Raw genomic sequence first — 55,063 nt, forward strand, 5'->3', positions numbered from 1 at the left:
GCCGGGTTTACCCTGCAAACGGCCCTCGCGGGTTCACGGGCGCGGCCGGGCCTCCTCGCCTCAGCGTTACGGGCCAGCTTTATGCTGACTCTCGTGGCCGGGCTGATACTGCTGCTGGCCGGCCCCCTGCTTCTGGGCTTCCTCGGACCGGATTATGCGTCCGCGTGGGTCCTCATTCCTGTACTCGTCCCGGCACTCCTCCTGAGTTGCGTGACCCAGGTCTACTACGGGCTGTGCCGGGCCCAAGGGCGGCTTTTCGAATCCACGATAGTCGCCACTCTGGCCGCCATCCTGGTCGTGGCACCCGCCGCGGCAGTGGCGCAGCAATATGGCCTCACCGGGGTCTCAGTCCTATGGGCCGTTGCCCAAGCGGCTGCTTGCCTGATGGCCACCTGGCGCCTGATCACCCTGACCCGGATGAAGCCCGCCTCCACCGCAGGCGAGATTCCTTCAGCGGCGCGCCACCAGCCGACCTGAATCGAGAAATGATGACACACGAAACGGCAACAAGCCTCCCTGTGGGCACCGCCCACCGGCATGAGGCGCATGCGCACGTCGGCGGTGCTAAGCCGCCCACCCACCGCAACCTCGGACTCACCCCGTCGTGGCACATCGGTGCCCTGGCCGCGGCAGCCGCGGCCGCGCTCGCCCTCGGCGTGTGGAGCATGAACCAGGTCAATCCCTTTCAGATCGGCGGGGCCGGGCTGATTGATGCCCTCCCGCCGGCCTATTTCGTTGCGCTCGCGCTCAGCCTCGCCGGATTTGTTGCGTCGCTGAGCCTCCGCCGTCTGGTTCCGGCGCTTCTGACCTGGCAGCTCCTGGTCACAGTGGTTCTCCTCGACGGTGCTGACCCCATCATTCATGGCCTGCCCCGGCTCGAGGCCAGCTTCCGGCATCTGGGCATTGCGGACACCATTAGCCAAACGGGCCAGCTGGATCCGACCCTGGACGCCTACTTCAACTGGCCAGGATTCTTCAACGTGCTGGGAATGCTCTCCGGGGCGACGGGCGCCAAGGATCTTTTCGGGATCGCAACGTGGGCGCCGGTGGGCATCAACATCCTCCTGCTCGCACCACTGCTGGCCCTGGCCCGGCGGTTGACGGCAAATCCGCGCCAGGCCTGGGCGGCTGTCTGGATCTTTTACGTGGCCAGCTGGATTGGACAGGACTACCTGTCACCACAGGCCTATTCGTTCCTCCTCCTGCTCACACTGATTGCCTGCCTGCTCAGCGTCTTCGGCGGTTGGGCCTGGCCCACGGAGCGCACCCGCTTCTCCCGGTGGCTTGCCCGCAGTGTCAGCAAACTGGACAGCTCGGTCCCGCGGTATGGCGCCGCGGAACCGCACCGGGCGGACACGGCGATTCTCGTGGTGGTCTGCGCGCTGATCCTGCTTGCCATGACGGCTTCACACCAGCTCAGCCCCTTCGCCGCGATCCCCATCCTGGCCGCGCTCCTGCTGACCGGACGTCTCCGGCTGCGCTTCTTGCCGGTCCTGGCCGTGGTCCTGCCCGTCGGCTGGCTGCTCTTTGCGGCTTCCACATTCGTGGAGGGGCATTTCGGCCAGCTGCTCGGCTCGCTCGGTGACATCGGTGCGAACAGCCTCGGCGCGCTGAGCAGCAGGGTCTCAGGCAGCGACGCCCACATGTTCGTGGTGTACACGCGCATGGCCGAGGTTGCGCTGGTCTGGGTGCTCGCCGTTGCCGGCGCCATAGTGGGCTACCGGCGGAAGGCACCGTGGCTGGCGGCCGCGGCCGCGGCGCTGGCGCCGCTGGTCCTGATTCCCCTCCAGCCCTATGGCGGTGAACTGCTTCTGCGCCTGTATCTCTTCAGCCTTCCGTTCGCCGTCTGCCTGGCGGTGCTGCCACTGATGTCAGACAGTGCCGCGGGGCTGAGCCTGCGCCGGGCCCTCGCGCTGCTGCTGATGGGCGCGGTGCTCGCTACAGCCACTGTCGTCTCCCGTTACGGAAATGACGGCATGGAAAGCTTCAACGACGACGAAATCGCCTTAGTGAACCACCTCTATGCGACAGCGCCCACCGGTTCCGTCCTCATTGAGGCAGTTCGCAACACCCCGTGGAGATACCAGCACTACGCGGACTACGACTACCGGGCGCTCGTTGCTGCCGAGCCCATTCCCAACGCCGCGCCGCTCAGCTGTGACGCGGCCAACCAGATCGCCCACAAAGCGGGCGCGTACCTCATCGTTACCGAAAGCCAGCAGGAGGCAGCCGAACTTCGCGGTTCGACTCCCACCGGCGACCTTCAACGTTTTACCGCCACATGCGCCACGAGTCCGGGCTGGACAAAGGTTTTTGAAAACGCAGGCGGCGTGATTTTTCACATCGAAGGAGTTAGCAATGGCAACTGAACGCAGCTACGTGAGCTATGCGACGGCAGCCGTCGCCGTAGCAGCCATACCGCTCTCGTTTGTCGGCCCCGAGGGCCTGCGCCTGGCGGTGATAGGCCTGCTGATGCTGGCCGGGCCTGGAACGGCGCTGGTGCTGCTCCTCCGCTTCGACCCCCCGCGCTCAGCCCAGGCAACTGGTGCGCTTCCCCTCAGCATCGCCATCGCAATCGCCTTCAGCCTCGCGATGTCCACCCTCGTGGCGACGGCGATGATCTACGCACGTCTCTGGTCACCGCCGGCGGCCGTATGCCTCCTGTCGGCCCTGACCCTCGTATTCCTGGGCATTGAGTTCAAGCGGCCAAAGCGTGCCCTGGTGCGTGCGAAATGATCATCTTCCTGACGGGGCTGGCCACCATGACGGCCCTCGTGAGCTGCGATGTGCTTCGCGTGTTGCAGCCGGACAAGGCACTCCCGCGCGCCGTGGTGATCACCACGGCAGCCCTGCTGGCCATAGTCGGCGTCGCGGTGGTCATGCAATTGGTGCATCTGGCGCAGCTGGCATGACAGAAACCGTCCGCCCGGTGCCGCGGCACCGGGCGGACACCAACAAGTCGAACCAATCACGGAAAGTATTTCAATGAGAAAACTTAGAACACTCAGCATGGTTGGGACGCTCGGAATGCTCGTAGCCGGTTCCCTTGTCTTCGGTTCCGCCCAGGCTGCCACCGCCGCAACCTGCAGCCCGGCACCGACAAACTCCTATCCGGGCACCGTCGTGCTCGCCACCAGCTTTGAAGCGGGCGGCTTTTGCGGCCTCGTCCCCAAAGTGTCCGGCACAGGCACCGCAACTATGTCCACTTCGCGGCCCCACACCGGGACGCATGCGGCCAAGCTGCACGTGACCACCGATTCGGGCTCGCTCGCAAACCTCTCATCCCCTTCGTTTTCCTCGGGGACCAAGACCTCGTACGCGGACGGCTGGTTCAATATCACTGTTGCCGGCGTTTCCGGCAATGACGTCCCGTACTTCCGTTTCTTCTCCGGTTCCACCCGTGTCGCGGACATCTACCGCTACAACAGCAACGGGCAGTTGTGGCTCAGGGTCACGTCACCGAGTGGCACCTTTGTCTACACGAAGCTGATCTCCAGCAGCATCTCTCTGAGCGCCTGGCACCATGTGTCCATGCGGGTGACCGCCAACGGCAATTCGTCAACAATCCAGGTATGGTTCGACGGCGTGCAGCGCTACAGCAGCTCGAGCGTCCAAATGCTCGGGAGCAGCCTGAGCAAAGTTCAGCTCGGGGCCGAGCACAACCGGCAAAAGGGCGACGAATACATCGATGACGTCGTCATCAAACGCTCCTAGCCCCTCAGATGGTCCGCGGGCGGCCCAGCCTCATTCAGGCGCCTTGGCCGCCCGCACGAAATCCCCGATCTTGGCCAAGTCCTTGATGCCGCGCGCCGACTCGACGCCGGAGGACACATCGACACCCCACGCCCCGGCCTCCGCCGCTGCCCGGGCGACGTTGACGGGATCGAGACCGCCGGCGAGCAGCCACTTGCGTCCGGTCAGGGCCTTGGCCCGGACCGAGCCGTAGTCCCAGGCCTCGCCTGAGCCTGGCACGGCGGCATCGATCAGGAGCAAATCCTCGTCCCAGTCGCTGAAGGCCTCCGGCGCGGCGGCCATGGTGACGGCCCTGATGAGTTTCATCCCGGCGTCGTGCACTGTCCGGACGTCGGCGGGTGAGCGGTCCCCGTGGAGCTGGACCCAGACCAGGCCCGCCTCACGTGCCACGGCGACGGCGTCGGCGGCCGGTTCGTGCCGGAACACCCCCACCGCGGGCACCCCGTCCGGGACATGGGCGAGGAGGTTCCTGACCTGTTCCGGCGTGACCTCCCGGGGGCTGCGGGTCAGGACGAAGCCGACGGCGTCCGCGCCGGAGCCTGCCGCGACGCGGACCGCATCCGGGGTGCTCAGGCCGCACACTTTGACAAACATTCGGGCTCCTTCTGGGCGCTTCCTGCCTCCGACGTTAGCAAGGCCGGGCCCCGGCCGCCGACTTTGCGTCGGCACGGGCGTGCGCAGCCCCGCCGGCGTCCCGGCGCGTCGGCGCGAGCGCCGTCCCCGGAAACGGGCCGATAGGCTGAGGCCATGGAGATCATCCGCTATGCCGAGCTCAAAGCCCACCCCTGGCGCAACGGCGGCGGGGTGACGCGTGAAGTGGCGCGCCATCCAAGGACCCCGTCCCTGCGGACCGCCCCGCAAGATACAGGGCAGGACAACGCTTGGGACTGGCGCGTCAGCATTGCCGAAGTCTCCAAGGCGGGCCCCTTCTCCGCGTACGCCGGGATGGACCGTGTACTGACAGTGATTGACGGCGACTTGCTGCTGCTGAGCGTGGACGGGGCCGAACATCCGCTGGAGAAGTACCGGCCGTTCCGGTTCTCCGGCGACGCGGACTCGGCGGGGGCACTGCCCACCGGCGACATCCGGGATCTGAACGTCATCACCCGCAACGGCGCCTTCAAGGGCTACACCTCGATCGTCGAGCTGTCCAAGAAGCGTGCCCATCCGGTGTTCGCAGGCCAACTCGGCATCCTCCTGCAGGGGCAGGGGACCGTCAGCCCCGGGACTGCCGGCAGCCTTTCCGTCGGGCCGGCCGCCGTCGCCGCCCCGGAGCCGGAGCGACTTGAGCTGAACCGTTACGACGCCGTCGTCGGCGCCGATACCGCGACACCGGAAATCGTGGGCCGCGGATTCCTGGCTGTCATCTCGATCGACCCTGCGGAACCCGGCACCGTATAGCGCTGTCCGCCTACACCCGGGCGCCGCCGACACGCACCGAGTCCCCGGACAGCCGCTGCGCGAGCCAGATCGGGACGATCGAGACCACGATCAGCACGACCGCCACGACATTGACCACGGGAGCCTGGTTCGGACGGAAGAGGTTCTGCAGGATCCAGATCGGCAGCGTGGTCTCGCCGGCCCCGATCGTGAACGTGGTAACGATGATCTCGTCGAAGCTCAGCGCGAAGGCCAGCAGGCCGCCGGCCAGCAGGGCGGAGCGGAGCTGCGGGAAGGTCACCAAGCCAAATGTGGTGAAAACACCGGCGCCGAGGTCGGCGGAGGCTTCCTCGAGGCCGGCGCTGGTGCGGCGGAGCCGAGCAATGGCGTTATTGAACACCGTCACCATGCAGAACGTGGCGTGGGCGATCACCACCGTCCACAGGCTCAGCGGGACGCCCAGGATCGTGGTGAACATGTTGTTCAGCGCGATGCCCGTGACAACCCCGGGCAACGCGATGGGCAGGATGACCAAGAGGTTGATGACGTCACGGCCGAAGAACTCATAGCGCTGCAATGAGATCGCCAGCAGCGTCCCCAGCACCAGCGAAATGATGGTCGATACGACTGCCACCCACAGGGAGGACACGACGGCCTCCCTGACGCCGGGCGAGTCAAAGGCCTTGCCCCACCATTCCAGCGTGAAGCCCTTGGGCGGCCAGCCGAAAGTCCGGTCTGCGTTGAACGAGTTCACCACCACCAGCAGCAGCGGTGTGTAGATGAACAAAAACACCAGCGCCGTGACAATGCCCAGGACCACCTTGGCGCTACGGGAAAGTCTCATGATGCTCCTCGCACTACAGGCTGTTCAGGGCGCCGGTGCGGCGGACGACGAAAAGGTAGAACATGATGATGGCGATCGGCACCAGCGATACCGCGGCGGCGAACGGCAGATTGTTGGCCGCTCCGACGTTGGCGTAAATCACGGTGCCCAGCATCTGGGTGGTCCCGCCGACGATCTGCGCAGTGATGTAGTCGCCCAGCGACAGGGAGAACGTGAAGATCGTGCCCGCGATGATGGAGGGGACCAGCAGCGGAAGCATGACCAGGCGCATGGTGGTGAGCGGCTTCGCGCCCAGGTCCCCGGAGGCCTCCAGCAGGGAGTCGGGCACCCGGTCAAAGCCCGCGTAGATCGGCAGGATCATGTACGGCAGCCAGATGTAGGACAGGGTCAGGATGACGGCGGTTTCGCCGTAGCCCGGCGAGGACAGGCCGATCGGGGTCCCCAGCCACTCCAGCAGCCCACCCTCGGACAGGACATTCCGCCAGGCGTAGGCCTTGACCAGGTAGCTTGCCCACAGCGGCATCAGCACGGCCACAACGAGCAGTTTCTCCCAGCGGGCGGGAGCGACCTTGGCGATGAAGAACGCGATGGGCAGTGCCAGGATCATGTCAATCACGGTGACCGCCACGGCGATCCACAATGTCCGCAGGGTGATCCGCTGATACACCGGATCGGTCAGGACCGTGACGATGTTTTCCGTGGTCCAGACCGTGGACACCTCCCCGGTGAAGGTATCCACGGTCCAGAACGCGGTGATGAGCAGTGCCGCCAAAGCGGCGATGTACACGAGCACCAGCCAGCCCGCCGGGGCGGTGAGCAGGGCCGCCAGCCTCAGCCGGGGCGAGCGGTGCAGCAACGCCGAAAAGGCGTTGGTTTTCGCCCGTGGCACGGCCCCGGCATCACCGGGCGCCCCGGGCGGCAGCTGTTGCGTATGAAGTGCCATCTCGCCTTAATCTCTGCCGGCCCCCGGGGCCGGCTCGTTCGTAAGGGTTTGGTGCGGCAGAGCCGGAATCAACCCTTGATTTCCGTCCAGGCCTTGGTCCATTCCGAATAGTCGGTGCACTTGACGTCCTTGCGGCCATCGAGGCACTCGGCCACCGGTGTGGTCCAGAACCAGATCCTGTCGGCGTAGGCCTCATCACCTGAATGGTACGTCTGGCAGTGGTTGGGATCCTTGGTCAGCTCGCAGGCTTTCGCGTTGGCCGGCGATTCGCCAAAGTACTCCGCCACCTGGGCGTTCGGCTTGGGGCTGGCGATGTAGTCGAGCCACTTGTAGGCGCAGTTCGGGTTCTTGGTCTTGGAGCCGATCATCCAGGTGTCCGACCAGCCGGTGGCGCCCTCGTCCGGGACCAGGGTTGCGACCTTGGCGCCGTCTGCCGTCGCGATGTTGGCCCCCACCTGCCAGGTGGTGCCAACCACGGTGCTCCCGGACGTAAACGCCTGGACCTCCTTGACGACGTCGCTCCAGTACTCGCCGATGTGCGTGCGCTGCTGCTTGAGCAGGTCGACGGCCGCGGCCAGCTGGTCCTTGTCGAGGGCATAGGGGTTCTTGATGCCGAGGTCCGGCTTATGGGCCATGAGGTACATGGCGGCATCGGCGATGTAGATGGGCGAGTCGTAGGCCGTGACCTTGCCTGTGTTCTTGGCGGCGTCGTCAAACACAGCGCTCCAGGAGGCGGGGGCCGGGGCGACCTTGTCCGTGGAGTACATCAGCAGGTTGGCGCCCCAGCCGTGGGGCATTCCGTAGTTGACGCCGTTGACGGTGTTCCAGGCTTTGTCCTTCAGGAACGGGTAGATGTCCGGGTAGTTCTTCAGCAGGCTCATGTTGACCGGTTGCACGTCCTGGCCGGCGATCAGGCGCAGCGACGCATCCCCGGAGGCCGAGATAACGTCGTACTGTCCCGTGCGCATGAGCGTCACGGCCTCGTCCGAGGTGCCGAACGGCTTGAAGCTGACCTTGCACTGGGTTTCCTGTTCGAACGGATGCACCCAGTCGACGGCCGGGTCGTTGCTGCCATCCTCGACGTAGCCGGGCCATCCGAGGATGGACACCTGGCCTTCACCGGTGCCGATCTCGGTTTTGACCGGCTGCGCCGACTGTGCAGAACCCGATCCGCCGCTGGTTCCGCAGGCCGACAGCGCGAGGGCTGCGGCCGCGACCACCCCGACTACGAGGGAGGCCTTAGTTCTTGGTGCCATGATCCGTACCTTTCGCTGTGGAGAAAACTCTGGACTGGAACGCTGCGCCGCGGCACGGACGGCAACCCCGCCCGGCATGGCCCGGCGTCAGGTAGTGCCGGGGACCGGAAGCCAAACGACGGCGTCGTCGTCCCAGCTGACCGTGACGGGCCCGTTCACCAGATCGGTGTCGCTGCCGGGCAGCTTTTCCGGAACGAGCGCGACGACGGCGGGTCCGCCGTCGAGCTGCACCCGCACCTGGGTGGCGTGCCCGACGTAAACGAACGACGTCACTGTCCCGGGCCGGGAGGTGGTGCCGGAACGGCGCTCCGGTTCGCCGGCCCAGGCGACGCGCAGCCGCTCGGGACGGATGCACAGCGGCTCCGGCCGGCCATAGATCGTCTGGGCCTGGCCGGCGTCGAATATGTTGGAGGTGCCGACGAAGTTGGCCACGAAGATGCCGCCCGGGCGCTCGTAGATTTCGTGCGCGGTGCCGATCTGTTCGATGCCGCCGTTGTTGAACACGCCGATCCTGTCGCTCATGGTCAGGGCCTCCTCCTGGTCGTGGGTGACGAAGATGAAGGTGATACCCAGCGAGCGCTGCAGTTCCTTGAGTTCGACCTGCATCTGCTGCCGGAGCTTGAGGTCCAGGGCACCGAGCGGCTCGTCCAGGAGGAGGACCTTGGGCTCGACCACCAGTGCCCGGGCCAGGGCAACGCGCTGCCGCTGGCCGCCGGAGAGCTGGGCGGGTTTGCGGCCGAGGAACTTCCCGAGCTGGACGCGGTCCAAGGCTTCCCTGGCCCGCTCCCGCCGCTGTTTCCCGGGCATGCCGCGCACCCGCAGCCCATAGGCGACGTTGTCCACGAGGGACATGTGCGGGAACAGCGCGTAGTCCTGAAATACGGTGTTGACGTCCCGCTGGAAGGGCGCCATGGCCGTGACGTCCTTGCCCTCGAGTTCGATACTCCCGGACGTCGGCAGCTCGAAGCCGGCGATCAGGCGCAGGACCGTCGTCTTGCCGGAGCCGGACGGGCCAAGCATGGAGAAGAATTCCCCGTGGCGGATGTCCAGGTCCACGCCATTTACCGCGACGGTGTCCCCGAAGACCTTGGTGAGCTTACGCAGACGGATCGCCGGAACCTCTTCCTTTCCGGTCGAGGTGCCGGCGGCCAGTGTTTCGGTCATGGGGTGCGCCTTACTCCGTTGCCGGATCGTCCACAGGAACCACGCAACCGAATGTGATCCAGTCCACACTGGGCTGCTGGGCCAAATGCTATTACTCCATAGGTTTTGTGTATAGACCCTCCGGCAAAGCCCGGATTAGGATGTCATCAGCCCGGGCGACGCGCGGCGGCACCGCGGAAGCCGCAGGGATGCACGGCCGGTGCGGGGCGGATACCGCCGGAGGGAAGGGAGGCCCGAATGGTGTTGTCGCCCACGGGCGCCTCCCGGAGCCTGGCGGCGGTGTTCACGCCGATCAAATCACGCGGGCTTGTGGATGAAGTGTGCGGCCGGATCGAACAGGCCGTGGAGACCGGGCTGCTCACCAGCGGCCAGCGGCTGCCGAACGAAACCGAGCTGGCCGCGGCCCTCGGAGTGTCCGCGGTAACGGCACGGGAGGCCCTCTCCCAGCTGCGTGCCTCGGGAATCATCCGGACCGCGCGCGGCCGCAGCGGCGGAAGCTTCATCGCCGACGACGTGCTGCCCTCCCGGGAACGGGCCCTGGCGCAACTGCATGAGCTGAGCCGGCTGCAGATCAGGGACCTCGCGCTGCATTACCAGGCGATCGCCGCGGCCTGCGCGGGCGTGGCGGCCCGCCGCTCCGACGCCGCCGACATCGCCACGCTGCGCTCATTCATCCCCGCAGCCGACGATGACTCCCTGAGCTGGCGTCTGGCCCTCTCGGAGTTCCTGCTGGAAGTCGCGGCCATTGCCCGCTCGGCCCGGCTTGCCCGGGAGCTCATCCGGCTGCAGGCAGATCTCGGCACCCTCACGCTGCTGCCCTGCGCCGACACCGGCTACCGCGGACGCACCGCCGTGATCCTCGGGGACGTGGCGGCCGCCATCGAGACCCACGACCCCGGGGCCGCCGAAACGGGGGTCAAGGCCCTCATCTCCGCCACCACCGACTGGCTGCTGACCGAGCAGGCCAAGAGCTATTGACCGCACCCGCATCCCGGAGCCACGATCGTGGCCATCTTTGACCGCAAATGTCCGGCACCTTCGAGCTAAGGCAGCACCGATGTCCGAAACCACCTCCACCGCAGGCCCCACCGCAGCGTCCATGGCAGCGCCGGCCGAACCCGGCGCTGTTGAGAAGGCGGCCCAGCTGGCCGCAGCCGAACTCGACGCCACCATCGCCGGCATCGAGCACTGCCTGACGGAGTGGGCCGCTGACACCGGGGCCGCCCTGGCCGCCATGTCCGGCAAAGTCACCGGCACGGCCGTGGACAAGCTCATCCGTCCGGTGGTCGAGGAACTGGTGCAGCTGCCCGGCGGCTACGCGGCCGGAGCGGGGTTCATCGCCAACGCCGGGTTGCTCGGGCCCGGGCGCAGCTACATCGCCTGGTGGCAGGGCCCGGATCTGGAGCACGTCGACGCGCTGGCCAACTTCAGTCCCAACTCCATCAGCCGCTACGTCAAGGCCGAGTGGTTCCGGATCCCCGTGGAAACAGGACGGGCCCACGTCACCGGGCCCTACGTGGATTTCCTCTGCACCGACGAGTACGTCCTGACCTTCACGCACCCGGTGTTTACCCGCCCGGACGGCCCGGTCGCGGGAATCGTGGGCATCGACGTGACAGTTCAGCGCCTGGAACGCGGAGCCATGGCGGCGCTGCGGCGGCTCGGCGGCCGGGCCACCCTGGCCAATGCCGACGGCCGGGCCATCGTGTCGGCGGCATACGATATCGACGCCGGCGACCTTACCGCGCCGAACGAGCCGTGCGCGCAGTACCCCGTGGGGCGCACGTTCACTCTTTGCAGCGACGCCGTCGGGCTCTGATGCCGATTTGCTAGACTTGGAGGCCAGGGCCCCTCTTCCGGGCCTCCGGACGACGGTTCAGTACCCGGCACGCGACAAGACTGGCCACAGGAGCTGTCATGTCGTGGCTAATACTCATTCTTTCCGGGGCGCTGGAGGCCGTTTGGGCCGCCGCCCTGCACCGGACCGCCCAGGCCAGGGGCCGCCGCCGGCTGGTCCCGGCCCTCGTCTTCCTCGTTTCCGTCCTCGCCAGCACCGGCGGGCTCGCCGTCGCCATGCAGTCCATCCCTACCGGAACGGCCTACGCCGTGTGGGTGGGGGTCGGCGTCGTCCTGACGTCCGGCTACGCGATAGCCGCCAAAGTTGAGCGCCCGACGGCGGCACGGATCCTGCTTCTTGGCGGGATTGCCGCGAGCGTCGCCGGCCTGAAGCTGGTGGCGTGACCATGATGAAACCAGCTGCAATGTCATGGATGATTCTGCTCGCTTCCGCTGTGCTGGAGGCGGTCTGGGCTACGGCACTGGGCCTGTCCGACGGGTTCTCCCGCCCGTTGCCGACCCTCGTGTTCGCCGTGACGGCCAGCCTCAGCATGGTGGGGCTCGGCTTGGCCGTGAAGCGCATTCCGCTCGGCACCGCCTACGCCATCTGGGTGGGGATCGGCGCTGCACTGACGGTCGGCTGGGCGATGGCCACCGGCGTCGAACCGGCCAGTCCGCTCAAGCTGCTGTTCATCGCCGGAATCGTCGGCTGCGCGGCGGGCCTGAAGCTCCTGCCGCCAACGGCGGACTCAGAGGAACCTGCACAAGGCGCTGTCCGGCCGGCCTCCCCTGCGGAAATTCCCCACGTTTAGGGCAGTACGACGGCGTGTCCCCTGCAGCGCGCCGTCGTGCCGTCCGCGCAACGGTCAAAGGTGGGGAGAATCGTCTGCCCGGCCGATAGCAGGGCCGGAATAGCCGCGCGCATCCTGGGGTTCTTGGCAGGGACGGAAGTCCTACGGAACTATTCAGTGCCCGAATGGAGACCAAGATGACGGCAGCAACAGTCCGGCTCGGCGACGGCCTGATGGTCAGCCCCCTGGGGTTCGGCGGTATGGCCCTGACCCCTGTCTACGGCGAGGTGGACCCGGCCGAGGCCCTGCGGACCCTGCATCACGCGGTGGACGCCGGCGTCAGCTTCATCGACACGGCGGACATTTACGGCGGCGGCAGCAACGAGGAGCTGATCGCGCGTCTGCTCAAGGAACGCCGCGGCGAAGTCCAGCTGGCCACCAAGTTCGGCCTCGTGGGCACACCGTCGGCCGGCTACACGGACATCCGCGGCGACGCCGCCTACGTGCGGCAGGCCGTGGACCGCAGCCTGCAACGGCTGGGCACCGACACCATTGACCTGTACTACCTGCACCGCCGTGACCTCCGCGTTCCGATAGTGGAAACCGTGGAGGCCATGGCGGGGCTGGTACAGGCCGGCAAGGTGCGGCATCTGGGCCTGTCAGAGGTGACGGCCGAGGAGCTGCGCGAGGCCAGCCGCGTCCACCCGATCGCCGCGGTCCAGAGCGAATGGTCCATCTGGAGCCGCGACGTGGAACGCAACGTAGTGCCCGCCGCCGCCGAACTCGGGGTGGGCTTTGTGCCGTATTCGCCGCTGGGCCGGGGATTCCTCACCGGCACCGTGGACGCCTCGACGCTGGGCAGCAACGACTTCCGCCGCAACATCCCGCGTTTCGCCGCGGACGCTGCCAGCGCCAACAAGGGCGTGGTGGCGGCCGTGCAGGCGGTCGCTGCGGAACTGAGCGTTGCCGGGCAGGCTGCAACTCCTGCCCAGGTGGCGCTGGCCTGGCTGCTTGCGCGGGGCCGCCAGCTGGGACTGCCCGTGGTCCCCATTCCCGGCACCCGCAAGGCGGACCGGATCGACGAAAACCTTGGCGCCCTGGCCCTCGACTTCACCGCAGCGCAACTGAGGACGCTCGAGTCCGCCGCGGACGCCGTCGTCGGTTCCCGCGCCGCGGACCCCAACTGGGTGTCCCAGGGCCGTGAATAGCGGCTCCGTAGACTGATGCCCATGGACTCGCTCATTCACTCTTTACGTGACATCACCATCCGCCGGATTTCGGTCGGCGAGATGGACAACAATGTTTACCTGCTCACGGCCAAGGCCTCCGGCGCGCAGCTCCTGATCGATGCGGCCGATGATCTGGCCGCCATCCAGGGGCTGCTCGCGGACGCCGCCGCGGATACTTCCGCGACGCCGAAGCTGGCGCTGGTTGCCACCACCCACCAGCACTGGGACCATGTCCGGGCGCTGCCGGGCCTGGTGGAAGCCACCGGTGTGAAAACGGCGGCCGGGACAGAGGATGCCCCGGAGCTGCCGGTGCCGGTGGATGTACTGCTGGATCACGGGGACGTCGGCAACTTCGACGGCTTCGATGTGACGGCTGTACATCTGCGCGGCCACACACCGGGTTCGATCGCCCTTGTGTACCAGGACCCCGAAGGCCCGGCCCACATCTTTTCCGGCGACTCGCTGTTCCCCGGCGGGGTAGGCAACACACAGAAGGATCCGGCGCGCTTTGCCCAGCTGATCACCGATGTGAGCGAGCGGCTGTTCGATGTGTATCCGGATGACACCGTGGTGCACCCGGGACACGGCCAGCCCACCACCCTCGGCGCGGAACGGCCACACCTGGAAGAGTGGCGCGCCCGCGGCTGGTAGCTTCAGCTTTTCGCGGCGTTTTTGGACAACCGCTGCGCTTTCGGACGGCCGCTACGGGGATTCCCGTAGCGGCCGTCCGTTTGCGCAGCGCCAGCTATTTTGCGTAGCTGAGAACCGGAACCTTAGCGGCCGCGGCGTTCGTTCGAGGCCGGAGCCGACGCGCGGCGGGGGCCCGAGCCGCGGGCCGGACGTCCTTCACCGGAACGGCCGTTGCCGCCGCCGGCGTAGGATCCGCCCGAGGTGCCACCGGTGTTGGAGGACCAGACAGCCGCGCTGCCTCCAGATTTGCTGCCGGCGGACTTGGCGCCGGCAGCTGCACGCTGGCCGGTTGCCGGGCGTCCGCTGCGCTGGCCGCCGGTCGAAGCGCCGGTGCGGGGAGCGCCACCTGTGCGGGGAGCTCCGCTGCGGGGAGCCGAAGCGCCCCGGGCGTCGCCGCGTCCGTCTGCGGCGCGACCGTCCGAACCGCGGCCGGCTGCGGCACGGCCGCCGGCGGCCGGAACATCGTTGTGGTGCGCATAGGCGGTGGTGCGGCCGCGGCCACGCGCATTCCGGCGTTCGGCGCGCTCGGCATCTGCGCGGTCCTGGTTCTGTTCGGCGACACGGTCGGCGGCGTTGCGGGCAGCAGCTTTGCCTTCGTAGGCGACGGCGCGGCGCTCGGCGCGCGGCAGGTCGGTCCGCGGTGCCTCGGCGGACACCCGTCCGCGTCCGCCACGGCCACCACGGCCACCCGCGGTGGGTGCAGCCTGGGTGGTGCGGCGGGCGCGCTTGCGCTCGGCGTTGGCACCGGTGGAGGTGCCGCCGCCGTGCTGGGCGGCTTTGGCTGCCAGCAGGGCGGCACGGGTGCGGGGATCGATCTTGTCGGCCATTTCGCCGACCAGTTCAGCAACCAGCGGGGAGTTGGCGGTGACGCGCTCGAAGTTGACCTCGACACCGGCGGCCTTCATCAGCTTCTTGACGTCGGACTGCTGCTCGGGCAGGGTCAGCGTGACCACGGTGCCGTCGGAACCGGCGCGGGCCGTACGGCCTGAGCGGTGCAGGTACGCCTTGTGCTCCGTGGGCGGATCCACGTGGATGACCAGTTCGACGTCGTCGACGTGGACGCCGCGGGCCGCGACGTCGGTGGCCACCAGGACGCGGACATCGCCGGAGGAGAACTCGGCCAGGTTGCGGTCACGGGCGTTCTGCGAGAGGTTGCCGTGCAGATCGACGGCGGGGATGCCGGCGTCGGTCAGGGTCTTGGCCAGCTTGCGGGCGTGGTGCTTGGTGCGCATGAAGAGCACGCGGCGGCCGGCGCCGGAGGCGAGCTCGACGATCAGCTGCTTCTTGACGGTCTGGTCATTGACCACCAGCACGTGGTGTTCCATGGTGGTCACCGCGGCCTGCGGGTCGTCCACGGAGTGGGTCAGCGGGTTGGACAGGTAGCGCTGGACGATCTTGTCCACGCCGTTGTCCAAGGTGGCGGAGAACAGCAGGCGCTGGCCCTGGGTGGGGGTCATGTCCATGAGCTTCTTGACCACCGGGAGGAAGCCAAGGTCGGCCATGTGGTCGGCCTCGTCCAGGACGGTGATCTCGACTGCTTCGAGGGTCAGGATGCGCTGGCGGATCAGGTCCTCCAGGCGGCCCGGGCAGGCGATGACGATGTCGACGCCGGCGCGCAGGGCCTTTTCCTGGCGGGCCTGGGAGATGCCGCCGTAGATCACGGTGGTGGTCAGGCCCATGGCCTTGGCCATCGGCTCGATGGTCGCGTTGATCTGCGTGGCCAGCTCGCGGGTGGGAGCCAGGACCAGGCCCATCGGGCGGCCGGGCTTGCGGAAGTGCTTGGCTTCGCGCTCGGCGAGTCGTGCCACCAGCGGGATGGCGAATGCGATGGTCTTGCCGGAGCCGGTGCGGCCGCGGCCCAGGACGTCGCGTCCGGACAGGGTGTCGGGAAGGGTCTTGACCTGGATCGGGAAGGGCTCCACGATCCCCTGTGCGGTCAGGGTGTCGGCAAGTGCTTTGGGCGTGCCGAGGGCAGCAAATGTAGTCATGTGTTTCAAAGTCTTTCAGGCGGTATCCGTGCGGATATCGGCCCCCGATGCCGGTTGGCTCAAGGGTTCGCCGAAGAAAAGTCAGGTGATCAACCGGGCTGTTGCCAAACTTCAGCAAGCGGCCGCCGGGACCAAATGGAACGCGTTCATCGACGCAGGATGTGCCTCTCACATGAAAAAATCCCACTGCCTGCGTGCGGATTCCCGAAGGAATCCGGCAGGGATCCGGCTGATGGACCGAAGCCGGTCAACCAAATCAAAAGTGGGCATCACTGCACATCAAGTTCCACTAGCCTACCACCCGGCAGGCCCGGGTCCCGTATCCGTGACGGCCGGCCCGGCCCCTAGCCCGCCATGCTGGGGGCTTGGAACAGCGGCATGTGGGACAACTGGGCGGATGCATGAGCGGATGTGTTGACGGCCGCCCGTGACGGCGTTTTGGCCGGTCCCCGGTCGGCTGGCCGCAGGATCACGAGCGCCTCGGCGTCGATGAGGCGGCGGGTCCCCGTCCGGGCATCGAGGATCCAGAACAGGTCCACGCCTGTGACGGTCTGGGTCACCGGGCCCCGGTGGAAGAGCTTCCCGTTGTGCCACGCCTCAATCTCGTCCCCCACGTTCAACTCGGCCGAGCTGCGGATCTGCCGTGCTTCGTCAACGTCCATGGTCATTGCCCTTCCCCAGCGTTCAATGTCTTGTGCCCAGCATTCATGACGCAGGTTTCAGATTGGTTTCCGGAGCGTGATTTCCACGTGTCCGTCCGCCTGCGCGGCGCCCGGACGGAAGCCCGGACGGCGTATTGACCGCCCTTACGTCCGGGAGGACCATGGTGGGCGGGAAGGGCCGCACGAGGGGCGGCCCGTGAGGGGAGTCGGACGCAATGCCGGGAATAGTCTCCGCTGGCCTGTTTCGGGTCATCCAGCTGGCGTTGTTTCCCTTGAGTGCGGCCGGCTACATCACGTCCGTCCCCGGGATGCTCGCCTACAGCCGGCGCACCGGCACGTCGGCCACGCTGCTCGCATCCCTCTACACGCGCTGGATGCAGCACCGCCTGGGGACACGGCCGGATGTCCCCGCGGCCCGGCTCATGGCCGCTCTGCCGAACGTGTCCGCGACTGGCATCCAGATGGAGACCGCCCCCACGCTCGCCGCCCACCTGATCACGGGCTACGTGCCCAGGCTCTACCGCTATCCGTACCCGGGGCTGGCACCGATGCGCCACCAGCCGACAGCACGGACCAGCCTCTATGACGCGGCCGTTCAACGGCATCGCGGGGGCATCGACCAGCTCGTGATCCTCGGGGCGGGATTCGACACCCGGGCGTTCCGGCTGGCGCCCGGGGACCGCGTGCGTTGCTTTGAACTCGACCTGCCCCGGACCCAGGCTTTCAAACTCGCGATGCTCGAAAAAGCGGGCCTCTCTACGCGCCTGGCCACGTACGTACCCGCCGATTTCGAGACCGAGGACTGGATGGAGAAGCTGCTCGCAGCCGGTTTCGACCCGAACCGGCCCGCACTGTTCCTCTGGGAAGCGGTGACCATGTACCTGGACCGCGCCTCCGTCGAGGCGACGCTGCGCAGGATCGCCGGCACCGCCCCGGGCAGCATCGTGGCCTTCGACTACTTTTCCAGGGAAACGATCACCTCGGGATCGCCCTACATGCGGTATGCGCGGGCTGCCGCGAGATTCGTCGGCGAGCCCCTGACCTTTGGGATCGACAACACTCCCCCGGCCAGGAAGAGCGCCGCGGACTTTGTTGGGTGCTTCGGACTGGTCCTTGAGGAGCACAGGAATTTCGGCAGGGAGACCCGACGGCGGTCCGCGCCGGGAGGGTTCGTCACCGCCGTCGTGCCTGAAAACAAACAGCGAAACGCGGCGAACCGCCGTGATGAGGGGAAACCATGACAAAACGCAGCCACAGCCACGGGCATGACGCCGCCGAACACGCGGCGGTCGAGGATGCGGCGCCCGGTTCCGCAGCCCGGATGTGGGATGAAAAGTACAGCAGCCGGTCCAGGATGTGGAGCGGGGAGCCGAATCCGCAACTCGTCGCCGAGGTGGCGGACCTTCCTGCCGGCGAGGCTCTGGACCTGGGGTGCGGCGAGGGCGCGGACGCGATATGGCTTGCTGCCCGCGGTTGGAGCGTGACGGGCCTGGACGTTTCCGCCGTCGCCCTGGAGCGTGCGGCCGCCCACGCCCGGGAACGGGGCCAGGACGCCACCATCGAGTGGGTGCAGCAGGATCTTGCCACATGGGTCCCGGACCGGTTGTTCGACCTCGTCACGGCCCAGTTCCTGCATTCCACCCAGATGCCGTGGCAGCAGGCGTTGCAGCTCGCCGCGGCCGCGGTGCGGACCGGCGGGACGCTGCTGATCGTCGGCCATCACCCCGACGGGCTGCCTCCGTGGGGCGCGCACCATACTCCGGAGAAGTTCTTCACGGCCGAGGACCTTGCCCGGGAACTCCGGATCGAGGAGCCGATGTGGCGTGCCGAGGTCCTGGACAGCCGGCGTCGCAGCGCCGTCGGGCCCGACGGCGAGGCAGTGTCCCTTACGGATGCCGTGCTGCGGGCCACGCGCCTGGCCGCCCAGTAGACAGCCCAACGGCCTGTCGGGCCGTTGTCTGGATGGCCTGCGGGGCCGCTGCCTCAGGCGGCCCCGGGATTTCCAGGACCCCATGTGATGCAGCTCACCCCGATTCGACCGTGAGGAATTCCGTTCCCGGCCCGTCTTACCTATGACGGCGCCACAGAGCGTCTTCCTCAACCGATCAGGAGTGATTGCCTTGACCACCCAGACGCACACCCCGGCAGACGTCCAGGGACAGGCCGGCCCGGCAACCGCAGCGAAGGCGCCCGCCGCGAAGTCCCCCACGCTGGGCGCGCCCGCACCGGCCCCAGGCATCGACGGCCGCGGTGCGACCACTGTCGCAGACGGCGTTGTGGCAAAGATCGCCGGCATCGCGATCCAGGAAATCGAAGGAGTGCACGCCCTCGGCGGCGGAGCAGCCCGTGCGCTGGGAACCCTGCGTGAAAGGGTCGGCCAAAAGGACCTCACCCAGGGCGTCAGCGTGGAAGTCGGACAAACGCAGGTAGCGGTCGACATCACCCTGGTGGTCGAGTACCCGCACCCGCTCCAGCTTGTCGCGGACAAGGCCCGCGACGCTGTCTATACGGCCATCGAGGACCTCGTCGGCATGGAGGTGACGGAAGTGAACATCACCATCACGGACATCCATGTGCCCTCCGATGACGAGGACACCGAGGACGCACGGACCGAGCCGAGGGTGGCTTGAGCCCCACGCTGGCCGGCCTGGCCATCGGAGCCGTCCTGGCCGCAGCGTCCCTGGCGTTTGGATTCTGGGGTTTCCTGCTCACCGCGCTCTTCATGGGGGCAGGGGCCGTGCTGGGCCGCGCGGCCGAGGGGCGGCTGGATCTTGGCGGAGTGCTGGACGCCCTGCGCGGCAAGCGCTCCTCCTCGTGATGCGGGCGGGGCACACCCGGATCACCCCGGCAGCCCTCAGGCACACCATCGAGACGATCGCGGCCCACGCCTTCAGCGTTCCGAGATCCGACGTCGCCGCGGTGCTGGATGACGATTCGGGCCGGCTCGCCGCGAGAGTCTCCGTGAAGCTGGCGCTCCCGCCGCTCCTCGGCCCGCGCCGGGGGCCCGACGGCGGCACCGTCTTCGACCGCTCCCGGGCGGCCCGGACAGCCATCATTGCCCGCGGCCTGGACCTCACCGGCCGGACGCTAAGCAGCGTAGATATCCGGCTCAGCGGGGCCGCACAGCACTCCGGCACTGCCAGGGTCGACGCGCCATCCGGAGCGCCACGCCGGAACCACAAGGACCGGAACCACAAGGAAAGGAAAATCGCATGAGCCAGGATCGAGCCATTCGGCGCCTCGTTCGCAGGGAGACCCACTCTTCCCGGGCCACGGCGTCCATCCTGACCGCTAGCGTCCTTGCCGCCGTCTTCCTCTGGCTTGCCCTCGAGACCGTCCTGGCCCTCCTCCAGGAGAGCCCGCTCCTTGGCAGCCCCGACCGGCTGGGCCGATGGCTCACCGGCGTGCCGGCCACCACGCTCCCGGCCGGGTTGGTGGCCGCCGGCGCCGGCCTGGCGGTTCTCGGTCTGGCGCTGCTCGCAGCTGCAACCATGCCCGGCCGCCGGTCCCGGCACGCCGTGCACAGCGGCCGGAGCGCCGTGGTGGTCGATGGCGAGGTGATCGCCTCGGCAGTATCCCGGCGGGCGCGCCTCACCGCGGGGCTGGCACCCGGGCAGATCATCACCACGGTGGGCAAGCGGGCTGTACGCGTCCAGGTCCGTCCGACGTCGGGCGTTTCCGTGGACCGGGACGCGATCAGCGCCGCGGTCGACGACGAGCTGGCCGGGTACTCCCTTGGCCGCCGGATCGCACCGACAATCCACATCATGAGGGAAGGGGCGCTGGGGCAATGAGTCGGACCAACAGGGCATTGAATCGGATCCTGCTGGCCCTGGCCGGGCTCGTGCTGCTCGCGGCCGGCGCTGCAACGGCTGCCGCCGGGATCCTGCCGGACGTTGCGGCCGCATGGGCGGCCACAGGATCCTCCCTCCTGGACCAGGCCGGAACACTCCTCGCCTCGGCACCGCTCCCGGGCCCCGCCCGCAGCTGGTGGGCCATGGCCGGGCTCGCCGCGCTGGCCACGGCCGCCGGGCTCAGTATCGCCTGGATCGCATCGCAGGGTGGCGGCCGGACACCTCGCGTGGGCCGGGAATCTGACGGCGGCCGCGGCACCACCGTCGTCGAAACCGGGTTTGTCTCGGCGGCCGTCAAACAGGCCCTCGCCGGCAACCGCCTGGTACTCGGCACCTCGGTATCGGCATGGGACAACAGAGGCACAACGGGACTCCGGCTGCGGCTCCAGGCGCGGCAGGGCGCATCTCCAAGGGAGATCGCGGACACCGCCGACGTCCTGGTCCAGGGGATCGACACATTGCTCGGCCATCCGCTCCCGGTTCTGGTCCGAATCACCAGCGGCACCAAAACCTGGGCGGCCGCACCGGATCGCGCCCGCTAGCCGGCCGGAAGATACGTACCGCAACACCGCACCACGCCGTAATGACAGCAGAGGAAACATCATGGGAATCGACGACAAAGTCAACTACACAGTCATCCACCACATCGGTGCGGCCAAAGAAGGCGTCGGCAGCATGACAGGCGACCAGGGCCTCAAGCGGGAAGGCCAGCACGAGCAGGCCCAGGCAAAACTGCAGGAGGCCGGCGACCGGGTCAAGGACGCCGCGGCCGATATCGGAGAGAACATCAAGGACGCCGCGCGGAAGCTCAAGGAAGGCTTCAGCAAGGAGTAGCCCGCACCCCGACATGCCCGCGATGAAAGCAGAGATAAGCGCGTGACTGGTTCACCTTCGGCGCCGCATCAACTGGACCTCGTACCGGACGCCCTGCTGGTGGGTCGGGCCACCGACGGCGACACCGCCGCTTTCGAGGCGCTGGCCCGACGGCATGGCCCCGTTATGCGGGCCTGCGCCCGCCGCCTGACCGGCTCCCTCGCCGATGCCGACGACGTAGTGCAGGAATCGCTGATGCAGGCCTGGAAGCAGCTCGACACCCTGCGCGATGGGGACGCCGTGAAGGGCTGGCTGCTGCGTATTACCGGCAGCCGCAGCATCGACCACCTGCGCCGGCGAAGAAACCATTCGGACCTCGGCGATCTCCACCACGGGCTGGAGGCTGGTGCGGGCACCGCACACAGGGACCACCCCGAACACGCCGCCCTGAGCGGTTCCCGGATGGACGCGCTCAAGACCGCGCTGGCCGCCCTGCCCGAGGAACAACGCCGCTGCTGGGTGCTGAAGGCGTTCAATGACCAGAGCTATGAGGAAATTGCGCAAACCTTGAACATCAGCACTGCCAGCGTCCGCGGCCGCCTTTCCCGGGCACGCATCACTCTGGCCCGCGAAATGGAGGACTGGCGATGAGCACCCCTGGCGAGACTCTCGGCTGCGGGCACAACCTGGCAGACCTGAGCGAATACCTGGACACCGGACGGATCGGCGATCCCGGCCACCTTGAGGACTGTCCCGAATGCCAGTCCGGGCTGGCCTCGCTGCGCAGGCTCGCGGCCCTCGGCAATGAACTGCTCGACGCCGACACCGCTGCGGCCGGCAGCGGCAGCGACGACTGGATGAAGACCATTCTGGACAACCTGCACCTGGAACTGCGGCCGGGCAGGAACATTCCCCTGCGCGCCGACACACCCGGCGACCTCCTCACCGAGACAGAGGGCGCCATATCGGCGCTGATCCGCTCTGTTGCGGATTCCCTGCCCGGCACCGCTGCCGGAAAATGCCGCCTGTACGGGGACGTCACCGAGCCGGGGGCCCCCATCACCATCGGCGTCGACCTCGCCGTCGTCTACGGGCATCCCTTGGAACAGCGCGCCACCGCGCTTCGCTGGAAGTTGGCCACGACCCTGGCCCTGCAGACAGAACTGAACATCACGGCGATCGATGTCACGATCACCGACGTTTTGGAGCCCGGCAATCCAGACCCAGAGGAGACGCCATGACCCAGCCCTTGCCTCCCGGGCACGGCACACCTGCGGCACTGCCCGACGCTGCGCTGCCGGGCGAACAGCCCGACGCCGCGCTGCCGGCCGAACTGCGGGCGGTCATCGAGGCCGTTCACGGCGTGACGGCGGTGTATCCGGCGCGACCGCTCTGGCAAACGATCGCGGGCGCGGCCCGGTCGGCCGTGACCGGAGAAGCGCCGCCGTCATCGATTCCGGTGCCGGCGCGACACCTTCGACCGTGAGGACGCGCATCGGCGTGAGCGGGGCGTACCCGGCCCCGGAGGTGGCCCGGGCCGTGGCCGCGGCGGTGCGGCGGCACTTCAGCCCCCACCCTGTGAACGTCCACGTTGGCATCGTCCAGATCCGCATCGACCAGGTTTCAGAAGCCCCGCCGCGCAAAATATGACAAAAGACAGCGGACGACAACTGAAGCTAAGATGATCGACAGCTGTCGAACCCGCCCACGGGCGGGTGATCTGCGCCAATGCGATTCGGAGCCCCGCAGCGGGCGGGCGTGCCCGCGTCGCAATTTTCCCTAGGGCCCGGCGAAAGATGAGGGTCCCGGACCGGCTCCCGCGCCTTCCGGGAGCTTCGTCCCGCCGGGAGCGCGGCGGCACTCCACCGACCAGACGGTCCACCAACGCGGACCGACGTGACAACAGGGACCACGAAATACCGGCCCTAACCTTGATCTACCCGCCAAAACTGTTACCTCCGTCACACTCTGACGGATCCGTGCGGCCCGCACTGTGGAACCCCCGCCGGCGACCGCCTGTGACAAGGAAGAAGCCTCATGTCTGAACGCACCACCACGGCCGCTCCGGCCACTGCAGAATCTGACATTGCCCAAACTGGAACTGCCGCCTCCGCCAACGGTGACTCCGGGAACCGCGAACCGCACCTCGCCCGGGCCCTCGGCAACCGCCACATCCAGCTGCTCGCCATCGGCGGCGCGATTGGCACCGGCCTGTTCATGGGATCCGGGAAGACCATCTCGCTCGCCGGCCCCTCCGTCATCTTCGTCTACATGATCATCGGCTTCATGCTGTTCTTCGTGATGCGTGCCATGGGCGAGATCCTGCTCTCCAACCTGAACTACAAGTCCTTCAGCGACTTCGCCGGTGACCTCCTGGGGCCGTGGGCCGGCTTCTTCACCGGATGGTCCTACTGGTTCTTCTGGGTGGTCACCGGGGTGGCGGATATCGTCGCCATTTCCGGCTACGTGGACAAGCTCGCTCCCGGCACGCCCCTGTGGATCCCCGCGCTGCTCACTCCCGTGGTCTTGATCCTCCTGAACCTCCCCACCGTGAAGGCGTTCGGTGAAGCGGAGTTCTGGTTTGCCATCATCAAGGTGGTCGCCATCGTGGCCCTGATCGTCACCGGCGCGGTCATGATCGCCACCCACTTCACGTCCCCGAACGGCGCAGAAGCCAACCTCGCCAACATGTGGAACGACGGCGGCATGTTCCCGCACGGCATGTTCGGCTTCGTCCTCGGCTTCCAGATCGCCATCTTCGCTTTCGCCGGAATCGAACTGGTGGGCACCGCCGCCGCCGAAACCAAGGACCCGGAGAAGAACCTGCCGCGCGCCATCAACTCCATCCCGGTCCGCGTCCTCCTCTTCTACGTGGGCGCCCTGGTGGTCATCATGGCCGTCAATCCGTGGCGCACCATCGACCCCGCCAGCAGCCCGTTCATCGGCATGTTCACCCTCGCCGGGCTGGGGATCGCCGCGGTGGTCATCAACCTTGTGGTCCTGACCTCCGCCGCCTCCAGCGCCAACTCCGGAATCTACTCAACCTCCCGGATGGTCTACGGCCTCGCCCAGGACGGGAACGCGCCCAAAGCGTTCGGAAAGCTCAGCGTCCGCAAAGTACCGCAGAACGCGCTGCTGTTCTCCTGCATCTTCCTGCTGGCCGGCCTGGTCCTGCTCTATTCCGGCGACTCCGTGATCGGCGCGTTCACGGTGGTCACGTCCGTGGCGTCCGTGCTGACCATGTTTGTGTGGTCCATGATCCTGGTCAGCTACATCGTCTTCCGCCGCCGCCGGCCGGCCCTGCACGAGGCTTCGTCCTTCAAGATGCCCGGCTCCGCCTTCATGCCGTACGTCGTGCTCGCGTTCTTCGTGTTCATGCTGGTGGCCCTGGGGCAGGCCGACGACACCCGGCTGGCACTCTTCGTGGCGCCCGTGTGGTTCCTGCTGCTGGGCGCGGCCTGGCACTTCAACCGCAAGTCCCCGCTGCAGCAGGCCCGGATTGTGGAATGGAAGGCCGTCCGCTCGCAGGAGGAAGCCCGCGCGGCTGCCTGATCCCCGCGCGGAAACAAGGGAGCGCTGAAACAAAGGAGCGCTGACGCACAGGAGCGCTGACGCACAGGAGCGCTGACGCACAGGAGCCCCGGCCGGATCATCCGGCCGGGGCTCCTGTGCAGTGCTTGTTATGGTGCAGTGCGCGTCATGGTGCAGCGCCGCTACGGTGCAGTGCCCGTCATAGTGCTTGCCGCTACGCGCGTTTGGTGACGGCGGCCGGGACGACGGCGACGCGCGGCGCGACGGCCACGGCGGCGATCCCGATCACCGCCGTCAGTGCGAACACTCCGGCAAACGACGCCGACGGCGCCGCCGTCGCGAACGCTGCGAACACGATCCCGGTGCCGGCGAGGGCCAGGGCGCCGCCGAGGGAATCCGAAATGGACATCGCCGAACTGTTGAAACCCTCGGTGTCCTTGGTGGAGAGTGCCAGGGTCATGACGCTCAGCCGCGGATACATCAGGCCCATGCCGCCCCCGGCGAAGATCCATCCCGCGATCGCGACCGCGGCCGGCCAGGCCAGCACCGTGGTCACGAGGGCCAGGACGACGGCGCCAAGGACCAGGGCCGATCCGATCCGCACCGCCCTCCGGTGCTCCAGCCGGGTCCCCAGCCGGCCCTGGATGGCCGACGCAGCAGCCCAGGCGATGGCGCCGCCGGTGAGCGTGAGGCCAGCAAACGTCGGGGCGAAGGCGTAGCGTTCCACGAGCAGGTACGGCAGGTAGACCTCGGCGCCGAAAAACGCCGCGGATGCCAGGCCGCGGGTAAGGATCACGCTCGGCAGGCCGCGCCGGGCGGTCAGCGTTCCGCGCGGCATGAGGGGACGGACGGCCAGGAGCGCGACGGCGACGGCGGCCGCCGCCAGCACCCCGCCGGCGACCGGTACCGCGGCGGACAGGTTCAGGCCCAGCACGGCGAGCGCTGCCAGCGCCGCCAGCGCCAACTTGGCAAGGCCTCCCGGCCGGCCGCGGGACCCTGGCTCAGCGGCCGGGGAATCTCCGTCGGCGCCCGTGCTGCCGTTCAGGCCGCGCAGGGCCGGGGCCGTCAGGAGCAGGGCCGGCACCACCAGTCCGACCACACCGAGAAAGACCCACTGCCAGCCGGCCAGTTGGGCCACGGCGCCGGCCGCGAACGGTCCCACGAGGGACGGGATGACCCAGGCCGCGGAGAAGGCGGCGAAAATTTTCGGATGCAGGACCGGCGGGTAGACCCGGGCAATCACCACGTAGAGGGCCACGGTAAGCCCGCCGCCGCCGAGTCCCTGCACCAGCCGTCCGGACACGAGGACCGGCATGGTTCCGGCGGTACCGGCGATGAGCAGGCCGAGCACGAACATGCCCACTGCGGCCAGGAGCGGCGCCACCGGCCCCTTGCGGTCCGACCAGCTGCCCGCGGCCACCATGCCGATCACCCCGGTGGCAAGCGGCCCGGCGAAGGCCAAGGCGTAGAGTCCCGCACCGTCCAGTTCCCGGCTGACGAGCGGCATGATGGTGGTCACCGCCAGGGACTCGAAGGCCGCCAGGAACACGAGCGCGCAGGCGCCGAGGGTCACCAGCAGGTAGCTGCGGTGGAAGATGCCGGCCGATTCCGGGACGGCTTTCGGACGGGATTCCTGGTGATGGGGCGGGTCGGTCTGGGGCACGTGCCACAGCTTACAACCGGACCCCCACAGCCCGCCCGCCTGTGGGCCTATCAGCTGGCCGGTGGGCCCATCAGCTGCCGGTCCGCCGCCGTCAGCCCGCCTCGTCGAACCCCTGGGCAGGAACCACGACGGCGCCACTGGCCCTGGAGTCCGGGTTCAGCATCCAGCCCACACGCTTGACGGTGCTCAGCATGACGACGCTTTCCACGAGCTCGATCCCGGGCACTTTTTGCTGCAGCGCCACCTCGATGTTCATGACGTCCGCCAGGGACTGCAGCCACATGATGATCACGAAATTCGTGGGCCCCGTGGTGGAGGCGCTGAGCCGGACGTTCCGCATGGTCCTCAGCTCGGCGGCGGCGGCCTCGTGCCGCCCGGCGGGGACGTTGACGAACCATTGGCAGGTCACGGGGAAAGCGGAGAGTTTCTGGGCCACCTCGCACCGGAATGACAGGATGCCGCTGGCGAGCACACGGTTGAGCTGGCGCTGGACGGTGGCCGGGTGCCTGCCGAGGCCGCGGGCAATGTCCGCCGCCGTGGCCCGCCCGTCCCTGGCCAGGAACGGCAGGAGCGCCAGGTGGCTGTCCGGCAGCGCCTCCCGGGCGGCAACCTGGGCAACCCCGGTGGCCTCGGGGCCGGCCAACGCCCGCACGGCGGCCTGCTGCGCGCGGCTCAACACGTTCAGCCGCCAGGAGCCGCCGCTCGCGTGCAGCCTGGTGCACAGGGCGGTCTGATATTTGAGGAGGCCGTCAATCTCCTTCAGCCGGGAGATGACTTTCAGGCTGAAATCGTCCAGGGAGGGCGTAATGACGGTCAGCATGAGGTCCCGGTGGCTGGCCGCCTCCTCCACCGTGACGATTTCCGGCATCTCGGCGAGCCTGGCGGTGACTTCCTCGCGCCGATGCATTTCGCAATCCACGGCGACGAATGCCAGGCACATTTGCTGGGGGTCACCGATCAGGTGGGCGGTGATCCAGGACACGCCAGAGTCCAGCAGCCGCTCCCACCGGGCGGCCAGGGTGGTGGCGTGCGCGCCCAGCACCTGGGCCGCATCCGCCCAGCTCAGCCGCGGGGCAATCTGCAGGACGTTGATCAGGGCGAGATCGTCCTCGCTGAGTTCCATCATTTATCCCTTCATCCGTGCACGAAACCTGCGGCACCAGTCTATTCGTGCATTTTTTCTGCCCTTCGGGCGGGTGTGAACTGTGTCACTTGAGAATAGACGCAGGACGTCCCCGCCGGACGTGAACCAAGGAACTTCGAAAAAATAAGCCAGTCGCCAGCCAGGCGATTTTCGACAAACGACAAACGACAAACAAGGAGAACACGTGCCGATCACCGCAGATGCCCGGGAAATGCAGACGGACCTTGCCCGGCTCCGCCACGAACTGCACCGGGAACCCGAGATCGGCCTGGCGCTGCCCCGCACCCAGGAGAAGGTGCTCAAGGCCCTGGACGGGCTTCCCTACGAGATCACCCTGGGCCAGGAGACGACGTCGGTCACCGCAGTACTGCGGGGCCAGGGGCCCGGGACCGAAGGGGGCTCCCGCCCGGCGGTGCTGCTGCGCGCTGACATGGACGGCCTGCCGGTGCAGGAGAAGACGGGCGTGGACTATACGTCCAGGATCGACGGCGCCATGCACGCCTGCGGCCACGACCTGCACACCTCCATGCTGGCAGGGGCCGCCACCCTCCTGGCCGAACGCCGGCACCAGCTGGCCGGCGACGTCGTCCTGATGTTCCAGCCCGGCGAGGAAGGCTTCGACGGCGCGAGCCACATGATCCGCGAAGGCGTGCTGGATGCCGCCGGCCGGCGTGTGGACGCCGCCTACGGCATGCACGTGTTTTCCGCCCTCGAACCGCACGGCACGTTCTGCACCAAGCCCGGCGTCATGCTGAGTTCCTCCGACGGCCTGGTGGTCACCGTGCTCGGCGCCGGCGGTCACGGCTCGGCCCCGCACTCGGCCAAGGACCCCGTCACGGCGGCCGCCGAGATGGTCACTGCCCTCCAGGTCATGATCACCCGCCAGTTCAACATGTTCGACCCCGTAGTCCTCTCCGTGGGGGTCCTCCAGGCCGGCACCAAGCGCAACATCATCCCGGAAACCGCGCGCATCGAGGCCACCATCAGGACCTTCTCCGAGGAAGCCCGGCAGAAAATGATGGACGCCGTGCCGCGGCTGCTGAAGGGAATCGCGGCGGCACACGGCCTGGACGTCGACGTCGACTACCAGCAGGAGTATCCGCTGACCATCACGGACGAGGACGAAACGCACACCGCGGAGAACGTCATTGCGGGCCTGTTCGGCGACTCCCGGCTCTCCCGCTGGGCCACCCCGCTGAGCGGCTCCGAAGACTTCTCGAGGGTTCTGGCCGAGGTCCCCGGCACGTTCATCGGGCTGAGCGCCGTCCCCCGGGACACCGACCATGCCACCTCCGCGTTCAACCACTCCCCGTACGCCACGTTCGACGACGGCGTGCTGGCTGACGGCGCCGCACTCTACGCCGAGCTCGCCATCTCAAGGCTGGCCGCACTCGCGGCCGCCGACGCTCCTGCCGCGGCCAACACGGTTGCCGCCGCCTCCGCCCTTTCCTAGCCCGCACCCCCGAGGGAGAAGACCATGACTGCAGCCACGATCACGCCGGCGGCAACCCGAACATCCACCCGCAAGACGCTCGTCGGCACCGGCATCGGCAATGCCGTCGAATGGTATGACTGGGCCATCTACGCCACGTTCACGCCGTTCATCGCCAGCCAGCTTTTCAGCAAGTCGGATCCTGCGTCCGCGGTGCTGTCCACGCTGGCGATTTTCGCCGTCGGCTTCGTTGCCCGCCCTTTCGGCGGCTTCCTGTTCGGTTGGATCGGTGACCGGATCGGCCGGAAGGCTTCCATGACCCTGGCCGTGGGGCTGGCGTCGGTGGGCAGCCTGATGATCGGCATCGCGCCGACGTTCGCGGCGGTCGGCGTCTGGGCATCGCTCACGCTCCTGGTGGCGCGCCTGATCCAGGGCCTGGCCCACGGCGGCGAGCTGCCGTCGTCGCAGACGTACCTGTCCGAAATGGCGCCGAAGGAACACCGCGGCTTCTGGGCCACCCTGATCTATACCTCCGGCACCGTGGGCATCCTGTTCGGAACCCTGCTCGGTGCCGTGCTGAACATGACGCTGAGCACCGAACTCATGAACGCGTGGGGCTGGCGCATCCCGTTCCTGATCGGCGCGGCCATGGGTCTCTACGCGCTGATCATGCGGTCCCGGCTGCACGAAACGGACGTCTTCGAGGGGGAGGCCGCGACGGAGAAGCGCGCTCCGATCTGGCCGCAGATTGTCCGCCACCGCAAGCAGGCCCTCCAGGTGATCGGCCTGACGGTCGGCCTGACCGTGATCTACTACATCTGGGGTGTCGTCGCCCCCAGCTACGCCACCACCGCCCTGAAGATCGACCGGGGCGAGGCCCTGTGGGCCGGCGTGATCGGCAACATCGTGTTCATCGCGGCGCTGCCCTTCTGGGGCAAGCTGGCGGACCGGATCGGACGCAAGAAAGTGCTGTGGGCCGGTGCGATCGGCGCCGGCATCATGCACTTCCCGATGACCGCCCTGCTCAAGGATTCCGCCTGGCAGCTGGCCGTCAGCATGTCCGTCATGCTGATCTTCATCGCCGCCAGCGCGGCGATCGTACCGGCCGTCTACGCCGAGCTGTTCCCCACCAGCATCCGCACCGTGGGCGTCGGAGTGCCCTACTCGATCTGTGTGGCCGTGTTCGGCGGAACCGCACCCTATCTGCAGCAGTGGCTTGGCACCACCGTGCAGATGCCGCAGCTGTTCAATGTGTACGCCGTGCTGCTGCTCGCCATATCCGCGGCCTGCGTCTTCACCATCCCGGAAACCAAGGGCAAGGACCTCACGCTCTGATCCGGTCCCGCCCGGTTGAGCTATCAGCTGTGGCTGTTCTGGAGGGTTCAGGACAGCCACAACTGATAGCTCATCGCATTTAAAACGTCAGTCGCCGATGTAGCGGTCGCGCCCGGCCCGGTACCCGAACACCGCTGCGAGAGAGCCCACCAGCATGAACAGCACACCCGCCGCGGCAAAGGATCCGGTGGACTGGTGCAGCTGGCCGACCAGGAGCGTGCCGCTGGAGCCAATCCCGTAGCCCACGCCCTGCATCATCCCGGAAAGGTGGGCCGCGGTGTGCCCGTCCCGGGTGCGGACCATGATCAGCGTCAGCGCGGCGGCGGTCAGGCTTCCCTGCCCCAAGCCGAGCAGCCCGGTCCACAGCCACAGGAGTTCCACAGGCCCGAAGATGCTCAGCGCGAAGCCACCGCCGGTCATGAGCGCCACCACCGTGTTGAGGGCACGCTGGTCCCGGAACCTGGTGGCCAGCGCCGGCGCGAACAGCGAGCCCAGCATCTGCAGCGCAATCGAGGCCGAGACGATCAGGCCGGCCGTGCCGCCGTCCACCCCCCGTTCGCGCAGGATCGGCGCCAGCCAGGCGAAGACGCTGAAGGACATCATGGCCTGCAGGACCATGAACCCGGTCACCTGCCAGGCCACGGCGGAACGCCAGACGTTGACGCCGCCGGCCGGCCGCGCCGCCCCGCCGGGACGGGCCCGGAGCGCCGGCGGCAGGAACAGCAGAAGGACGACGCCGGCCGGCAACGCCCAGAACCAGAGCGCTGCCGTCCACTCCCCGCTCGCGCGGAAGACCGGGAACGTGAAGCCGGCACCGAGCGCGGCCGAGGCACAGATCGCCGTGGTGTAGAGGCCGCCCATGAGGCCCAGGCGATGCGGGAAGTCACGCTTGACCACGCCCGGCAGCAGCACGTTGCACAGTGAAATCGCGGCCCCGCACGCGGCGGTCCCGGCGAGCAGAGCCGGAAGGTGGCCGGCCGCCGGCAGCTCCAGGGGCCGCAGCAGCAGCCCGGCGGTGAGCACCGCCATGGCACCCAGCAGCACCCGTTCGGCCCCGAACCGGCGTGCGAGCCCAGGGGCGAGCGGAGCGAACACCCCGAGCAGCGTCACCGGGACGGTGGTGAGCACCATGACCGCCCAGGCCGGAAGCCCGGCGTCGGCCGTCACCTCCGGCAGTACCGCAGCGAAGCTCGAAAAGACTGTGCGGAGGTTCAGCCCGATCAGGACCAGGCAGATCCCCAAATACGCGAGCTGCCGGCGGCCGGCAGCGCGCGGCGGCCCGGCGGGGCCGTCCCGGAGAACGGCGCCGGCCGAATGGTCCAACTCGTCAGTTTTCCCAGCTGAGGTCACCCGCCCCATTCTTGCAGGCCCGCGTCTTCACCCCTTCCCTTCAATCCTTCCTCCGCGGCTCAACCCCTTCTCCGCGGCCGGCCCGCCGGGGCGGCCGCGGGATCCCCGGGCGGCCCGGCCCGGCGAACTCAACTATTCTGGAAGGGATGAGCGAATCCCCAGAATCCCCCGGCCTGCAGGCAAACCCGGAGTCCGGCGTCCCGGACCAGAGCCAGTTGCCGCGCCCCGTGACCCCCGGCAGCCAGGCCTCGTTCGGCACCTATGGGGGCCGCCCGGTCAGCTTCGTGCGCCGCGGCACGCGCCTTCAGGGCCGACGCCAGGCGGCCTGGGAGGAACACGCAGACCGTTGGGCGGTTGAGGTCCCCCGCCATGTCGCCAACACCTCCGTCCACCCGGACTATGTGTTCGACGCAGAGGCCGAATTCGGCCGCACGGCTCCGCTGGTTGTCGAGATCGGCTCCGGGCTGGGCGACGCCGTTTGCCACGCCGCGGAACAAAACCCGGACAAGGACTTCCTGGCCGTGGAGGTTTACACCCCCGGCTTGGCCAACACCTTGATCAAAATCAACAGCCGCGGACTGAGCAACGTGCGGGTGGTCGAGGCGAACGCCCCTGAGGTGCTCGCAACCATGCTCCCGGCTGGCTCCGTCACGGAACTATGGGTGTTCTTCCCGGATCCATGGCACAAGTCCCGGCATCACAAGCGCCGCCTCATTCAACCGGCGTTCGCTGATCTCGCAGCCCGGGCCATCAGGCCCGGCGGCATCTTCCGGATCGCGACCGACTGGTCCAACTACGCCGTTCACGTCCGCGAGGTCATGGCGGGCTCGGCGGAGTTCGAGAACCTGCACGAGGGCGAGCGCGCCGGCGCGGACAGCCCCCTGACCCAGGTGTGGGAATCCGGCGTCGAGTCCCGCGTGGGCGGAGCACCGGTCAAGGAAGGCCGGGCGCCGGTCAGCACCGAGCACACCGGACCCAACGAGGGCGTCGACGGGACCGGCGGGTGGGCGCCGCGGTTTGAGGGCCGTATTCTGACCAGTTTCGAAAACAAGGCGCACGAAGCCGGCCGCCTGATCTTCGACCTCAGCTACCGCCGGATTTAGGCACCACGGCGCGCGGGTACCTTTTGTTGAGCGGCTTCGCGTGGCACGATTACGGAACGAACCACGCTGGGTAGTACTAAGGAAACGATCATCAAACGAGAATTGAACGACGCTGCTGACGTCGCCGAGGACGTCACCAATTCGAAGCCCCTCGAAATCGCAGCGCGGGCCGGGTTCGCCGTGTCGGGGTTGCTGCACTTCCTCATCGGGCTGGTCGCGATCCGGCTTGCCATGGGCGGCCAGGGCCAGGCCGATGTCAGCGGCGCGGTGGAAGAGCTCGCCGGGCAGCCGGCGGGGCCGTTGCTGCTCTGGACGTCGTTTGCCGCCTGCGTGGCGCTGGCCATCTGGCAGGCGTCCGACGCCATTTTCGATTTCGGGCACCTGCCGACCAAGAAAAAGGTCGGCAAGAAACTCAAGGCGGCCCTGCAGGCCGTGGTGTACACCGCGTTCGCCCTGACGCTCGCGTCGGTCGCCACCGGGGCCGGCTCCGACAACCGCGAGTCGACGTCCGATATGACCGTAAACCTCATGAAGGCACCGGGAGGCGTCGCACTCCTGGTGATCATCGGCGCCGCGGTAGCCGTCACCGGGATCGTCTACGCGATCCGCGGCTTCAAGAAGTCCTTCGTCAAGTACCTGCGGATGCCGTCCCAGCCGCAGGCGCGCACCGCAGTGACGGTGATCGGCATGGTGGGCTACGTTGCCAAAGGCTTTGCCCTGCTGCTGGTGGGCCTACTCATCATCATCGCCACGGTGAAGGCACACCCCGAAGAGTCAACCGGGCTCGACGGCAGCCTGAAGGCCCTGCGGGAGCAGCCGTTCGGCGTGTACTTGCTGGCCGCAGTGGGCGTAGGCCTGATCTGTTACGGCATCTACATGGCAGTGCGGGCCAAGCTCGCGAAGATGTAGGCCCGCGTCGGTTTCCATGTCCCGGACCGGAGGGACCGCCGCGCCCCACCAGTGGGCTACCCCTGGGGCACGGCGATGACAGCTACGGTCTGCTGCTGCTCATCGCGCATCTCGACACTGGCGATCCTGGCCAGCTGCACGGGCGTCGCCCCGGTGATCCGGACTCTGCCGGTGGGCGTCGCCGTCCACGCGCAGGCGCGGTCCACTCCGCCGTCACGGTCCTTTACCCAGAGTGAGAGGGTCCCGGCGACGGGCAGGCTGCGGCCGTCCACCGCCAGTTCGGTGCCCCAGGTTTTCTTGACGAGCCCCACCGTGACCTCCAACCCGCTGCTGGCCGCAACGGAATAGCTCGCGTCCGGTTTGGCGGGTTGGTTCAGCACCGGACCAGCCAGGATCCCCAGCCCCAGGCATGCGGCGGCCGCCGCGGCCACCGCCGACGTCCACCGGCGCCGCACCTTCCGGCGTCGGGCGGCGAGCTCGTCCAGGAGCCGGTTTGGGACAGGTTCGCGTTCCGGCGGGATCAGCGCGCGGTCCCGGGCGGCCGCCGCCGCGGCGGTGAGCGCGACGGCGTCGGACACCGGGATCGCGTCCAGCAGCGCGGGGAGGCTGGCAAGTTCGTCCAGCTCCTGGCGGCAGTGGGCGCACACCGCAAGATGCTGCTCGAAGGCCGCGGCTTCGGCCGGCTCCAGGCCGCCGAGCAGGTACGCGCCGAGGAAGTGATGCAACTCGGTCCCGTTCACTGCTGCACCCCCATTTCGTCGAGGATCGTCCGTAGGGCCCGGACGGCGTAGAACGCCCGGGACTTCACCGTGCCGCTGGGGATCTTCAATTGGGCGGATGCCTCCTGGACTGTGTAGCGGCGGTAGTGGAGCGCAACAAGGACTTCGCGGTGTTCCGCGCTGAGCCGCAGCAACGCCTCTTCCATCAGCACCTTGTTGAGCAGCTCGTCAATGCGCCCGGCGCCGGCGCCGCCTTCCGGGAGGGCCTGGACATCGCGGTCGCCGGCTTCCTGCGGCCGCCTTTGGGCCTTGCGGTAATTGTCGATCATGATGTTGCGGGCCGTCCGGAACAGGTAGCTGCGCAGGCTGCCTGTGATCTGCGGCGCCTGCTGCCAGACCCGCAGCACCGTCTCCTGGACGACGTCGTCGGCGAGCTGAGGATCCCGGGAGACGCTGAGGACAAAGCGTTTCAGGGCCGTTCCGTGGTCGCGGTAAATCGCAGCTACGACGTCTTCGTCCAGCGGCATTGCCCACCTCCCGGAAATTCGTGCTCTGCCCCTCTACGACGTACGGGCAGGCCCAATAGTTCAGTGTGCCCCAGGACAGCCCGACACGAACATGTCGGTTCCGCCATGAACCATTCCGCTCTCCATGGCGTCGTATCTCGTAGCGCCGGCCTCCGAGTTGGGCTGGCTCGAGTCTAGGAGCAGCAAATGAAGAAGCATCTCAGCATTGGCTTGTCCGCGTTCGCTCTGGCCGCCCTCCTGTCCGGCTGCGGCGGCGGAACGACCACGACGCCGACGTCGGCGGCACCGGCCACGTCGGCTCCCGCAGAGTCCAGCGCGCCGGCGAGTTCCGCGCCGTCGTCCATGGCCGCGGCGGAGCTCTCGGTAGGCGACTCCAAGGCGGGCCAGATCGTGGTGGCCGACCAGGGACTGAGCGTCTATTTCTTCACCAAGAACACGAAGGATTCCGGGAACAGCGTCTGCACCGGCGCGTGCCTGACGTCGTGGCCCGCTGTCACGTCGACGACGGCGACTCCCACAGTTAACGGCGTCACCGGCAAGGTCGGAACCATTCCCACGGCTGACGGAAAGATGCAGGTGACCATCAACGGGATGCCGATCTACTACTACTCCAAGGACCAGGCCGCGGGGGACATCAACGGCCAGGGCGTCGGCGGGGTCTGGTTCCTCGTGTCACCCTCCGGGGAAATGATCACGGCACCGCCGGCCGGGTAGGCTCACCGGCCGCGGATCCGCGGCCGGTCCGCCGGGCAGGAAAACTAAACCCGGCACGGCCGGGCCAGAGTTAGTCGGCACGGGTTGCTCAACACGGCACGGCCGGCGCCTGCATTTGGGGGCAGACGCCGGCCGTACCGGAAAACTGTCGCGGAAGGCCGCCTACGGGCGGGCCTTTTCGAACTCCGCTGACCCTGCGAACTCAACAGCCCCTTCGAAGTCAACAGCCTCTTCGAACTCCACAGCCGCGAGGATTTCCTGGGTCCGCGGATTGAGCATGAAGGCCTCGTCGTCGTCCTCCAGCATGAGGAATTCGCCCTGTTCCGTGGTGAAGTGCCAGGCCAGGGTGGTCTCCCCGTTGTGCTCATAATTCGGATCGCCCATGGTGATCCGCACCAGGCTGTGGCCCGCGAGGGCGCACAGCTCGCGGATGATCTGCTCGAACTCCGGCGCGTCCAGGAGCGCCTCCTCCGCGGCTGCCGCCTGGCGCTCCGCGAGGTCGGAAAGCCGGGCCACCCGCCCGGCAATGTGGGCGTCGAGGTCGTCGTCGGAAAGGACCAGCAAGTCCTCCTGGCCGCGCAGCCACGCGGCATTCAGCGCAGCGATGTCCTCTGTTGCGAGGATCGACTCGAATTCCCCGTCCAGTTCTTCGATGCGCCGAACGGCGTCGGAGACCCCGTCGCCCGGTTCGTCTTCCTCTGTGCTTCCGGCGGCCCAGCCGCTGCCGCCGTCGAGGTAGCTGTCGACGTCGGTGTCGGTCAGGGCGCCGAAGGCGGCCACCGTGCGGTTGAAGAGCTCCAGGTGCGCGGCGGCACCCATGGCCTCCAGGCCTTCCCGGACGTAGGGGTCGACTTCCTCGCGTTCGGGCGCGGTGAACACGTACTGCGCGAAGCCGCCGGCCAGCGCCTGCGTGAGGTAGAAGTCCACGTAGTAACTGCGCAGCGCGGCCGGGGAGATCTCTTCCGTGTCCAGCAACTCCTCGAACATGGCGTTGACCACGTTGACGTTCGCGTCGACAACGTCCTCGTTTCCGCCTTTGAGGCTTTCGGTGGTCAGCACGGTGGGGTAGCTGTGGGCGGACTGGATGGTGGGCTCACTGTGGGTCATGCGGAATCCTTACTGCTGGCGCTGCTGATACTCCGGACCTCTCCACGGTAGGTCCGTCGTCACGGCCGGCGGCCGAGCCCCGGTTGAACGTCAGGCGAAGTTTAAGCGGCGCTTGTGCTGGCGGCGGCGAAGTTCCGGGGTCCCGGCCGGCTCGGTAAGATGGATCAGATGACCACCTGCCGAAAGTAGCGCGCACATGCCATCCCATCCGGACGAGAGTGCGGCACTGGCAATACAGACTCCCGCGATCAACGACCGCTCCCTCGCGGCCGGGCTCGCCTACGCCATGGGGAGCCGCGTTTCCGGGATCTCCTTCGACGCCGCCACAGGCCTGCTGCTGGGCAAGGTGCGGGGCGGTTCCGACGTGCCCTATTCCACGACGGCGAAGCTGGTCCGGAAGGCGGGCGGCTGGAGCTGCACGGTGGGCGTCTGCAGCTGCCCGGTCCGCAAGGACTGCAAGCACGTGGCGGCCCTGCTCTTCGCGGCCGAAGACAACCCCGCCACCAGGATGCAGCTGCTGGCCCCCGCCGAGGGCACGCGGCTGTCCCGCCAAAGCGCGCCACCGGAAATGGCCGACTGGGAGCAGGCCCTTAGCCCCCTGATCGCCCACCCGGGGATCACGCCGTCCGCCAACGGCACCCCGCTGGCGCTCCAGTTTGACGTCGAGGAACCCGCCCCGCACTTTTCCTACACGGGCCGCCGCGACCCGCTCCGCAGCGTCCGCCAGCTCAAGGCACGCCCCGTCATCATGGGCGCCAAGGGCAAGTGGATCCGCGGCGACGTCTCCTGGAGCACACTGAGCTACCTGAACTACCGGCGCGAATGCAACGAGGCGCACGTCGAGTGGATGCAGGAATTCCTCGCCTCGCACACCGCTGTGGCAAACCGCCAGCACTCCGGCACCGGACTGTGGCTGGGACTGAACACCTACGCCGGCAAGAACCTGTGGAGCCTGCTGTCCCAGGCCCAGAAAATCGGCGTCGCCCTGGTGCACAGCCGCGGCACGGAGCCGGTGCGCCTGGTCGAGCAGCCTGCCGCCGTCGGGCTGAACCTGGCACGGATCGGCACCGGCGGGGACGACGGCGGTCTCGAGCTCGCGCCGACCATCACGGTCGAAGGTGAGGTGGTGGATCCGGCGTCGGTCGGGACCATCGGCCGCCCGGCGCACGGAATCTTCCTGGCGTCCGGCGGCGGCGCCCTGCCCGGTACCGCCCCCGCCGACCCCGTCATCACCCTCGCCCCGCTGGAAAGCGGTCTCAGCGAGGAACTGCTGACCTTCGTCACGGGCGGGACCACCCTGCACATCCCCGCACGGGACGAAAGCCGCTTCCTGACCGGGTTTTACCCCAAGCTCAAGCAAACCGCCCGGGTTACCGCCTCCGACGAGTCGGTGGAACTGCCCACGCTCGCCGTCCCCACCCTGTCCCTGCTGGCCAATTACGGGGCCGACCACCGGGTCCGGCTGCATTGGGAATGGCACTACACGTCCGGAAACCTCGTCACGGCGCAGCCGCTGTGGCGGCACCCGGGCGATCACGGCTACCGGGACGACCCGGCCGAGGCTCGCATCCTCGAGGCGGTCGGGCAGCCCTGGGACGTCGTGCCGGCCCTGGGCGAATCCGCGACCGGCGGCTGGGGCACGCCGCGCCTGGCTGCAACGGCAGAGCTGACCGGACTGGACACCCTCGCCTTCACCGAGGACGTGCTCCCCCGGCTCCGGGACCTCCCCGACGTCTCCGTGGATACCTCCGGCGAGATTGCGGACTACCGCGAAGCCGACGAAGCCCCGGTGGTGGCGATCTCCACAAAGGCGACGGACAGCCGCGACTGGTTCGATCTGGGCATCGTCATCACCCTGGAGGGCCAGCCGGTTTCCTTCGCGGCACTGTTTTCCGCCCTCGCCGCCGGCCAGACCCGCATGCTGCTCCCCAGCGGGGCGTACTTCGCGCTGGATCTGCCGGAGCTGCACCAGCTGCGGGCCCTGATCGACGAGGCCCGCTCCCTGCAGGACAACCCCGGCGACAAGGACGCCCCGTTGCAGATCAGCCGCTTCCAGGCCGGGCTGTGGGACGAGCTCGCACACCTGGGCATCGTGGATGAACAGGCCGCGGCGTGGCGCGAGTCCGTGGGCGGTCTCCTCGAAGGTGGCATCAAGGGCCTTCCGCTGCCCGGGTCGCTGAACGCCGAGCTGCGCCCGTACCAGTTGGAGGGCTTCAACTGGCTGAGCTTCCTGTACCGCCACGGCCTCGGCGGCGTGCTGGCCGACGACATGGGCCTGGGCAAGACCGTCCAGGCCCTCGCACTGATCTGCGCCGCAAAAGACGCCGCCGCAGGCGATGAAGCCGGGCCCGGGTCCGGGGCCGCCCCGTTCCTCGTCGTCGCCCCCACTTCCGTGGTGGGCAACTGGGAGGCGGAAACGGCACGGTTCGCGCCCGGGCTCAGCGTGCGCGCCATCGGCGAAACCTTCGCCAAGAGCGGCTCGCACCCGGCCGAGGCGATGGCCGGAGCGGACATCATCATCACCTCCTACGCCCTGTTCCGGATCGACTACGAGGCCTACGCCTCCCAGACCTGGGCCGGGCTGGTCCTGGACGAGGCGCAGTTCGTCAAGAACCACCAGTCCAAGGCCTACCAGTGCGCCCGCAAACTGCCCGCCGCCTTCAAACTCGCCATCACCGGCACGCCGCTGGAGAACAACCTGATGGAGTTCTGGGCACTGACCTCGATCGTGGCTCCCGGGCTCTTTTCCAGCCCCAAACGGTTCGCCGAGTATTACCAGAAGCCGGTGGAGAAGAACGGTGACAAGGGGCAGCTGGACAAGCTCCGGCGGCGCGTCCGGCCGCTCATGATGCGGCGCACCAAGGAACAGGTCATCAGTGACCTGCCGCCCAAGCAGGAGCAGATCCTGGAAGTCGTGCTGAACCCGCGGCACCAGAAGGTCTACCAGACCCACCTGCAGCGGGAGCGCCAAAAGATCCTGGGCCTGATTGAGGACGTCAACAAGAACCGGTTCACCATCTTCCAGTCGCTGACCCTGCTCCGGCAGCTGAGCCTGGATCCCTCGCTGATCGATCCCTCCCTGTCCGGGGTGCGCTCCAGCAAGCTCGATGTCCTGTTCGAGCAGCTCGCGGACCTGGTGGCCGAAGGGCACCGGGCCCTGATCTTCAGCCAGTTCACCGGTTTCCTGGGCAAGGTCCGGGAGCGCCTGGTCGAGGAGAACATCGAGTTCTGCTATCTGGACGGCGGCACACGCAACCGCACCGACGTCGTGAACGAGTTCAAGAACGGCGCCGCGCCGGTGTTCCTCATCAGCCTCAAGGCCGGCGGCTTCGGCCTGAACCTCACCGAGGCCGACTACGTGTTCCTGCTGGACCCGTGGTGGAACCCGGCATCGGAGGCCCAGGCCGTGGACCGGACCCACCGGATCGGCCAGGCCCGGAACGTCATGGTCTACCGGCTGGTCGCCAAGGACACGATCGAGGAGAAGGTCATGGCGCTCAAGGCGAAAAAATCCCAGCTCTTCGCCGACGTCATGGAAGGCGACGCACTCACCGGCGGCGCCCTGACGGCGGAGGACCTGGCGGGGCTGTTCAACGACTGACGCTGACCAACCCGGAAGCAGCGCTTCAGCTGCGCTTCAACCAAGATACGGCCGACCGGGGTCCGCCCGCAGCCGGGCCAGCAGCGTCGCGGCGATTAGCGCCGTCGTCATTTCCAGCGCGATGACTGCCAGCAGCGCCCCGGAGCCCGACGGCGCCGCACCGGCGCCGCCGGCCCCTGCGGCCACTGCGGCGGTTCCATGGTGACTGTGGCCCGTGCCGCCGGCTCCCGTGCCGAGGAGCAGGACCGCGTGAACCGCGGTCATGGCCAGCGCCGCGGCCATCACCTGGCGAAGGGCCCTGAGCCTGCCGTGGCGCCAGATGTGCACGGCGCACGGCAGGCACACTGCCACCATGGCGAGCATGAGCACGTTCAGCCAGGCCCCGTGCTGGTTCCCGGCGGCCAGCCACAGATGCGCGAGGCACGACGCCGCGGTCACGGCGGCGCAGATCCGGGAATGGAAGACGACGCCGGCGGGGCCGGCCCGGCGGCCCAAGCTGGCTGCGACACTCACGGCGTCGGCCTAGCTGTGGCAGTGTGCGCCGGCGTCGCCATCGCCATGGCAGCCAGAGGACTGTTGAGCGTTGGCCGGCACGTCCAGCACGGGGCTGCGGTCGAAGAAGCCCTCGGGCCGGAGCTTGAAGCCGACCGTGTCCACTGGCATGATGGGCCAGTCCTCCGGACGCGGGAAGTGGGTCAGGCCGAAGGTGTGCCACACCACGATGTCCTGGCCGTCGATGTCGCGGTCCTGGGCAATGTAGGCCGGCAGGCCTGCTCCCCCGGCGTGCTGGTTGACGAAGTCGCCCGTGGGGTACCGCTCCTCCTCCGCGAACCGCGTGACCCACAGGTCCTTCGTGGCAAAGGCGGCGCGCCGGGCGATGGAGGACTCCGGGTCTGCCAGGAGAGTGGGCTGGCCCTGGGCATGCAGCTTGTAGCCCACGGGATCGCCCAAGCGGTTGCGTGATTCCGGGTTGGAAATGATCCAGGTCCGGCCGCTGCGCGCGTCGGCTTCCCGGACGGCTTCCGACTCGCGCGCCAGGACAGTCCGCTTCCGTGAGAACGCGTTGCCGCGTTCGTTGCCCTCGCCCATTCCCTGGCGGACCACATCCTCTTCCTCGACCCGGTTGGTGAGGCCGTCGACCGCCATGTCCAGCCGCGCGCTGAACAGGTGCTGGTGGTACGGGGCGCCCAGGCCCGGAGCCAGTTGGGAGATATTGGCCGAGCCGCCTTCGGGGTAGGCGGAGGTGAAGACCACGCCGGTGGCCTTGGCCTCGAACTCGATGGTGCCGTCGAGGTAGAGGTACCAGTAGAAGCCGTAGTCGTAGTTACCGATGGTGGTGAAGAACGAGATCACCAGGCGGCGGTTGCGGCGGGTGTAGTTGATGCCCGTCCAGAGGTCGCTGTGCTTGGCCAGGATCCCCCAGTCTTCCTCGTGCATGCAGATGCCGTTGCGGATCTCGCGGGGGTTGCCGAAGGCGTCGCTGATGACGGGGCTGAGGTAGGTGATCTCGCCGAGGCAGTCGCAGCCCAGTTCCAGGGAGTTGGCGTACTGGCCCACGAGGTATTCGCCGGTGTCGAAGTAGTTCTGCCACGACCGGATCGGCGACGGGTCCCCGTACGGGACCACCATTTCGGCGATCGATGCGCGGTTGATGATGGGCCGCAGGCGGTCGCCGTCCTGGAAGGCAAGGTTGTGCAGCACCACCCCCTCGCGGACGTCGAAGCCGACGTCGAGGCTCCATTTTTCCCATTCGACGTGGTTGCCGCCGGTGACCGTGAAGCTGGGCCCGTCCGGCTGCGTGATGTTGATGGGCTTCTGCGTGGTGCGCAGCGGGCCGGTGAGCTCCGGATCGGTGTAGTTGCCGTGCTCCGCGGGAATCGGGACGGCGCCGGTGTCCAGCACCTGCGTCACTTCCTGGCTCACGACGTCGACATAGGCCACGAGCCCGTCCACCGGGTGCGCCCAGGCGCTGTCCTCGGGGAAGTCCTGCACGAAGGCCAGGCCTCGCAGGATCCGCCGGCCCCTTTCCTCCGGGTACTCGAAGACGCCGGCGGACAGCGGGGCAACGCGGACCTTGCTGACGTCCAGACCGCGGCTGGCGAGGGCCTTGAGCCAGCGCTCGTCCGTGGCCAGGAGCTGTTCGACGACTTCGAATTCCTCCTCGAGCACCGGGAGCTCGCCGGTTGCCGCCGTGTCCAGCTCGACGGCGGAAACCACCGTGCCGCTGGAGACCGAAACGGTCACATCGGCCGGCCTTCCCCCTGCGGCATCGTGCAGGAAGACCCGGAACCGGCGGTCCTCACTTTCGGCCGGCGCGTTCCGGGCGGGGTCCAGCAGACCGAGGTACGCGATGCGCCGGGTCCCGCCCAGCAGTCCCGCGGCACGCAGGATGCCCTGGACCGCGGTGATTTCGGCGCCCGTGGCCAGGCTGTAGGGGCTGTAAGGGGTGCGGGTGTCAGTTTGTGCGGTCATCATGACGGCCTTCGTTCGGTGACCCTGGCGGGTCAGAACTTTATTTTCTATAGTTGTAGAGAATACGGAAATGTAAGCTGTGCCACAAGAGTCCGACGCAAAATATTTGGGGAGCTGTCCGGTGCCAAAGATTGTCGACCACGACCAGCGGCGGCTTGAACTCGTCGACGCCACGTGGCGGATCATCGCCCGGCTCGGGATTGAAAGTGCCACCATGCGGGAAATTGCCCTCGAGGCAGGCTTCGCGAACGGCGCCCTCAAGCCCTACTTCCCCACCAAGGATGACCTGCTGACCTTCGCGTTCGGACACGTCTTCAACCGCACCAACGAGCGCATCGCTGGAGTCACCGCGGGGCAGGCCGGGCTGGCGGCCCTGCGGTCGTTTTGCGTCGAGGTGCTGCCACTGGATGAGGAGCGGATCAACGAGGCCCGGATTGTCATCCCGTTCTGGCAGAAGGCCATCAATGACCCTGGCAAGGCCCGGATCCACCGGGATTCGATGGAGCAGTGGCTTGCGGCGATGCGGCGGTACCTTGCCGAGGCGCGGCAGGCCGGCGCCGTCACCACCGCCGTCGACGACGCCGCCCTGGCCGGGCAACTGCTTAACCTCCTTCTCGGCGCGCAGATTACGGCGGCACTCACCCCGGAAGGCCAGGTGGAACTCGGGCTGAACGAGCAGCTGGAGGGCTTCCTGACCCTGCTGGCCTGCTAGGCCCCAGGCAATCTTTATTCGCCGAGCGTCGAAAAAAGATGACATCGGCGGGCCGCGCCGCTACCCTGAAAGGACTGTGTCCCATGACACATTCCAAGAATTACGACGGCGTCAGGATCTTCGATGACTGCAGTTGCAACCCGCCCAGTGGCCAGCCCCGCCGGACAGCATGTCCTCACCAGTACAGCAGAATCTTTCGACCACTGGAGGCACCTGGTCGCGGAGTCCTTCGTTCCCCTGGCCGCCTCGAGCGCCGATGCGGACAACTTCCGCGGCCGCATGCGGGCCCGCAGGCTGGACCGGGTGGCACTCGTCGAGGTCTCCTCCTCGAGCCATGAGGTCCACCGCACGCCGGCGCTGATTGCGCAGTCCAACCAGCGCTATTTCAAGCTCAATCTCCAGCTGCAGGGCACCGGGCTCCTCATCCAGGACAACCGCGAGGCAGTCCTGCATCCGGGGGATCTCTCCATCTATGACACCAGCCGCCCGTACACGCTTGCCTTCGAGGGCGACGCCCGGCTCATGGTGCTGATGTTTCCCGGGGACGCGCTGTCCCTGCCGCCGGACTGCATCGCGCAGCTTTCGGCGCTGCGGATGGCCGCCGACGGGGGCCTCGCCGCGATCGTCGGTCCCTTCATCGCCCATCTCGCCGAGAACCTGGAGGCGCTGAGCGGCCCCAGCGGATCGCGGCTGGCCACCAACGCCCTTGATCTCGTCTCCACGATGCTGCATTCGGAACTGGACATGTCCCCCGACCGTATGAGGCCCCAGGCCCTGTTGGCGGCATCCGTCCGCGAGTACATCGATGCCCACCTGGCCGATCCAATGCTGTCACCGGCGTCCATCGCGGCGGCCCATTTCATCTCCACCCGGCACCTGCACAACGTCTTCCATGAATCCGGGACCACCGTGGCGAGCTGGATCCGGACCCAGCGGCTGGAGGGGGCGCGCCGCGAACTGCGCGATCCGCTCCTGGCCGGAATGCCGGTCGGAGCCGTGGCCGCGCGCTGGGGCTTCCTGGATGCGGCCCATTTCAGCCGCTCCTTCCGTGATGCCTTCGGTGAGTCCCCCAGCGACTGGCGGCGCGGCGCCTAAGCCTGGCCTTCACCCCCCTGCCGAGAGCACCTGCCGTCGTCAGCACCGGCGCCAACGTCAGTTCGTGATCAGATCCGCGTGGTGAACTGCGGCGACGTTCGGGTGGGCCCGGAGCCGGTAGCGAAGAGCGTTGTCTCCGTAGGTTTCCAGGATCGGGCTGTTGGTCGGGTCAACGGACAGTCCGCGGGCCTTGGACTGAAACTCCGGGCTCACCGCAAGCTTCGGCATGGTCGCGTCCAGCGCAGGGTTGTAGAAGAACGGCAGAGAGATCCTGTCAGTGCCGCGCAGGGGCGAGATCACGCGGTGCAGAGTCGCCTTTAGGTAGCCGTTTGTGGCCAGTTCGAGCATCTCGCCGATGTTGACCACGAATGTTCCGGGCACCTGAGGTGCGTCGATCCACTTCCCCTGATACTCGACCTGGAGTCCGCCCTTTCCGGGCTCGACCAGAAGGAGCGTCAGGACGCCGCCGTCGCGGTGGGACCCGACGCCCTGCTTGGGCTCCGGATTGGACTCCCCCGGATAACGCACAACCTTAAGCAGGGGAAAAGCCCGTGCGGCAAAAGCGGCGTCGAAGGTGTCCTCGGGCGCTCCCAGGGACACGGCAAGCGCCCGCAGGAGAGCGAGGGAAATGGCGCTCAGCCGCTCGGTCCACTCGGAGACAATCGCCCGCATTTCGGGCAGTGCATCCGGCCATAGGTTGGCCCCCTCCAGGCGCCAGTAGTCAGCGACGCCGGCACCCGGCTCCACAGCGTCACGCTCGACGCCGATATCGATCTGCTCGCGCCAGTCCACCGCCCCGTCCGTGAGTTCGCCGCCGACGCGGGTGTAGCCGCGGAACTGCGGGCTGTGGACGTTTTCGACGGAGAGCTTCTGTTCCTCGGACAGTTCGAAGAAGCGGCGTGCGACGTCGAGCATGTCGTCAACGAGCTTCTGCGGGATGCCATGGCCCGCCATTTAAAGGAACCCGACTTCATGCATGGCGTTACGCAGCTCGTCCCGAAACTGGGAGGCCTCCTCAGGCCCTGCATTCAATCGGGAGAAGTCCAGGACGGGCAATGATTCGAGTGACAATGCGGACTAGTCCTTTACAGCGAACTTGGCAAGCCGAAGCCTCTATTAGTTTCAATGTTACGGACGGAGCGACAGCGATGAGGATAAACGTGTCGAAATAAGACATCCGGAGCAGGACGGCGCCCTGGGCAGGGCCCGCCGTCAGGCAGTGACCCCTGCGCGCGCGGCCCTGCGCTCCACGGCAATTTCCACCAGCACACCGGCCGTAAACACAAGGGGTACGGTCAGCAGCAGGCCCACGGCCGTTTCGGCACTGCCGCCGATCAGAGCGGTGAAGTTGATGATGACGAGGGACAGGACCCAGCCAAGCAGCAGGGTGGCGAGCACCGGTGCCACCGCGGTCTGCCAGAGCTGGCCGGACACCCTTTCCCGCCGGAAGTAGGCGACGACGGCCAGCGAGCAGAGCATGTACAGCACCAGGAGCGCGGCCACGGCCAGCCCGCTGAACCAGGAAAAGAGGGTGAGGACAGGATCCAGGGACAGCACCGCGAACGGCGCCACGAGCAGGAAGGCGACCACGGTCTGGATCCGCGCAGCGACGGCGGGCGCCCTGTGCCGGTTGGTCCGGGCCACTCCGCGGGGCATCGACCCGCGCAGGGCCAGCGAATGGAGGTAGCGGTTGATGCCGTTGTGGAAGGCGATGATGCCGGCCAGCAGGGAGGTCACGAGCAGCATGCCGGTGACCGTTCCGGCCCACGGCCCGAACAGCTCCACCATCGGCGTCAGCACGAACGCGGTGGAATCGCCCGATTCGAGGGCCGCGCCCGCGGCGTCGATGACATGCGAGGGTCCGTAGTAGCTGACCAGCATCCAGGAAATGAAGGAGAAGAAGACCGCGATGACGACTACCGAAAGGTACGTGGCCCGGGCGACGGTGCGGTGGGCGTCCTTGGCCTCGGCCGAGTAGATGGCCGTTGATTCGAAGCCGAACATGGAGGCGACGGCGAACATGATGGCAACGCCCGGGGCGCCTGCGCCGATCGCCGCGGGAGAGAAGGACGCCGCCAGGCTGATCCCCTCCGGCCCGCCGCCCCGCAACAGCACGGTGAAGCCGAACATGAGCAGGATGGCGACCTCCAGGCCCACCAGCACCGCCAGGACCCGCGCCCCGAGTTCGATGTTGAGGGAGCCCAGCACCTGCACGCCCGCCATGGTGATGGCGGCTAGAAGCCACCAAGGGACCACGATCCCGGCAGATCCGAGGAGGCCCGAGAACGCCGCGCCGTACAGCCCATACATCGCGGCCTGGACCGTGCTGTACGCGAGGAGCGCGAGCCACGCCGCTCCCGCGCCAACCTTCCGTCCGAAGGCGGCGGTGACATAGGCGTAGAAGGCGCCGTTGGCCCGGATCTTCCGGCTCATGGCCACGAAGCCGACCGCGAAGATCACGATGACGATGCCCACCACCAGATACGCGCCGGGCGCGCCGGCGCCGTTGCCGAGCGCTGCGGCCAGGGGTGATGCCCCGACGATTCCGGTCAACGGCGCCTGGGCTGACAAAACAAAGAAGAGAATGCCCATGACGCCGACGCTGCCGGCACGCAGCGCGGTGGAGTGCTCCGTGCGGGGGCTGGATTCTGCGGTCCGGGAATCTGAATTTGAAATACTCATCGGATCCTTCTTAACGGTCATGAGTCTGGGAGATGGGGTGCGTTGCACCGTGAAATCCAGCATGGCAGGTGGCGCCCGTCACGCTTTTGTCGATTAGCGACCGGTTGTTGTTCCTGAGCGTAGTCAGCACCAGGCCCTGCGCCGGCCGCACGGCGGGCCGGACGCCCTCGGGTCCGCAGCCTCAGGAATAGCTTTCGGTGTTCCGTTCGCTCCCGCACAACAGCTCTTCGCGGATAGACAAGCCCCTCGGCCCCTCGCCGGAGCACGCTTGAAACAGCACTCTTAGGCCGCACCGGCCGCGTTCTCTGACCTACTCGATGTGGAGTACCCCCATGGAAACCTACGACGCCCTACTCGCCTCGATCACCCCGGTGGCCGGGGAAACCCGCACGATCTTTGACCCGGCCACCGGACAACCGGTCGGCGAAGCACCCGTCCACACCGTTCAGGACCTCGAAGCCGCCATCGCCGCCGCAGCCGCCGCGCAGCCGGCCTGGGCTGCGCTGGGCCACGACGCCCGGTCCGCCGCGCTGCTCAGGGCCGCCGACGCCGTCGAACGCTCCGCCGAGGAACTCGCCCGCCTGCTCTCCCGCGAGCAGGGCAAACCGCTGAACGGCCCGAACGCCCGCTTTGAGGTCGGCGCCTGCGCCGCCTGGCTCCGCGTCGCCGCCGGCACGCCCTTGGACCCCGAAACCGTGGTGGACGACGGCGAAACCCGCGCCGAACTGCACTACCGGCCCATCGGCGTCGTCGGCGCGATCGGCCCCTGGAACTGGCCCATGATGATCACCGTCTGGCAGCTCGCCCCAGCCCTGCGCATGGGCAACGCCGTCGTCATCAAGCCGTCCGAATACACCCCGCTGTCCGTTCTTGCCCTCGTCGAAATCCTCAACCAGGAACTCCCCGAAGGCCTCCTCACGGCGGTCTCCGGCGGCCGCGACGTCGGCGAGGCCCTGGCCGGACACCCCGCGGTCGGCAAGATCATGTTCACCGGCTCCACCGCCACCGGCAAGGCCATCATCAAATCCTCCGCCGACACCGTCAAGCGCCTCACCCTGGAGCTCGGCGGCAACGACGCCGGCATCGTCCTGCCCGACGCCGACCCCAAGGCGATCGCCGAGGGCCTGTTCTGGGGCGCCTTCATCAACACCGGCCAGACCTGCGCGGCGCTCAAGCGCCTCTACGTCCACGACGCCATTTACGACGCCGTCTGCGAGGAACTCGCCAGCGTGGCCCGTGCCATGCCCATGGGCAACGGACTCGACGAGGCCAACGTCCTGGGCCCGCTGCAGAACCGCCAGCAGTTCGACATCGTCGCCAGGCTCGTCGAGGCAGCCCGCGACTCCGGCGCCAGGATCCTGCTCGGCGGCAACCCGGAGAACGACCAGCCCGGGAACTTCTACCCCACCACCCTCGTCGCGGACATCGCCAACAGCAACCCGCTGGTCGCCGAGGAGCAGTTCGGCCCCGCCCTGCCGATCATCCGCTACGGCACCGTGGACGAGGCCATCGCCATGGCCAACGCCGTCGACGTCGGACTCGGCGCCTCGGTCTGGTCCTCCGACCCCGCCGAAGCCCGCAAGGTGGCGGCCCGGCTCGAGGCCGGCACCGTCTGGATCAACAAGCACGGGGCCGTGGACCCCCGCATCCCGTTCGGTGGCGCGAAACAGTCCGGCTACGGACTCGAATTCGGTGTCGAAGGCCTCAAGGCCCTCGGGGTTCCGCAGGTCATCAACGGCTGACGCTGCGCTTAGCAGGGGCCATCAGCGCAGCGCCTGCGGCACGGGTTCGTGCCGCAGGTAGCTGCGCCGGAACCGGCCGCTGCCGGCGGTCAGGGCCCGCAACTCCACCGCGTACCGCAACAGTTCCTGGTCCGGCACCTCGGCGCTGATCTCGGTGCCGTCGGCGCCGGCGGAGGTGGTTCCGGTCAGGCGTGCCCGCCGGGAGGACAAGTCGCTCATCACGGCGCCCACGTGGTCCTCCGAAACGCTGATGGTCACGGACGAGACCGGCTCCAGGAACTGGATGCGGGTTGCCCCGGCCGCCTCCCGGAGGGCCAGCGCCCCGGCCGCCTGGAAGGCAGCATCGGAGGAATCCACGCTGTGCGTCTTGCCGCCGATCAGCGTTACCTTGATATCCACTACCGGGAACCCGGCCGAGACGCCTTTCTGCATCTGGGCCCGGACGCCCTTTTCCACCGAGGTAATGAACGGCCCGGGAATCACGCCGCCAACGGTCTTGTCGACAAACTCGAACCCGCCGCCGCGGTCAAGCGGTTCCACCTCGATGTCGCACACCGCGTACTGGCCGTGGCCGCCGGATTGTTTGACATAGCGCCCGTGTCCGGCGGCCGGCGCGGCAAACGTCTCCCGCAGCGGCGTGATGACCTGGACGCTCTGCAGGTTCACCCCTTGGTCCCGCAGCCTGCCCAGGACGACGTCGGCGTGCGCCTCGCCCATGCACCACAGGATCAGCTGGTGGGTTTCGGAGTTGCGTTCCACCCGCAGCGTCGGGTCCCCGGCAGTGACCTTCCCCAGGTTCCTGGCCAGGGCGTCCTCGTCGCCGTGCGTGGCGGCTTCGATGGCGACCGGCATGAGCGGGTCCGGCATGTCCCAGGCGGCCACCAGCAGCGGCAGTTCCTTGGCCGAAATCGTGTCGCCGGTCTCGGCGGTGCCCAGCTTGGTCAGCGCGCAGATATCCCCCGCGACGCAGAACGGCACTGGCCGCAGTCCTGATCCCAGTGGCGAGTACAGGTGGGTGACCCGCTCGTCGCTGTCGTGGTCCTCGTGGCCGCGGTCGGCCATTCCGCGGCCGCCCACATGGATGGCGGCGTCTTCCCGCACCACGCCGGAGAAAACGCGCACCAGGCAGACGCGGCCAAGGAACGGGTCGATCGTCGTACGGACCACTTCCCCGAGCAGCGGACCGTCGGGGTCGCAGCCGAGCGCGCCGGCGGGCACCCCGTCGAGGTCGGTCGCTGCGGGGACGCCGCGCTCCGCCGGCGTCGGAAACGCACGCACCAGGACCTCGAGCAGTTCCGCCAGGCCGAGCCCGGACTGCGCCGACGCCGGCAGCACCGGGTGGAAGGACCCGCGGGCCACGGCCGTCTCCAGATCGGTGATCAGGACGTCGGGGGCGATTTCCTCGCCTCCGAGATAGCGGTCCATGAGCGTCTCGTCTTCGCTCTCGGCAATGATCCCTTCGATCAGCGCGCCCCGTGCGGACTCCGCGGCGGCGAGTTCGACGCCGGTCGCGGCCCGGGTGGCCGGCGCCGGTTCCGCATCACTGTAGTCGGAGACCGTGCCGGTCAGCAGTCCCAGCAGCCCCGTGACGGGACCGTCCGCGGGGACCGGCAGGTAGAGCGGGAGGATGGAGTCGCCGAATGCCAGGCGGCAGCGGGCGATGGCGGCGTCGAAGTCCGCACGCGGATGGTCCAGGCGGCTGATGACCACGGCCCGCGGCATCCCGAGCCGCTGGCACTCGCTCCAAAGCGCCGTGGTCGCTGCGTCGACATCGTCGGTGGCCGAGACGACGAACAGCACCGCATCCGCCGCCCGGAGCCCTGCCCTCAGCTCGCCGATGAAATCCGTATAGCCCGGAGTGTCCAGCAGGTTGACCTTGATGTCCCCCACCATCACCGGCACCACCGCGAGCGCCACGGAGCGCTGCTGCGCGATGGCGGAAGGATCCGAGTCGCTCACCGTAGTGCCCTCGGCGATCGAGCCCTTGCGGGTGATGGCTCCGGTGGCGGCAAGCAGTGCCTCGGTGAGCATCGTTTTTCCGGAACCGGAATGCCCCACGAGTGCCACATTGCGGACCTTGTCCGGCTGTTCCGGCGGCGCGACGCCGTTGGCGTCTGCCCGCCGGAGGTCAGACGTACCCCGGACCGGTCCTCTTGACGGCGTCTTGGCGCCTTTCGACGGCATGAGAACCTCCCGGCGTCGCATCCACTCGTGCCCTGCAGGGCCTTGTGTTAAGGATTGGACACCCTGGGACGCCCGGACAGCAAGGTCTTTTTCAGGCCGTAGTTTTTCAGGCCGTGGCCGGAGCAACCAGGGACCCGGAGGCTGCCCGGTTCCGGAGCCAACGGCCCAGGGCCTTGCCTTTGCCCGTCCACCAGCTGTCCTCGTCGCTGCCATGGTGCCACCTGAAGATCACGGCGACCATGACGAACACTCCAGCGGCGACCTCGGGCCAAGAGCCGGAGGCGGCATCGAGGAGCACGCTGAACGCCATGACCACGATGGAAGGCAGTGCAAGTGTCCGGAACCACGTGTTGGCGACGAACCGGCTGCGGGATCGCGGCACGGAGACCGCGCGGACGAAGTCGAAGCACAGGCAGACGACCACCAGGGCCTGCCCCAGGGACATCAGGATGTGCCCCGGCAGGGAACCGGCAAACAGGACGGCCGCCTGGAGCCCCGGGCTCACGGCGTGCCCGTCAACGCAACTGGCCGCAGCCGGGACCCGCCCCGAAGGGGCGAATCAAACCTGGGCGAATCAAACCTGGGCGAATCACACCTGGACGGATCAAACTCGGTTGAATCATGCATGCGATGCCCCCCGGCGTCTACGCTGCTCCTGCGCTGGCTCCGCGCCCGGGCTACCCGTAGGAGCTGTAGGCGTGTCATGCCAGCCTTTTCTGACACTCCAATTCAACGCGCGGAATGGGCATGAAGTCACGCAAATCAGGTACCCGACTATCGGATGGTCGGGTACCTGATTGCGTTCCGGTGTACTCGGTTTGCTCCTGCCGCTACTTGCCCCGGCATTGCGACGTAACTGAAAAACGTGATGGTTGACACATTCCCCGTGGCCGTGTCATCGCCGCCCTGCTCACCAGGGAAACCTGGGGAACCCGCGAGATGAGTCCTAGCCCATGCCCCTCGGCCGCCACACCACCAGCGCCTGCGACCGCGCCTGCGGACGCTTGCCGCGGGCCAGGCTGACGACGTCGCCGGCAGTTCCTGCGGCGAAGATCCGCGAATCGGCCCCTTGGCGGCGCCGGCCCAGTTCCTCAGTCAGTTCTCCGACCCGGCGCTGCAGGACGGCCACCTGGTTCTCCAGCTGGAGGATCCGCTTGATGCCCTCCAGCGAGACCCCCTCCTGGGAGAGCCGCTGGACCTCGCGAAGCATATTCACATCCCGCTGCGAGTAACGCCGCGACTTGCCCGGGGCACGGCTGGGCGAGACGATGCCCAGCCGGTCGTACTGGCGCAGCGTCTGCGGGTGCATGTCCGCCAGTTCCGCGGCAACGGAGATGACGAAGATCGGCTGGTCGAAGTCGATGGCCATGGCTGGATCCCGTTCCTAGAGCCGGGCCTTGGCTGCCAGGCCCGCGCGGACGTCCTCATTGGCGGTGGCCGCGGCGAAGGCCTTCACGGCCTCCTCCGCTTCCTTGTTCAGCTTCCGCGGAACAGCGACGTCGATCGTCACCAGCAGATCGCCGGTGGCTTTGGCGTGCTTGACGCCGCGGCCCTTGACGCGCAGGGTCCTGCCCGAGGGCGTCCCTGCCGGAACCCTGACCTTGACCGTGTCGCCGTCGACCGTCGGAACCTCGATGTCTGCGCCCAGGGCCGCCTCCGGGAAGGAGACCGGGACGTGGATCCGGAGGTTGTCGCCGTCGCGGACGTAGAATTCGTGCGGCTTTACCGAGACGGTGACCATGAGGTCGCCGTTGCCGGCGGGGGCGTACTGCCCCTTGCCGCGGACGCGGACCTTTTGTCCGTCCTTGATGCCGGCCGGGATGCGGACGTCGATGACCTCACCGTCCGGTTCACGCAGGCCGATCGTGGTGCCGCGGATGGACCCGCCGAACGAGATCGAGGTCGACGCGGTGCGGTCCGAGCCCTTCTGCGGAGCCCGCTGGAAGGACTGGCCCCCGCCGCCGAATCCGCCGCCGCCGAAGAGATCTGCAAACTCGGGCGGCATGCCGCCGGCCGTGCTGTAGCCGCCGGAGTGGCGGCCTCCGCCGCCGGTAAAGAGCCCGCCGAAGAGGTCCTCGAAGCCAGCTCCGCCGCCGGCCCCGCCGCTTCCGCCAGGGGCAAAGCGTGCGCCGCCGCCCATGGCCCGGATGGCGTCGTACTGCTGGCGCTCATCGGGATCCGAGAGCACGGAATAGGCCTCGGAGATGTCCTTGAACTTCTTCTCCGACGCGACGTTCCCCGCATTGGTGTCCGGGTGGTGCTGCCGGGCAAGTTTGCGGTAAGCCTTCTTGATGTCGGCGTCGGAAGCGTCCTTGGCGACACCAAGGATCTTGTAGAAGTCCTTGTCCACCCAGTCCTGGCTAGCCAATGGCGTTTCCTTTCAAAGTCTGTATTGCGTTCGAGCTCCGCTGGATAGGGGGCCGTGCCCGCTTCGCGGTGCCCGCCACGCCGCGGCCCCCTATCGAGCTGCGCTGCGTTCATCTCACCTTAGGCGAGACAACCGCTGAGCGGAGCGAGACAAGGGGCCCGGGAGTGGCATCGGGCCTATCGGAGCGTGGCGGCTTGGGTCCGCAGGACCCTAAGCCGCCACGCGTAGGGGCGGGGCCCCTTGTCTCGCTTCGCGATAGGTGACTACGCCGGTACCGCCACGATCACCTGGGCCGCGCGGAGGACACGGTCGCCGGACTTGTAGCCCGAGCGCAGCACCTGGCTGACGGTATCGATTTCGATATCCGTGCCGGGCTGCTGGATGAGGGCCTCGTGGATGGTCGGATCGAACTCCACGCCGGTCTCGTCGATGCGGACCAGTCCGTACGTCTTCAGCGCAGCCTCCAGTTTGGCGGCGATCGCGGCGAAAGGGCCGTCCGCGAGGTCGCCGTGCTGGCGGGCGGCGTCGACGTCGTCCAGTACCGGCAGCAGCGCGTTCAGGACGCCGATGACGGCCATCTCGCCCGCCACGGCCCGGTCGCGCTCGACCCGCTTGCGGTAGTTGACGTACTCGGCCTGCAGACGGCGGAGGTCATTCCTGAGCTCCTCCGCCTCGGCAGCGGGCGCGCCCTGGGCCACAGATTCCGCGGCGGGCACCTCAACACTGTTGAGGATGTCCTCCGCCTGGGACAGTGCGTCCCCGGAGTCTGCCGCGGCAGCTGCGTGCTCCTGGCCGGGGTGGCGGGCCTGGCCGGTCTTCGGATCAACCTTGCGGTTGTCGTGGATCACCGGCTTCTGCGGCTCGTTCTCCTGCTGTTCCGCGTCGCGCCGGCTCTCGGAAGAACCGTGCTCTTCTTCGTTACCGTGATGCGGCATGATTACTTCTTCTCGTCTTCGTCAACGATTTCGGCGTCGACGATGTCCTCGTCGGAGCCGGCTGCCGGCTCGCCTGCGGGGGCACCCTGCGCACCGGCGTGGCCGTCGGGGGAACCGGCCTGGGCGTAGATGGCTTCGCCGAGCTTGGTCTGGGAAGCCTGCAGCTTCTCGAACGCGGTCTTCACGGCGGCGTCATCGGTGCCTTCGAGGGCCTTCTTGAGGGCGTCGACGTCGGCCTTGACCTCGGTCTTGACCTCTTCGGGCAGCTTGTCGGCGTTGTCGGCGATCAGCTTGTCCACGGAGTAGGCGAGCTGCTCGGCCGTGTTGCGGGTGTCGGTTGCCTCGCGGCGGGCCTTGTCCTCGGCTGCGTGCTCTTCGGCGTCGTGGACCATGCGGTCGATGTCTTCCTTGGACAGCGCGGTGCCGCCGGTAATGGTCATGGACTGTTCCTTGCCGGTGCCCTTGTCCTTCGCCGAAACGTGCACGATGCCGTTGGCGTCGATGTCGAAGGTGACCTCGACCTGCGGAACGCCGC

At 67.9% G+C, this 55,063-nt stretch carries 57 protein-coding genes and 1 riboswitch (2 of these 58 only partly in view); of the genes, 34 read left to right on the forward strand and 23 right to left on the reverse strand.

Translation table 11 applies throughout. From position 1 onward, the window contains the following. The 5 genes from AC1DGD_RS12475 to AC1DGD_RS12495 form a co-directional block, all read left to right on the forward strand. Positions 1-477, forward strand: the end of a protein-coding gene (locus AC1DGD_RS12475) for a glycosyltransferase (RefSeq protein WP_476856991.1). The gene continues 1,617 nt to the left of window position 1, outside the view; the window shows 477 of its 2,094 coding nt (coding positions 1,618-2,094); its start codon lies off the left edge, out of view; it ends in the stop codon at positions 475-477. An 8-nt stretch (positions 478-485) separates the two neighbouring features. Then, positions 486-2,369 carry a hypothetical protein gene (locus AC1DGD_RS12480; RefSeq protein ID WP_476856992.1) on the forward strand — a complete coding sequence of 628 codons (1,884 nt, stop codon included), beginning with the start codon at positions 486-488 and terminating at the stop codon, positions 2,367-2,369. Continuing rightward, on the forward strand, positions 2,359-2,736 hold the full coding sequence (locus AC1DGD_RS12485) for a hypothetical protein (protein ID WP_230009974.1): 378 nt from the start codon (positions 2,359-2,361) through the stop codon (positions 2,734-2,736). Before AC1DGD_RS12480 ends, AC1DGD_RS12485 begins: the two co-directional genes overlap by 11 nt. Then, the gene (locus tag AC1DGD_RS12490) at positions 2,733-2,912 is read left to right on the forward strand and encodes a hypothetical protein (protein ID WP_026538140.1); all 180 of its coding nucleotides are present in this window, start codon (positions 2,733-2,735) and stop codon (positions 2,910-2,912) included. Before AC1DGD_RS12485 ends, AC1DGD_RS12490 begins: the two co-directional genes overlap by 4 nt. Positions 2,913-2,985: 73 nt before the next feature. Then, positions 2,986-3,714: a hypothetical protein gene (locus tag AC1DGD_RS12495; RefSeq protein ID WP_476856993.1), complete on the forward strand. Its 729-nt coding sequence runs from the start codon at positions 2,986-2,988 to the stop codon at positions 3,712-3,714. Positions 3,715-3,744: 30 nt separating this feature from the next. Here the strand turns inward: AC1DGD_RS12495 and AC1DGD_RS12500 are convergent, their stop codons facing one another. Further along, entirely contained in the window at positions 3,745-4,347 is a 603-nt protein-coding gene (locus tag AC1DGD_RS12500) for a phosphoribosylanthranilate isomerase (RefSeq protein ID WP_476856994.1), read from the reverse strand. A gap of 153 nt (positions 4,348-4,500) precedes the next feature. Between AC1DGD_RS12500 and AC1DGD_RS12505 the strand changes: the two genes are divergently transcribed. Then, the gene (locus tag AC1DGD_RS12505) at positions 4,501-5,154 is read left to right on the forward strand and encodes a HutD/Ves family protein (RefSeq protein ID WP_476856995.1); all 654 of its coding nucleotides are present in this window, start codon (positions 4,501-4,503) and stop codon (positions 5,152-5,154) included. A 10-nt stretch (positions 5,155-5,164) separates the two neighbouring features. On the opposite strand, the gene AC1DGD_RS12510 is transcribed toward AC1DGD_RS12505, so the two are convergent. The 4 genes from AC1DGD_RS12510 to AC1DGD_RS12525 form a co-directional block, all read right to left on the reverse strand. Further along, complete coding sequence (locus tag AC1DGD_RS12510) at positions 5,165-5,977, reverse strand: ABC transporter permease (protein WP_476849794.1); 813 nt, start codon at positions 5,975-5,977, stop codon at positions 5,165-5,167. Between the two features lie 13 nt (positions 5,978-5,990). Beyond that, positions 5,991-6,920 (reverse strand): ABC transporter permease, encoded by a 930-nt coding sequence (locus AC1DGD_RS12515; RefSeq protein ID WP_223917155.1) that lies wholly within the window; start codon positions 6,918-6,920, stop codon positions 5,991-5,993. Positions 6,921-6,988: 68 nt separating this feature from the next. Next, positions 6,989-8,176, reverse strand: coding sequence for an ABC transporter substrate-binding protein (locus tag AC1DGD_RS12520; protein WP_476856996.1), 1,188 nt, complete (start codon positions 8,174-8,176; stop codon positions 6,989-6,991). An 87-nt stretch (positions 8,177-8,263) separates the two neighbouring features. Beyond that, positions 8,264-9,340: an ABC transporter ATP-binding protein gene (locus AC1DGD_RS12525; RefSeq protein WP_223917157.1), complete on the reverse strand. Its 1,077-nt coding sequence runs from the start codon at positions 9,338-9,340 to the stop codon at positions 8,264-8,266. A 237-nt stretch (positions 9,341-9,577) separates the two neighbouring features. Between AC1DGD_RS12525 and AC1DGD_RS12530 the strand changes: the two genes are divergently transcribed. The 6 genes from AC1DGD_RS12530 to AC1DGD_RS12555 all read left to right on the forward strand — a co-directional run bounded on the left by AC1DGD_RS12530 (position 9,578) and on the right by AC1DGD_RS12555 (position 13,847). Beyond that, a complete protein-coding gene (locus AC1DGD_RS12530) occupies positions 9,578-10,318 on the forward strand; it encodes a FadR/GntR family transcriptional regulator (RefSeq protein ID WP_230009582.1) in 741 nt (246 codons plus the stop codon). A gap of 79 nt (positions 10,319-10,397) precedes the next feature. Next, positions 10,398-11,159, forward strand: coding sequence for a cache domain-containing protein (locus tag AC1DGD_RS12535; RefSeq protein WP_476856997.1), 762 nt, complete (start codon positions 10,398-10,400; stop codon positions 11,157-11,159). 23 nt (positions 11,160-11,182) lie between these two features. Next, positions 11,183-11,248: riboswitch (guanidine-III (ykkC-III) riboswitch) on the forward strand. Between the two features lie 9 nt (positions 11,249-11,257). Continuing rightward, positions 11,258-11,581, forward strand: a complete 324-nt coding sequence (locus AC1DGD_RS12540) for a DMT family transporter (protein ID WP_028275448.1) — start codon at positions 11,258-11,260, stop codon at positions 11,579-11,581. Positions 11,582-11,601: 20 nt separating this feature from the next. Further along, on the forward strand, positions 11,602-11,988 hold the full coding sequence (locus AC1DGD_RS12545) for a DMT family transporter (protein WP_230008738.1): 387 nt from the start codon (positions 11,602-11,604) through the stop codon (positions 11,986-11,988). Between the two features lie 176 nt (positions 11,989-12,164). Beyond that, a complete protein-coding gene (locus tag AC1DGD_RS12550) occupies positions 12,165-13,175 on the forward strand; it encodes an aldo/keto reductase (protein WP_476856998.1) in 1,011 nt (336 codons plus the stop codon). Between the two features lie 21 nt (positions 13,176-13,196). Next, a complete protein-coding gene (locus AC1DGD_RS12555; RefSeq protein ID WP_018774115.1) occupies positions 13,197-13,847 on the forward strand; it encodes an MBL fold metallo-hydrolase in 651 nt (216 codons plus the stop codon). A 122-nt stretch (positions 13,848-13,969) separates the two neighbouring features. On the opposite strand, the gene AC1DGD_RS12560 is transcribed toward AC1DGD_RS12555, so the two are convergent. Further along, on the reverse strand, positions 13,970-15,874 hold the full coding sequence (locus tag AC1DGD_RS12560) for a DEAD/DEAH box helicase (RefSeq protein ID WP_476856999.1): 1,905 nt from the start codon (positions 15,872-15,874) through the stop codon (positions 13,970-13,972). A 344-nt stretch (positions 15,875-16,218) separates the two neighbouring features. Next, positions 16,219-16,536, reverse strand: a complete 318-nt coding sequence (locus AC1DGD_RS12565) for a hypothetical protein (RefSeq protein WP_476857000.1) — start codon at positions 16,534-16,536, stop codon at positions 16,219-16,221. A 215-nt stretch (positions 16,537-16,751) separates the two neighbouring features. On the opposite strand from AC1DGD_RS12565, the gene AC1DGD_RS12570 reads away from it, so the two are divergent. From AC1DGD_RS12570 to cycA, 13 genes are all read left to right on the forward strand, one after another. After that, entirely contained in the window at positions 16,752-17,777 is a 1,026-nt protein-coding gene (locus AC1DGD_RS12570; RefSeq protein WP_476857001.1) for a class I SAM-dependent methyltransferase, read from the forward strand. Beyond that, positions 17,774-18,466 (forward strand): SAM-dependent methyltransferase, encoded by a 693-nt coding sequence (locus tag AC1DGD_RS12575; protein WP_476857002.1) that lies wholly within the window; start codon positions 17,774-17,776, stop codon positions 18,464-18,466. The genes AC1DGD_RS12570 and AC1DGD_RS12575 overlap by 4 nt, the downstream gene beginning before the upstream one ends. A gap of 190 nt (positions 18,467-18,656) precedes the next feature. Beyond that, positions 18,657-19,166: an Asp23/Gls24 family envelope stress response protein gene (locus AC1DGD_RS12580; RefSeq protein WP_476857003.1), complete on the forward strand. Its 510-nt coding sequence runs from the start codon at positions 18,657-18,659 to the stop codon at positions 19,164-19,166. Then, the gene (locus AC1DGD_RS12585) at positions 19,163-19,354 is read left to right on the forward strand and encodes a hypothetical protein (RefSeq protein WP_223917174.1); all 192 of its coding nucleotides are present in this window, start codon (positions 19,163-19,165) and stop codon (positions 19,352-19,354) included. Before AC1DGD_RS12580 ends, AC1DGD_RS12585 begins: the two co-directional genes overlap by 4 nt. Then, positions 19,354-19,752 carry a hypothetical protein gene (locus AC1DGD_RS12590; protein WP_476857034.1) on the forward strand — a complete coding sequence of 133 codons (399 nt, stop codon included), beginning with the start codon at positions 19,354-19,356 and terminating at the stop codon, positions 19,750-19,752. The genes AC1DGD_RS12585 and AC1DGD_RS12590 overlap by 1 nt, the downstream gene beginning before the upstream one ends. Next, complete coding sequence (locus AC1DGD_RS12595; protein ID WP_476857004.1) at positions 19,749-20,330, forward strand: hypothetical protein; 582 nt, start codon at positions 19,749-19,751, stop codon at positions 20,328-20,330. Before AC1DGD_RS12590 ends, AC1DGD_RS12595 begins: the two co-directional genes overlap by 4 nt. Beyond that, positions 20,327-20,932, forward strand: a complete 606-nt coding sequence (locus AC1DGD_RS12600) for a hypothetical protein (protein ID WP_476857005.1) — start codon at positions 20,327-20,329, stop codon at positions 20,930-20,932. The genes AC1DGD_RS12595 and AC1DGD_RS12600 overlap by 4 nt, the downstream gene beginning before the upstream one ends. Before the next feature lie 61 nt (positions 20,933-20,993). Continuing rightward, the gene (locus AC1DGD_RS12605; protein WP_476849806.1) at positions 20,994-21,224 is read left to right on the forward strand and encodes a CsbD family protein; all 231 of its coding nucleotides are present in this window, start codon (positions 20,994-20,996) and stop codon (positions 21,222-21,224) included. A 42-nt stretch (positions 21,225-21,266) separates the two neighbouring features. Next, entirely contained in the window at positions 21,267-21,854 is a 588-nt protein-coding gene (locus AC1DGD_RS12610; protein WP_476849807.1) for an RNA polymerase sigma factor, read from the forward strand. Next, positions 21,851-22,444 carry an Asp23/Gls24 family envelope stress response protein gene (locus AC1DGD_RS12615; protein ID WP_476849808.1) on the forward strand — a complete coding sequence of 198 codons (594 nt, stop codon included), beginning with the start codon at positions 21,851-21,853 and terminating at the stop codon, positions 22,442-22,444. Before AC1DGD_RS12610 ends, AC1DGD_RS12615 begins: the two co-directional genes overlap by 4 nt. Further along, positions 22,441-22,689: a hypothetical protein gene (locus AC1DGD_RS12620; RefSeq protein WP_476857006.1), complete on the forward strand. Its 249-nt coding sequence runs from the start codon at positions 22,441-22,443 to the stop codon at positions 22,687-22,689. Before AC1DGD_RS12615 ends, AC1DGD_RS12620 begins: the two co-directional genes overlap by 4 nt. After that, positions 22,686-22,853, forward strand: coding sequence for a hypothetical protein (locus AC1DGD_RS12625; protein WP_476857007.1), 168 nt, complete (start codon positions 22,686-22,688; stop codon positions 22,851-22,853). The genes AC1DGD_RS12620 and AC1DGD_RS12625 overlap by 4 nt, the downstream gene beginning before the upstream one ends. A gap of 387 nt (positions 22,854-23,240) precedes the next feature. Then, a complete protein-coding gene (gene cycA, locus AC1DGD_RS12630) occupies positions 23,241-24,755 on the forward strand; it encodes a D-serine/D-alanine/glycine transporter (protein WP_476857008.1) in 1,515 nt (504 codons plus the stop codon). 193 nt (positions 24,756-24,948) lie between these two features. Here the strand turns inward: cycA and AC1DGD_RS12635 are convergent, their stop codons facing one another. Together AC1DGD_RS12635 and AC1DGD_RS12640 are read right to left on the reverse strand one after the other, a co-directional pair. Continuing rightward, positions 24,949-26,397, reverse strand: a complete 1,449-nt coding sequence (locus tag AC1DGD_RS12635) for an MFS transporter (RefSeq protein WP_476857009.1) — start codon at positions 26,395-26,397, stop codon at positions 24,949-24,951. Positions 26,398-26,488: 91 nt separating this feature from the next. Continuing rightward, positions 26,489-27,520 (reverse strand): Lrp/AsnC family transcriptional regulator, encoded by a 1,032-nt coding sequence (locus tag AC1DGD_RS12640; RefSeq protein ID WP_476857035.1) that lies wholly within the window; start codon positions 27,518-27,520, stop codon positions 26,489-26,491. Positions 27,521-27,725: 205 nt separating this feature from the next. On the opposite strand from AC1DGD_RS12640, the gene AC1DGD_RS12645 reads away from it, so the two are divergent. Then, entirely contained in the window at positions 27,726-28,994 is a 1,269-nt protein-coding gene (locus AC1DGD_RS12645; RefSeq protein WP_476857010.1) for a M20 metallopeptidase family protein, read from the forward strand. Between the two features lie 24 nt (positions 28,995-29,018). Beyond that, a complete protein-coding gene (locus AC1DGD_RS12650; protein WP_079550797.1) occupies positions 29,019-30,308 on the forward strand; it encodes an MFS transporter in 1,290 nt (429 codons plus the stop codon). An 87-nt stretch (positions 30,309-30,395) separates the two neighbouring features. On the opposite strand, the gene AC1DGD_RS12655 is transcribed toward AC1DGD_RS12650, so the two are convergent. Further along, positions 30,396-31,667, reverse strand: coding sequence for an MFS transporter (locus AC1DGD_RS12655; protein ID WP_476857011.1), 1,272 nt, complete (start codon positions 31,665-31,667; stop codon positions 30,396-30,398). Between the two features lie 137 nt (positions 31,668-31,804). Here AC1DGD_RS12655 and trmB point away from each other — a divergent pair, with 137 nt between their 5' ends. Together trmB and AC1DGD_RS12665 are read left to right on the forward strand one after the other, a co-directional pair. Next, positions 31,805-32,761, forward strand: coding sequence for a tRNA (guanosine(46)-N7)-methyltransferase TrmB (gene trmB / locus AC1DGD_RS12660; RefSeq protein WP_476857012.1), 957 nt, complete (start codon positions 31,805-31,807; stop codon positions 32,759-32,761). A 102-nt stretch (positions 32,762-32,863) separates the two neighbouring features. After that, positions 32,864-33,670 (forward strand): DUF1206 domain-containing protein, encoded by an 807-nt coding sequence (locus AC1DGD_RS12665; RefSeq protein WP_476857013.1) that lies wholly within the window; start codon positions 32,864-32,866, stop codon positions 33,668-33,670. Between the two features lie 56 nt (positions 33,671-33,726). Here AC1DGD_RS12665 and AC1DGD_RS12670 read toward each other — a convergent pair whose 3' ends face one another. Beyond that, complete coding sequence (locus AC1DGD_RS12670) at positions 33,727-34,410, reverse strand: anti-sigma factor family protein (RefSeq protein WP_476857014.1); 684 nt, start codon at positions 34,408-34,410, stop codon at positions 33,727-33,729. Continuing rightward, entirely contained in the window at positions 34,407-34,916 is a 510-nt protein-coding gene (locus AC1DGD_RS12675; RefSeq protein WP_476857015.1) for a sigma-70 family RNA polymerase sigma factor, read from the reverse strand. Before AC1DGD_RS12675 ends, AC1DGD_RS12670 begins: the two co-directional genes overlap by 4 nt. Positions 34,917-35,102: 186 nt before the next feature. Between AC1DGD_RS12675 and AC1DGD_RS12680 the strand changes: the two genes are divergently transcribed. Continuing rightward, the gene (locus tag AC1DGD_RS12680; RefSeq protein ID WP_476857016.1) at positions 35,103-35,630 is read left to right on the forward strand and encodes a COG4315 family predicted lipoprotein; all 528 of its coding nucleotides are present in this window, start codon (positions 35,103-35,105) and stop codon (positions 35,628-35,630) included. Positions 35,631-35,792: 162 nt separating this feature from the next. Here the strand turns inward: AC1DGD_RS12680 and AC1DGD_RS12685 are convergent, their stop codons facing one another. After that, positions 35,793-36,737, reverse strand: a complete 945-nt coding sequence (locus AC1DGD_RS12685; protein WP_476857017.1) for a DMP19 family protein — start codon at positions 36,735-36,737, stop codon at positions 35,793-35,795. 196 nt (positions 36,738-36,933) lie between these two features. On the opposite strand from AC1DGD_RS12685, the gene AC1DGD_RS12690 reads away from it, so the two are divergent. Next, positions 36,934-40,338, forward strand: a complete 3,405-nt coding sequence (locus AC1DGD_RS12690; protein ID WP_476857018.1) for a DEAD/DEAH box helicase — start codon at positions 36,934-36,936, stop codon at positions 40,336-40,338. Positions 40,339-40,374: 36 nt separating this feature from the next. Here the strand turns inward: AC1DGD_RS12690 and AC1DGD_RS12695 are convergent, their stop codons facing one another. Both AC1DGD_RS12695 and AC1DGD_RS12700 read right to left on the reverse strand, forming a co-directional pair. Further along, complete coding sequence (locus AC1DGD_RS12695) at positions 40,375-40,851, reverse strand: hypothetical protein (RefSeq protein ID WP_476857019.1); 477 nt, start codon at positions 40,849-40,851, stop codon at positions 40,375-40,377. Between the two features lie 9 nt (positions 40,852-40,860). Beyond that, positions 40,861-42,813, reverse strand: a complete 1,953-nt coding sequence (locus AC1DGD_RS12700) for a primary-amine oxidase (RefSeq protein WP_476857020.1) — start codon at positions 42,811-42,813, stop codon at positions 40,861-40,863. Between the two features lie 118 nt (positions 42,814-42,931). Between AC1DGD_RS12700 and AC1DGD_RS12705 the strand changes: the two genes are divergently transcribed. Both AC1DGD_RS12705 and AC1DGD_RS12710 read left to right on the forward strand, forming a co-directional pair. Next, on the forward strand, positions 42,932-43,522 hold the full coding sequence (locus AC1DGD_RS12705; protein ID WP_223917200.1) for a TetR/AcrR family transcriptional regulator: 591 nt from the start codon (positions 42,932-42,934) through the stop codon (positions 43,520-43,522). Positions 43,523-43,645: 123 nt separating this feature from the next. Continuing rightward, entirely contained in the window at positions 43,646-44,617 is a 972-nt protein-coding gene (locus tag AC1DGD_RS12710; RefSeq protein ID WP_476857021.1) for an AraC-like ligand-binding domain-containing protein, read from the forward strand. Between the two features lie 57 nt (positions 44,618-44,674). Here AC1DGD_RS12710 and AC1DGD_RS12715 read toward each other — a convergent pair whose 3' ends face one another. Together AC1DGD_RS12715 and AC1DGD_RS12720 are read right to left on the reverse strand one after the other, a co-directional pair. Further along, complete coding sequence (locus tag AC1DGD_RS12715) at positions 44,675-45,571, reverse strand: isopenicillin N synthase family dioxygenase (RefSeq protein WP_476857022.1); 897 nt, start codon at positions 45,569-45,571, stop codon at positions 44,675-44,677. 258 nt (positions 45,572-45,829) lie between these two features. After that, a complete protein-coding gene (locus tag AC1DGD_RS12720; RefSeq protein WP_476857023.1) occupies positions 45,830-47,299 on the reverse strand; it encodes an APC family permease in 1,470 nt (489 codons plus the stop codon). 332 nt (positions 47,300-47,631) lie between these two features. On the opposite strand from AC1DGD_RS12720, the gene AC1DGD_RS12725 reads away from it, so the two are divergent. Continuing rightward, positions 47,632-49,041: an aldehyde dehydrogenase family protein gene (locus AC1DGD_RS12725; RefSeq protein ID WP_476857024.1), complete on the forward strand. Its 1,410-nt coding sequence runs from the start codon at positions 47,632-47,634 to the stop codon at positions 49,039-49,041. A gap of 21 nt (positions 49,042-49,062) precedes the next feature. Here the strand turns inward: AC1DGD_RS12725 and AC1DGD_RS12730 are convergent, their stop codons facing one another. The 6 genes from AC1DGD_RS12730 to dnaK form a co-directional block, all read right to left on the reverse strand. Beyond that, positions 49,063-51,225, reverse strand: a complete 2,163-nt coding sequence (locus AC1DGD_RS12730; protein WP_476857025.1) for an elongation factor G-like protein EF-G2 — start codon at positions 51,223-51,225, stop codon at positions 49,063-49,065. A gap of 106 nt (positions 51,226-51,331) precedes the next feature. Beyond that, positions 51,332-51,730: a hypothetical protein gene (locus AC1DGD_RS12735; RefSeq protein WP_476850742.1), complete on the reverse strand. Its 399-nt coding sequence runs from the start codon at positions 51,728-51,730 to the stop codon at positions 51,332-51,334. 441 nt (positions 51,731-52,171) lie between these two features. Continuing rightward, the gene (locus AC1DGD_RS12740) at positions 52,172-52,594 is read right to left on the reverse strand and encodes a heat shock protein transcriptional repressor HspR (protein ID WP_476857026.1); all 423 of its coding nucleotides are present in this window, start codon (positions 52,592-52,594) and stop codon (positions 52,172-52,174) included. Positions 52,595-52,609: 15 nt separating this feature from the next. Next, complete coding sequence (locus AC1DGD_RS12745; protein ID WP_476850743.1) at positions 52,610-53,593, reverse strand: DnaJ C-terminal domain-containing protein; 984 nt, start codon at positions 53,591-53,593, stop codon at positions 52,610-52,612. Positions 53,594-53,856: 263 nt separating this feature from the next. Beyond that, a complete protein-coding gene (locus AC1DGD_RS12750) occupies positions 53,857-54,528 on the reverse strand; it encodes a nucleotide exchange factor GrpE (protein WP_230009328.1) in 672 nt (223 codons plus the stop codon). A 2-nt stretch (positions 54,529-54,530) separates the two neighbouring features. Further along, on the reverse strand, positions 54,531-55,063 hold the final stretch of the coding sequence (gene dnaK, locus AC1DGD_RS12755; RefSeq protein ID WP_079550752.1) for a molecular chaperone DnaK. Its footprint extends 1,330 nt past the window's final position; the window shows 533 of its 1,863 coding nt (coding positions 1,331-1,863); its start codon lies beyond the right edge, outside the window; its stop codon occupies positions 54,531-54,533.

The sequence above is a fragment of the Arthrobacter sp. 05T45 genome (genome assembly GCF_056395875.1).

What these genes read in the sequence shown, in the direction of transcription:
- AC1DGD_RS12480 (WP_476856992.1), top strand. Translation starts at nt 486, where the DNA reads ATGATGACACACGAAACGGCAACAAGCCTCCCTGTGGGCACCGCCCAC.
- AC1DGD_RS12485 (WP_230009974.1), top strand. Translation starts at nt 2,359, where the DNA reads ATGGCAACTGAACGCAGCTACGTGAGCTATGCGACGGCAGCCGTCGCC.
- AC1DGD_RS12490 (WP_026538140.1), top strand. Translation starts at nt 2,733, where the DNA reads ATGATCATCTTCCTGACGGGGCTGGCCACCATGACGGCCCTCGTGAGC.
- AC1DGD_RS12495 (WP_476856993.1), top strand. Translation starts at nt 2,986, where the DNA reads ATGAGAAAACTTAGAACACTCAGCATGGTTGGGACGCTCGGAATGCTC.
- AC1DGD_RS12500 (WP_476856994.1), bottom strand. Translation starts at nt 4,347, where the DNA reads ATGTTTGTCAAAGTGTGCGGCCTGAGCACCCCGGATGCGGTCCGCGTC.
- AC1DGD_RS12505 (WP_476856995.1), top strand. Translation starts at nt 4,501, where the DNA reads ATGGAGATCATCCGCTATGCCGAGCTCAAAGCCCACCCCTGGCGCAAC.
- AC1DGD_RS12510 (WP_476849794.1), bottom strand. Translation starts at nt 5,977, where the DNA reads ATGAGACTTTCCCGTAGCGCCAAGGTGGTCCTGGGCATTGTCACGGCG.
- AC1DGD_RS12515 (WP_223917155.1), bottom strand. Translation starts at nt 6,920, where the DNA reads ATGGCACTTCATACGCAACAGCTGCCGCCCGGGGCGCCCGGTGATGCC.
- AC1DGD_RS12520 (WP_476856996.1), bottom strand. Translation starts at nt 8,176, where the DNA reads ATGGCACCAAGAACTAAGGCCTCCCTCGTAGTCGGGGTGGTCGCGGCC.
- AC1DGD_RS12525 (WP_223917157.1), bottom strand. Translation starts at nt 9,340, where the DNA reads ATGACCGAAACACTGGCCGCCGGCACCTCGACCGGAAAGGAAGAGGTT.
- AC1DGD_RS12530 (WP_230009582.1), top strand. Translation starts at nt 9,578, where the DNA reads ATGGTGTTGTCGCCCACGGGCGCCTCCCGGAGCCTGGCGGCGGTGTTC.
- AC1DGD_RS12535 (WP_476856997.1), top strand. Translation starts at nt 10,398, where the DNA reads ATGTCCGAAACCACCTCCACCGCAGGCCCCACCGCAGCGTCCATGGCA.
- AC1DGD_RS12540 (WP_028275448.1), top strand. Translation starts at nt 11,258, where the DNA reads ATGTCGTGGCTAATACTCATTCTTTCCGGGGCGCTGGAGGCCGTTTGG.
- AC1DGD_RS12545 (WP_230008738.1), top strand. Translation starts at nt 11,602, where the DNA reads ATGTCATGGATGATTCTGCTCGCTTCCGCTGTGCTGGAGGCGGTCTGG.
- AC1DGD_RS12550 (WP_476856998.1), top strand. Translation starts at nt 12,165, where the DNA reads ATGACGGCAGCAACAGTCCGGCTCGGCGACGGCCTGATGGTCAGCCCC.
- AC1DGD_RS12555 (WP_018774115.1), top strand. Translation starts at nt 13,197, where the DNA reads ATGGACTCGCTCATTCACTCTTTACGTGACATCACCATCCGCCGGATT.
- AC1DGD_RS12560 (WP_476856999.1), bottom strand. Translation starts at nt 15,874, where the DNA reads ATGACTACATTTGCTGCCCTCGGCACGCCCAAAGCACTTGCCGACACC.
- AC1DGD_RS12565 (WP_476857000.1), bottom strand. Translation starts at nt 16,536, where the DNA reads ATGGACGTTGACGAAGCACGGCAGATCCGCAGCTCGGCCGAGTTGAAC.
- AC1DGD_RS12570 (WP_476857001.1), top strand. Translation starts at nt 16,752, where the DNA reads ATGCCGGGAATAGTCTCCGCTGGCCTGTTTCGGGTCATCCAGCTGGCG.
- AC1DGD_RS12575 (WP_476857002.1), top strand. Translation starts at nt 17,774, where the DNA reads ATGACAAAACGCAGCCACAGCCACGGGCATGACGCCGCCGAACACGCG.
- AC1DGD_RS12590 (WP_476857034.1), top strand. Translation starts at nt 19,354, where the DNA reads ATGCGGGCGGGGCACACCCGGATCACCCCGGCAGCCCTCAGGCACACC.
- AC1DGD_RS12595 (WP_476857004.1), top strand. Translation starts at nt 19,749, where the DNA reads ATGAGCCAGGATCGAGCCATTCGGCGCCTCGTTCGCAGGGAGACCCAC.
- AC1DGD_RS12600 (WP_476857005.1), top strand. Translation starts at nt 20,327, where the DNA reads ATGAGTCGGACCAACAGGGCATTGAATCGGATCCTGCTGGCCCTGGCC.
- AC1DGD_RS12605 (WP_476849806.1), top strand. Translation starts at nt 20,994, where the DNA reads ATGGGAATCGACGACAAAGTCAACTACACAGTCATCCACCACATCGGT.
- AC1DGD_RS12615 (WP_476849808.1), top strand. Translation starts at nt 21,851, where the DNA reads ATGAGCACCCCTGGCGAGACTCTCGGCTGCGGGCACAACCTGGCAGAC.
- AC1DGD_RS12620 (WP_476857006.1), top strand. Translation starts at nt 22,441, where the DNA reads ATGACCCAGCCCTTGCCTCCCGGGCACGGCACACCTGCGGCACTGCCC.
- cycA (WP_476857008.1), top strand. Translation starts at nt 23,241, where the DNA reads ATGTCTGAACGCACCACCACGGCCGCTCCGGCCACTGCAGAATCTGAC.
- AC1DGD_RS12640 (WP_476857035.1), bottom strand. Translation starts at nt 27,520, where the DNA reads ATGGAACTCAGCGAGGACGATCTCGCCCTGATCAACGTCCTGCAGATT.
- AC1DGD_RS12650 (WP_079550797.1), top strand. Translation starts at nt 29,019, where the DNA reads ATGACTGCAGCCACGATCACGCCGGCGGCAACCCGAACATCCACCCGC.
- AC1DGD_RS12655 (WP_476857011.1), bottom strand. Translation starts at nt 31,667, where the DNA reads ATGGGGCGGGTGACCTCAGCTGGGAAAACTGACGAGTTGGACCATTCG.
- trmB (WP_476857012.1), top strand. Translation starts at nt 31,805, where the DNA reads ATGAGCGAATCCCCAGAATCCCCCGGCCTGCAGGCAAACCCGGAGTCC.
- AC1DGD_RS12675 (WP_476857015.1), bottom strand. Translation starts at nt 34,916, where the DNA reads ATGCCGCTGGACGAAGACGTCGTAGCTGCGATTTACCGCGACCACGGA.
- AC1DGD_RS12680 (WP_476857016.1), top strand. Translation starts at nt 35,103, where the DNA reads ATGAAGAAGCATCTCAGCATTGGCTTGTCCGCGTTCGCTCTGGCCGCC.
- AC1DGD_RS12685 (WP_476857017.1), bottom strand. Translation starts at nt 36,737, where the DNA reads ATGACCCACAGTGAGCCCACCATCCAGTCCGCCCACAGCTACCCCACC.
- AC1DGD_RS12690 (WP_476857018.1), top strand. Translation starts at nt 36,934, where the DNA reads ATGCCATCCCATCCGGACGAGAGTGCGGCACTGGCAATACAGACTCCC.
- AC1DGD_RS12700 (WP_476857020.1), bottom strand. Translation starts at nt 42,813, where the DNA reads ATGATGACCGCACAAACTGACACCCGCACCCCTTACAGCCCCTACAGC.
- AC1DGD_RS12710 (WP_476857021.1), top strand. Translation starts at nt 43,646, where the DNA reads ATGACTGCAGTTGCAACCCGCCCAGTGGCCAGCCCCGCCGGACAGCAT.
- AC1DGD_RS12715 (WP_476857022.1), bottom strand. Translation starts at nt 45,571, where the DNA reads ATGGCGGGCCATGGCATCCCGCAGAAGCTCGTTGACGACATGCTCGAC.
- AC1DGD_RS12720 (WP_476857023.1), bottom strand. Translation starts at nt 47,299, where the DNA reads ATGAGTATTTCAAATTCAGATTCCCGGACCGCAGAATCCAGCCCCCGC.
- AC1DGD_RS12725 (WP_476857024.1), top strand. Translation starts at nt 47,632, where the DNA reads ATGGAAACCTACGACGCCCTACTCGCCTCGATCACCCCGGTGGCCGGG.
- AC1DGD_RS12730 (WP_476857025.1), bottom strand. Translation starts at nt 51,225, where the DNA reads ATGCCGTCGAAAGGCGCCAAGACGCCGTCAAGAGGACCGGTCCGGGGT.
- AC1DGD_RS12740 (WP_476857026.1), bottom strand. Translation starts at nt 52,594, where the DNA reads ATGGCCATCGACTTCGACCAGCCGATCTTCGTCATCTCCGTTGCCGCG.
- AC1DGD_RS12750 (WP_230009328.1), bottom strand. Translation starts at nt 54,528, where the DNA reads ATGCCGCATCACGGTAACGAAGAAGAGCACGGTTCTTCCGAGAGCCGG.